48 protein-coding genes and 2 tRNA genes are annotated in these 57,671 nt (G+C 67.9%); 13 read left to right on the top strand and 37 right to left on the bottom strand.

Annotation, left to right across the window (positions count from 1 at the left end; translation table 11 throughout):
• Positions 1-33: 33 nt before the first annotated feature.
• From proB to KHZ24_00160, 19 genes are all read right to left on the bottom strand, one after another.
• Positions 34-1,173, bottom strand: a complete 1,140-nt coding sequence (gene proB, locus KHZ24_00250) for a glutamate 5-kinase (protein ID MBS5449635.1) — start codon at positions 1,171-1,173, stop codon at positions 34-36.
• Entirely contained in the window at positions 1,170-2,633 is a 1,464-nt protein-coding gene (gene obgE, locus KHZ24_00245) for a GTPase ObgE (protein MBS5449634.1), read from the bottom strand. The genes proB and obgE overlap by 4 nt, the downstream gene beginning before the upstream one ends.
• Positions 2,634-2,723: 90 nt before the next feature.
• Positions 2,724-2,999, bottom strand: a complete 276-nt coding sequence (gene rpmA, locus KHZ24_00240; protein MBS5449633.1) for a 50S ribosomal protein L27 — start codon at positions 2,997-2,999, stop codon at positions 2,724-2,726.
• Positions 3,000-3,029: 30 nt separating this feature from the next.
• Entirely contained in the window at positions 3,030-3,386 is a 357-nt protein-coding gene (gene rplU / locus KHZ24_00235) for a 50S ribosomal protein L21 (protein MBS5449632.1), read from the bottom strand.
• Positions 3,387-3,535: 149 nt separating this feature from the next.
• Positions 3,536-4,522 (bottom strand): ribonuclease E/G, encoded by a 987-nt coding sequence (locus KHZ24_00230; GenBank protein ID MBS5449631.1) that lies wholly within the window; start codon positions 4,520-4,522, stop codon positions 3,536-3,538.
• Positions 4,504-5,373, bottom strand: a complete 870-nt coding sequence (locus KHZ24_00225) for a TIGR03936 family radical SAM-associated protein (protein MBS5449630.1) — start codon at positions 5,371-5,373, stop codon at positions 4,504-4,506. Before KHZ24_00225 ends, KHZ24_00230 begins: the two co-directional genes overlap by 19 nt.
• Complete coding sequence (locus KHZ24_00220) at positions 5,370-7,247, bottom strand: TIGR03960 family B12-binding radical SAM protein (protein ID MBS5449629.1); 1,878 nt, start codon at positions 7,245-7,247, stop codon at positions 5,370-5,372. Before KHZ24_00220 ends, KHZ24_00225 begins: the two co-directional genes overlap by 4 nt.
• A 7-nt stretch (positions 7,248-7,254) precedes the next feature.
• Positions 7,255-8,214, bottom strand: coding sequence for a DUF697 domain-containing protein (locus tag KHZ24_00215; protein MBS5449628.1), 960 nt, complete (start codon positions 8,212-8,214; stop codon positions 7,255-7,257).
• 24 nt (positions 8,215-8,238) lie between these two features.
• Positions 8,239-9,444, bottom strand: coding sequence for a rod shape-determining protein RodA (locus KHZ24_00210; protein ID MBS5449627.1), 1,206 nt, complete (start codon positions 9,442-9,444; stop codon positions 8,239-8,241).
• The gene (mrdA, locus tag KHZ24_00205; protein ID MBS5449626.1) at positions 9,444-11,570 is read right to left on the bottom strand and encodes a penicillin-binding protein 2; all 2,127 of its coding nucleotides are present in this window, start codon (positions 11,568-11,570) and stop codon (positions 9,444-9,446) included. The genes KHZ24_00210 and mrdA overlap by 1 nt, the downstream gene beginning before the upstream one ends.
• A gap of 70 nt (positions 11,571-11,640) precedes the next feature.
• Positions 11,641-12,174, bottom strand: a complete 534-nt coding sequence (mreD, locus tag KHZ24_00200) for a rod shape-determining protein MreD (protein ID MBS5449625.1) — start codon at positions 12,172-12,174, stop codon at positions 11,641-11,643.
• The gene (gene mreC, locus KHZ24_00195) at positions 12,171-13,163 is read right to left on the bottom strand and encodes a rod shape-determining protein MreC (protein MBS5449624.1); all 993 of its coding nucleotides are present in this window, start codon (positions 13,161-13,163) and stop codon (positions 12,171-12,173) included. The genes mreD and mreC overlap by 4 nt, the downstream gene beginning before the upstream one ends.
• Positions 13,164-13,194: 31 nt before the next feature.
• Complete coding sequence (locus tag KHZ24_00190; GenBank protein ID MBS5449623.1) at positions 13,195-14,238, bottom strand: rod shape-determining protein; 1,044 nt, start codon at positions 14,236-14,238, stop codon at positions 13,195-13,197.
• Positions 14,239-14,405: 167 nt separating this feature from the next.
• The gene (gene ndk / locus KHZ24_00185) at positions 14,406-14,810 is read right to left on the bottom strand and encodes a nucleoside-diphosphate kinase (protein ID MBS5449622.1); all 405 of its coding nucleotides are present in this window, start codon (positions 14,808-14,810) and stop codon (positions 14,406-14,408) included.
• Positions 14,811-14,948: 138 nt separating this feature from the next.
• On the bottom strand, positions 14,949-16,409 hold the full coding sequence (locus KHZ24_00180; GenBank protein MBS5449621.1) for a tetratricopeptide repeat protein: 1,461 nt from the start codon (positions 16,407-16,409) through the stop codon (positions 14,949-14,951).
• A gap of 54 nt (positions 16,410-16,463) precedes the next feature.
• Complete coding sequence (locus KHZ24_00175) at positions 16,464-17,006, bottom strand: peptidylprolyl isomerase (protein ID MBS5449620.1); 543 nt, start codon at positions 17,004-17,006, stop codon at positions 16,464-16,466.
• Between the two features lie 206 nt (positions 17,007-17,212).
• Positions 17,213-18,193: a zinc ribbon domain-containing protein gene (locus KHZ24_00170; protein MBS5449619.1), complete on the bottom strand. Its 981-nt coding sequence runs from the start codon at positions 18,191-18,193 to the stop codon at positions 17,213-17,215.
• Between the two features lie 232 nt (positions 18,194-18,425).
• On the bottom strand, positions 18,426-19,409 hold the full coding sequence (locus tag KHZ24_00165) for an N-acetylmuramoyl-L-alanine amidase (protein MBS5449618.1): 984 nt from the start codon (positions 19,407-19,409) through the stop codon (positions 18,426-18,428).
• Complete coding sequence (locus KHZ24_00160) at positions 19,409-20,377, bottom strand: DUF4282 domain-containing protein (GenBank protein ID MBS5449617.1); 969 nt, start codon at positions 20,375-20,377, stop codon at positions 19,409-19,411. Before KHZ24_00160 ends, KHZ24_00165 begins: the two co-directional genes overlap by 1 nt.
• A 310-nt stretch (positions 20,378-20,687) precedes the next feature.
• Between KHZ24_00160 and KHZ24_00155 the strand changes: the two genes are divergently transcribed.
• On the top strand, positions 20,688-22,757 hold the full coding sequence (locus KHZ24_00155) for an elongation factor G (protein ID MBS5449616.1): 2,070 nt from the start codon (positions 20,688-20,690) through the stop codon (positions 22,755-22,757).
• 142 nt (positions 22,758-22,899) lie between these two features.
• Here KHZ24_00155 and KHZ24_00150 read toward each other — a convergent pair whose 3' ends face one another.
• The 4 genes from KHZ24_00150 to KHZ24_00135 all read right to left on the bottom strand — a co-directional run bounded on the left by KHZ24_00150 (position 22,900) and on the right by KHZ24_00135 (position 28,514).
• Positions 22,900-24,492 carry an FAD-dependent oxidoreductase gene (locus tag KHZ24_00150; GenBank protein MBS5449615.1) on the bottom strand — a complete coding sequence of 531 codons (1,593 nt, stop codon included), beginning with the start codon at positions 24,490-24,492 and terminating at the stop codon, positions 22,900-22,902.
• A 178-nt stretch (positions 24,493-24,670) separates the two neighbouring features.
• Positions 24,671-25,897: an MFS transporter gene (locus KHZ24_00145; protein MBS5449614.1), complete on the bottom strand. Its 1,227-nt coding sequence runs from the start codon at positions 25,895-25,897 to the stop codon at positions 24,671-24,673.
• Positions 25,898-25,971: 74 nt separating this feature from the next.
• Positions 25,972-27,549 carry an FAD-dependent oxidoreductase gene (locus KHZ24_00140; GenBank protein MBS5449613.1) on the bottom strand — a complete coding sequence of 526 codons (1,578 nt, stop codon included), beginning with the start codon at positions 27,547-27,549 and terminating at the stop codon, positions 25,972-25,974.
• Between the two features lie 71 nt (positions 27,550-27,620).
• A complete protein-coding gene (locus KHZ24_00135; GenBank protein MBS5449612.1) occupies positions 27,621-28,514 on the bottom strand; it encodes a LysR family transcriptional regulator in 894 nt (297 codons plus the stop codon).
• Positions 28,515-28,794: 280 nt separating this feature from the next.
• On the opposite strand from KHZ24_00135, the gene KHZ24_00130 reads away from it, so the two are divergent.
• Positions 28,795-30,168, top strand: coding sequence for a DHA2 family efflux MFS transporter permease subunit (locus tag KHZ24_00130; GenBank protein ID MBS5449611.1), 1,374 nt, complete (start codon positions 28,795-28,797; stop codon positions 30,166-30,168).
• A gap of 35 nt (positions 30,169-30,203) precedes the next feature.
• Here the strand turns inward: KHZ24_00130 and KHZ24_00125 are convergent, their stop codons facing one another.
• A complete protein-coding gene (locus KHZ24_00125) occupies positions 30,204-31,136 on the bottom strand; it encodes a LysR family transcriptional regulator (protein ID MBS5449610.1) in 933 nt (310 codons plus the stop codon).
• Positions 31,137-31,382: 246 nt separating this feature from the next.
• On the opposite strand from KHZ24_00125, the gene KHZ24_00120 reads away from it, so the two are divergent.
• The 4 genes from KHZ24_00120 to KHZ24_00105 all read left to right on the top strand — a co-directional run bounded on the left by KHZ24_00120 (position 31,383) and on the right by KHZ24_00105 (position 36,502).
• Positions 31,383-32,837: an SUMF1/EgtB/PvdO family nonheme iron enzyme gene (locus tag KHZ24_00120; protein MBS5449609.1), complete on the top strand. Its 1,455-nt coding sequence runs from the start codon at positions 31,383-31,385 to the stop codon at positions 32,835-32,837.
• Positions 32,837-33,553, top strand: coding sequence for a DUF4405 domain-containing protein (locus KHZ24_00115; protein ID MBS5449608.1), 717 nt, complete (start codon positions 32,837-32,839; stop codon positions 33,551-33,553). Before KHZ24_00120 ends, KHZ24_00115 begins: the two co-directional genes overlap by 1 nt.
• A gap of 44 nt (positions 33,554-33,597) precedes the next feature.
• The gene (locus tag KHZ24_00110; protein MBS5449607.1) at positions 33,598-34,797 is read left to right on the top strand and encodes an NAD(P)H-dependent oxidoreductase; all 1,200 of its coding nucleotides are present in this window, start codon (positions 33,598-33,600) and stop codon (positions 34,795-34,797) included.
• A gap of 208 nt (positions 34,798-35,005) precedes the next feature.
• The gene (locus KHZ24_00105) at positions 35,006-36,502 is read left to right on the top strand and encodes a helix-turn-helix transcriptional regulator (protein ID MBS5449606.1); all 1,497 of its coding nucleotides are present in this window, start codon (positions 35,006-35,008) and stop codon (positions 36,500-36,502) included.
• A 35-nt stretch (positions 36,503-36,537) separates the two neighbouring features.
• Here KHZ24_00105 and KHZ24_00100 read toward each other — a convergent pair whose 3' ends face one another.
• Positions 36,538-36,909: a cytidine deaminase gene (locus KHZ24_00100; GenBank protein MBS5449605.1), complete on the bottom strand. Its 372-nt coding sequence runs from the start codon at positions 36,907-36,909 to the stop codon at positions 36,538-36,540.
• Between the two features lie 139 nt (positions 36,910-37,048).
• Positions 37,049-38,623: an FAD-binding protein gene (locus KHZ24_00095; GenBank protein MBS5449604.1), complete on the bottom strand. Its 1,575-nt coding sequence runs from the start codon at positions 38,621-38,623 to the stop codon at positions 37,049-37,051.
• 468 nt (positions 38,624-39,091) lie between these two features.
• On the opposite strand from KHZ24_00095, the gene KHZ24_00090 reads away from it, so the two are divergent.
• From KHZ24_00090 to maf, 5 genes are all read left to right on the top strand, one after another.
• Positions 39,092-40,030, top strand: a complete 939-nt coding sequence (locus KHZ24_00090; protein ID MBS5449603.1) for a hypothetical protein — start codon at positions 39,092-39,094, stop codon at positions 40,028-40,030.
• 81 nt (positions 40,031-40,111) lie between these two features.
• A complete protein-coding gene (gene ppk1 / locus KHZ24_00085; protein MBS5449602.1) occupies positions 40,112-42,742 on the top strand; it encodes a polyphosphate kinase 1 in 2,631 nt (876 codons plus the stop codon).
• A gap of 52 nt (positions 42,743-42,794) precedes the next feature.
• A complete protein-coding gene (gene rlmD, locus KHZ24_00080; protein ID MBS5449601.1) occupies positions 42,795-44,117 on the top strand; it encodes a 23S rRNA (uracil(1939)-C(5))-methyltransferase RlmD in 1,323 nt (440 codons plus the stop codon).
• A gap of 126 nt (positions 44,118-44,243) precedes the next feature.
• Positions 44,244-44,825 carry a DJ-1/PfpI family protein gene (locus KHZ24_00075; protein ID MBS5449600.1) on the top strand — a complete coding sequence of 194 codons (582 nt, stop codon included), beginning with the start codon at positions 44,244-44,246 and terminating at the stop codon, positions 44,823-44,825.
• Positions 44,826-44,869: 44 nt separating this feature from the next.
• Entirely contained in the window at positions 44,870-45,463 is a 594-nt protein-coding gene (maf, locus tag KHZ24_00070; protein MBS5449599.1) for a septum formation inhibitor Maf, read from the top strand.
• 105 nt (positions 45,464-45,568) lie between these two features.
• On the opposite strand, the gene KHZ24_00065 is transcribed toward maf, so the two are convergent.
• On the bottom strand, positions 45,569-46,669 hold the full coding sequence (locus tag KHZ24_00065; GenBank protein ID MBS5449598.1) for a glycosyltransferase family 2 protein: 1,101 nt from the start codon (positions 46,667-46,669) through the stop codon (positions 45,569-45,571).
• Between the two features lie 16 nt (positions 46,670-46,685).
• Entirely contained in the window at positions 46,686-47,882 is a 1,197-nt protein-coding gene (gene glf / locus KHZ24_00060; GenBank protein ID MBS5449597.1) for a UDP-galactopyranose mutase, read from the bottom strand.
• Between the two features lie 255 nt (positions 47,883-48,137).
• On the opposite strand from glf, the gene pta reads away from it, so the two are divergent.
• The gene (gene pta, locus KHZ24_00055) at positions 48,138-49,127 is read left to right on the top strand and encodes a phosphate acetyltransferase (GenBank protein ID MBS5449596.1); all 990 of its coding nucleotides are present in this window, start codon (positions 48,138-48,140) and stop codon (positions 49,125-49,127) included.
• Positions 49,128-49,344: 217 nt separating this feature from the next.
• On the opposite strand, the gene KHZ24_00050 is transcribed toward pta, so the two are convergent.
• From KHZ24_00050 to rnd, 6 genes are all read right to left on the bottom strand, one after another.
• The gene (locus KHZ24_00050) at positions 49,345-50,535 is read right to left on the bottom strand and encodes an acetate kinase (protein ID MBS5449595.1); all 1,191 of its coding nucleotides are present in this window, start codon (positions 50,533-50,535) and stop codon (positions 49,345-49,347) included.
• 221 nt (positions 50,536-50,756) lie between these two features.
• On the bottom strand, positions 50,757-51,101 hold the full coding sequence (locus KHZ24_00045) for a histidine triad nucleotide-binding protein (GenBank protein MBS5449594.1): 345 nt from the start codon (positions 51,099-51,101) through the stop codon (positions 50,757-50,759).
• A gap of 65 nt (positions 51,102-51,166) precedes the next feature.
• The gene (gene xseB, locus KHZ24_00040; GenBank protein ID MBS5449593.1) at positions 51,167-51,421 is read right to left on the bottom strand and encodes an exodeoxyribonuclease VII small subunit; all 255 of its coding nucleotides are present in this window, start codon (positions 51,419-51,421) and stop codon (positions 51,167-51,169) included.
• Between the two features lie 78 nt (positions 51,422-51,499).
• Positions 51,500-52,924 (bottom strand): exodeoxyribonuclease VII large subunit, encoded by a 1,425-nt coding sequence (gene xseA / locus KHZ24_00035; GenBank protein MBS5449592.1) that lies wholly within the window; start codon positions 52,922-52,924, stop codon positions 51,500-51,502.
• A gap of 78 nt (positions 52,925-53,002) precedes the next feature.
• The gene (locus KHZ24_00030; GenBank protein ID MBS5449591.1) at positions 53,003-53,683 is read right to left on the bottom strand and encodes a zinc metallopeptidase; all 681 of its coding nucleotides are present in this window, start codon (positions 53,681-53,683) and stop codon (positions 53,003-53,005) included.
• Between the two features lie 235 nt (positions 53,684-53,918).
• Positions 53,919-55,070: a ribonuclease D gene (gene rnd / locus KHZ24_00025; GenBank protein MBS5449590.1), complete on the bottom strand. Its 1,152-nt coding sequence runs from the start codon at positions 55,068-55,070 to the stop codon at positions 53,919-53,921.
• Between the two features lie 68 nt (positions 55,071-55,138).
• Here rnd and KHZ24_00020 point away from each other — a divergent pair, with 68 nt between their 5' ends.
• A complete protein-coding gene (locus tag KHZ24_00020; GenBank protein ID MBS5449589.1) occupies positions 55,139-56,059 on the top strand; it encodes an NAD(+)/NADH kinase in 921 nt (306 codons plus the stop codon).
• A 288-nt stretch (positions 56,060-56,347) separates the two neighbouring features.
• On the opposite strand, the gene KHZ24_00015 is transcribed toward KHZ24_00020, so the two are convergent.
• From KHZ24_00015 to KHZ24_00005, 3 genes are all read right to left on the bottom strand, one after another.
• Positions 56,348-57,268, bottom strand: a complete 921-nt coding sequence (locus KHZ24_00015; GenBank protein ID MBS5449588.1) for a TerC family protein — start codon at positions 57,266-57,268, stop codon at positions 56,348-56,350.
• Between the two features lie 191 nt (positions 57,269-57,459).
• A tRNA-Cys gene (locus tag KHZ24_00010) sits at positions 57,460-57,533 on the bottom strand.
• A gap of 45 nt (positions 57,534-57,578) precedes the next feature.
• A tRNA-Gly gene (locus tag KHZ24_00005) sits at positions 57,579-57,654 on the bottom strand.
• Positions 57,655-57,671: the final 17 nt, after the last annotated feature.

The raw sequence follows: 57,671 nt of genomic DNA, 5'->3' as shown, positions 1-57,671 counted from the left end.
GGCGTGCCACAACACCTCCCCTGTCTCAGCAGATCAGAATACGACGAGCTCGTCGCGGTGAATAAGCGGCGTGCCTTCGAGCTCCGGCGCAACCCGCGCGATCAGCTCGCTGCGCATCCCACGCGTCAGATCCGCCTCCTGCGACGAGTACCCCGCCAGCCCGCGCGCCACGAGGGCGTTCTGCGCGTCGCGCACCGCGATGACGTCGCCGCGCGCCCACGTCCCCTCGACGCCCGTGACGCCCACGGCCAGCAGCGAGCTTCCGCCGTGCAGCGCCTGCAGCGCACCGTCGTCGATCGTCACGCAGCCCGCGTCATGTCCAGCAAGCGCGATCCACAGCTTGCGCGACGACTCGCGGGCAACGCTGGGGTCGGCAACGAAGCGCGTGCCGATCGCGGCACCGCGCACCGCGTCCACGAGCGCGTGGGGAGCCCTGCCCAGGCAGATCGTCAGCGGGATGCCGGCCATCTGCATCATGCGGGCGGCGCGCACCTTCGTGATCATGCCGCCCGTGCCTACCGTCGACCCCGCGCCGCCCGCACTGGCGAGCAGTGCGTCGTCGACGTGGTCGACGACCGGCACGAGGCGGGCGTCGGGGTTGCGACGCGGGTCAGCCGTGTACAGGCCGTCGATGTCAGACAGCAGCACGACGAGGTCGGCCCCGACGAGCGAGCCCACGATGGCGGCCAGCGAGTCGTTGTCGCCGAAGCGGATCTCGTCGACGGCGACGGTGTCGTTCTCGTTGACGACGGGCACGACGCCCAGGGCGAGCAGGCGCTCTATCGTCTGGCGCGCGTGCAGGTAGGCGCTGCGCAGCGCCGTGTCGTTGCGCGTGAGCAAAACCTGGGCCGTCCCCAGGCCGTGCCGGGCGAACGCACGGGCATACGTGCCCACGAGGCCGACCTGGCCCACAGCGGCGCACGCCTGCAGCGACGGCATGTCCGTGGGCCGGGCGTCGAGGCCGAGCAGCGGGATGCCTGCCGCGATTGCTCCGGAGCTCACGAGCACGACCTCGCAGCCGTCGGACACGAGCCCGGCGATCTGGTCAGCCAGCGAACCGATGAACGCCTCGTCAAGCCTGCCATCGGGGCCCATCAGCGTCGCAGAGCCCACTTTCGCCACGACGCGCCGGGCCGCCGGCCACGCCCCGGGAGCCGCACCCGCGTCGCTCATCGGGCGCTCTCCCCGTCCTCTTCGCCCTCGTCGGCTACCTCGTAACCCGAGCCTTCCTCGCCCTCGCCCTCGAACACCTGGACGTCGACCCACTCGAGCTCGTCGGCAGCGTCCTCCGGCACGACGTCGTCAGCGCGATCCGCCCCGCCGGTGTACTCGAGGTCATATCCGAGGATGCGCACCGTGTCGCCGTTGCGCGCGCCCGCCTTGGCCAGCGCGTCATCGAGGCCGAGGCGCTCAAAGCGATGCTGCAGGTAGATGATGGCCTCGTCGTTGTCCCAGTCCGTCATGATGACCATGCGCTCGACGGCGCGGCCGCGCACGCGCCATGCGCCCGGCTCCTCCGCCTCGATGGCGAAGCGCTGCTCGCGACGGTGACGGGCGGCAGCCCATACCTGGTCGTACTGTTCGTGCTGGTCAGCGGGCTGCTCCTGCGTGGCCTCCGTGCGCAGCTCGCGCACCATGCGTCCAACCTCGAGCATGAGCTCGTGCATGCCGGCGCCGCTCACGGCAGACACGGCAAAGTACGGAACGCCGTCGGCGGCGGCAACCTCCGCCATGCGGCGGCTCGCCTCTTCCGTGCCGGGCAGGTCGCACTTGTTGCCGACGACGACGAACGGGCGCTGCGCGAGATCGTCGGCATAGCGGGCAAGCTCGCGCTTGATGACGACGTAGTCGTGCACGGGGTCGCGCTGCTCGTAGGAGCCGGACAGGTCGACGACGTGCATGATAAGAGCCGTGCGCTCGACGTGGCGCAGGAACTCGTGGCCGAGACCCTTGCCCTCGGACGCGCCTTCGATGAGGCCGGGGATGTCGGCCACGACGTAGTCGTAGTTTCCGACACGCACCATGCCGAGGTTGGGCTGCAGCGTCGTGAACGGGTAATCGGCGATCTTGGGGCGCGCCGCGCTCATGTGGGCGATAAGTGACGACTTTCCGACGCTCGGCATTCCGACGAGTCCCACGTCGGCCAGGAGCTTCATCTCGAGCTCGATCCAGTGCTCCTCGGACGGTTCGCCCTTCTCGGCAAACGTCGGCGCGCGGCGCACGGACGTCACGAAGTGCGTGTTGCCCCTGCCGCCGTGCCCGCCCTCGCCCACGACGACGCGCTCGCCGGGGTGCGTGAGATCGGCCAACTGGTAGAGGCGCTCCTGCGTCTCGAAGTCGAGCTGGTAGACGACGGTCCCGAGCGGCACGCTCAGCTCGAGATCCTTGCCGCAGGCACCGTCCTTCTTCGAACCCTGACCGTGCGTGCCGCGCTCGGCACGGAAGTGGTGCTTGAAGCGGTAGTCGACGAGCGAGGACTTGCGCGGGTCTGCCACAAGCACGACGTCGCCGCCGTGACCGCCGTCTCCGCCGTCGGGCCCGCCCTTGGGCACGTGCGCCTCGCGGCGGAACGACATGCAGCCGGCGCCGCCGTTGCCGCCCTTGACGTTGATGTGGACCTGGTCGATGAACACGAGTACCCCCTGATACCAAACGACCCCTGCAGCAGCTGTGCTACAGGGGTCGGCGCGAAACGATGTGAAGCGATGCGTTCTGAAAGCGGCCTACTCGGCGACAGCCTCGGAGGCCGTCTCGAGCGGAAGGACGTTCACGCGACGCTTGATGCCCTTCGTGTACTTCACGACGCCCTCGGCCTTGGCGAACAGAGTGTCATCCTTGCCGCGACCGACGTTGACGCCGGGGTGGAAGTGCGTGCCGTGCTGACGAACGAGGATGGTACCGCTCTTGACGATCTGGCCGTCAAAACGCTTGCAGCCGAGTCGCTGGCCGGCGGAGTCGCGACCATTACGGGTGGTACCGGTACCCTTCTTGTGTGCCATGAGAAAGCTCCCTGCTCAGAAGAAACGACGTTACTCGGCGACGGGCTCGGCGGCCTTGGCGGCACGCTTGGCAGCACCGGTGTTGATGCCCGTAATCTTGACCTTCGTCAGGTACTGACGGTGGCCGCGCGTACGGTGATAGCGCTTACGACGACGGAACTTGAAGACGAGCACCTTCTTGTCGCGGTACTGCTCGAGAATCTCGCCAGTCACGCTCGCCTTCTCAAGCTTGCTGGGATCAACGATGGCCTTCTTGCCATCATTGATGAACAGGACGTCGTCGAACGTGACGGCGGTGCCAGCCTCGCCCTCGAGCTTCTCGATGTGAATGACATCGCCCTCGGAGACCTTGTACTGCTTACCACCAGTGGAGACGATTGCGTACATGTGTTGATACCTTCCAGGTCGCTACAAATGCAATTGCCGATAATATCAGGCAGAAAAACAGGCGTCAACGAATTTGTGCCGTATCTCCACGGGGCATGGAGAAATCCCCAAACCCTTCTCGTTCCGTCTGTGAGAGCCTGGCCGGGGGCCTAGCGATGGAGCGTACCGCGCCGAGCGATGATAGCCACGGCGAGCTTCGCGTCCGCTGACACATGGACCCCGTCGGAACCGAGGATATCAGAAAGCTCGTCAACGAGCTCGTTGAAACCCGCCGATGTTAGTCCCGATACGAAATCAATAGCAATGAGCCCCGTGACGTCGTACTCGACGATGGCCTCGCCTATAGCGTGAACTGCGTCCTCGTTGACTTGGCTGATGAGGTCGGCCTTGTCGACGGCGTGCGCGTGGGCCGTGTTGACGTCGACGGTCCACATGGCCTCCGTGCGCTCGAACACGACCTCGCCACCGCCCGTCAGTGCGATGCGGCGGCCATCGAGCATGTCCTCGGGCGCCGAGAAGCGTGCACCGCTGATGGACGCGTCACCGTCGGCGTCGGGCTTCTCGGCCATAAGCAGCGCAGGCTCCGAGCCAGCACGCGCAATGACCGTAAACGCCGCCGCCTCCGTTATCTGCACGACGACAGCGGAGAGCACCTGCTCCCACGCTACGTCGTCAGCCGCAGTGCGCAGGATGACCGTCAGCGGGCCCACGCAGGCGGACAGCATGGAGGGGAGCCCCGTCGACGCGTCAGCGAAAGCGGTCTCGAGCTTCGTGGCGAGCTCGGCGCGGCGAACGCCGGAGAGCTTTTTGCTGACGAACACCTCGACGCTCGGGGGCGTCTTCTTGCCTGTGAGCGCGGCGCCGTCAAGGATGAGCACGCTCGTCCGCCCGGAGAACTCGATGCTCACCGAGGCGCGCGGCAGCTTCTTGCCGCGCTGGGGAGCCACGACCTGGGCGCAGACGCGAGCGCCCGGCACCGTGCGGGAGACGGTTGTGGGCTGCAGGCCCGCCAGCGGCACGAACAGCATGCCGTGGGCACCTCCGTCAAGAAAGCACGCATCGAGCGAAGCGTCGACGTGGTCGACAATGCCGCGCAGGATGTCGCCGGGCGAGAGCGCTAGATCGGACGCACCCATGTGCCGTCCTCCCTTTCCAGGTATTGCGCGCGCCTCACGATACGCACGCGCGTCGACTGCTCCGTCGATGATACGGCGTCGGGGGACGCACCCTCCCCCTCACCACCCCCGTGACATCCCCCAGCGGTCGAGATGGCCCCCAGACGGCGGCGTACCTCCCCCAGCAGGACGTCAGGGCGTAGCGCGCCCTCGTTGGACGAGCGCGTCACGAAGCGCACGAGCGCCCCGCCCATCGCCGCGCCGTCCTCCGGGACGAGGGCGTCGCCCTGCGGCAGCTCGCTCGCAACGAACGGACGCGCGACGGGAGGCTCGGCGAGCTTCTCCGCGAGCTCGACGGTCTTGGGCTTGCCGTTGCGCAGATAGGTGACAGCGCCCTCCGCGACGACGTCGTCGCACGCGCGCTGCACGAGCTCGGCAAAGCCGTCTGGAGCCGGCACGATGTTGAGCGAGGGATCCTGGAGCTGGACAAGCGCCTCGTAGCGCGCGATCGTCAGGTTGGCCGACAGGGAGGGCGAGCGCACATCCACATAGGCGACGTGCTGCGGCATGAGATCGGCACACGAGGCTGCCTGTAGCCGGGCGAGCACCTCGTCGGCCGGCACGAGGCGCGTCAGCGTAACATCGAGCCACTCGTCGTCGGAGGCGACGCCCACGGGAAGCGCCGGGCAGAACGCGAGGCGCATACGCGGGGAGAAGCCCTGCGACACGGCGAACGGGAGCCCAGCGCGCCGTACGAGGCGATCCATCGTGCGCAGCAGCTCGAGGTGGGCGAGATAGCGCAGGCGCCCGCGCTTGACGTAGCGCACGCGTGCGCAGAACAGCGTGGGTTCGTTGGCGTTGGCGGCGCTCATGCGCGCACCCCCTCTATGACGTTGGCGACATGCAGCGACGGACAGACGCCGCAGCCCGTGCAGTTTGTGCGCGTGCAGTCGGGCGTCGTGACGCCGGCCTGGGCGCGCTCCCACTCGCGGCGCAGGTAGCGCGACGAGACGCCTGCCGAGATGTGGTCCCACGGCAGAGGCCCGCCCACGTCGAACGGCGTGCAGGCCACGGCGTCCATGTCGACGCCGACCGCCTGGGCCGCGTCGCGCCACGTCTGCAGGTCGAACTGCTCCGTCCACGCGTCGAAGCGCGCGCCGCGGGCGTAGGCCTCGCAGATGAGCGGCGTGAGCTCTCGGCCGCCGCGCGACAGCACGGCCTCGAGAAACGAGCTGGCGTAGTCGTGGTAGCGCAGCGTGACGCCGCGGCGGGGCATGCTGGAGCGCAACAGCTCCTGGCGACGGCGCACCTCGTCAGGCGGCACCTGGCCGCACCACTGGAACGGCGTATCGGCCTTGGGGATGAACACGGCGCACGAGATAGAGATCTGCACGGCGCTGCGCTGGGCGGGCGGCGTGACCTGGCGGGCGAGCTCGTATGCGCGCCCGGACATCTGCGCGATGCCGACGATGTCCTCGTCCGTCTCCGTGGGCAAGCCCATCATGTAGTACAGCTTCATGCGCCGCCAGCCCGCCTCAAACGAGGCGCGCACCGCGTTCATGAGGTCGTCCTCCGTGACGCCCTTGTTGATGACGTCGCGCAGGCGCTGTGTGCCGGCCTCGGGCGCGAACGTGAGGCCGCCCTTCTTCTCGCCGGCCACGAGCTCAGCCATCTCGACGCCGAACGAGTCGAGGCGCTCCGACGGCAGCGATATGGACGTGCCCGTACCTGAGACAGCGCGATTGAGGCGACGCAATACGTTTTCGAGCGTCGAGTGGTCTGTCGTGGACAGCGACGTCAGCGACACCTCGTCGTAGCCCGTGCACGCCAGGCCGCACGCCACGGCGGCAACGATCTGGTCGGCGGGTCTCTCGCGCACGGGCCGGTATGTCATGCCGGCCTGGCAGAAGCGGCAGCCGCGCGCACAGCCGCGCAGCACCTCGACGGCTACGCGGTCGTGCACGATCTGCATGTAGGGAACAATGGTCGTGGCGAGCGGGTCCGTCGCAGCAAAGTCGGCCACGACGCGCTTCGTGACGACGGCCGGGGCATCCGTGCCGGGACGGGGCACGACGTGTGTGCGACCCACCCCGTCGCGCACCTCCTCGTAGAGGCTCGGCACGTAAACGCCGGGGGTGCGCGCAAGAGCGGCGAGGATGTCGGCGCGCGGCGTTCCGGCCGCGCGCAAGTCACGGATAAGCGCGCACACCTCGACGATGGACTCCTCGCCGTCACCGATGAGGATGGCGTCGAAGAACGCGCACACGGGCTCAGGGTTGTAGGCCGATGGGCCGCCGCCCAGCACGATGGGGTCATCCTGCGTGCGGTCAGACGCCAGTACGGGGATGGCAGCAAGCTGCAGGCACTCGACGAAGTTCGTGGCGGCAAGCTCATGCGGGATCGTAAAGCCCACGACATCGAACGAGGCAAGCGGGTAGGCGGACTCATGCGACCACAGCGGAACCTCGTGCTCTCGCATGAGCGCAGCCATGTCGACCCACGGCACGTAGGCGCGCTCGCACGCCATGCCCGGCTGGCGGTTCAGGATGCCGTACAGGATGGCGAGGCCCTGGTTGGGCAGGCCGACCTCGTACGTGTCCGGATAGACGAGGCAGACGCGGAAGGGCGCCTCGGCGTCGTGCACGGCACCCCATTCGTGGTCGAGGTAGCGCGATGGCTTCTCTACAAGGTCGAGCAGCGGCTCGACGCGGCCCCACAGGCTCGCGCGCTCGCGAAGCGTCGGCATGGGCATGCTAGCGGGCCTCCCCTTCTCGGTTGGATTCGGAGGTTGGTGCGGTCGTGCCAGGGGCGGAGATGGACGCAGGCGACTGGGGGCGCACAGCGATGCTGGCAGGTGCCTCGGCGTCAGCAAGGCGCTCAAAGTATGCGATGAGCGCGCGACCGACAGCGTATGTGCCGCCCGCGCCGACGCCCGCGCGCACGGCGAACGCGGGCAGCGGCAGCACGCGCACGAGGGCCCGCGCCACGCCACGCAGGCCAAACGCGCCCGCGACGACGGCAGCAAGCTCGCGAGCGCGCTCGGCCGTGAGCGGCACGCCGTAGATGGAGGCGATGCGCAGCGCAAGGCTCGCCTGCGTCACGGTCATGACGGGCAGGTCAGCCCCGGGGATAACGTCGAGCAGGCCCACGACCGCGTTCGACCCGCACGCCTCCGTGACGAGCGACAGCGCCATGGCGCGACGGCAGCACGGGAAGTTCGCGGCGGCAGCCGAGGCAGCCTCCTCGGGCAGGTGCTCGACGAGCCACGCACCCAGGGCGGTCGTCACCGTCGTCGGGTCGAGCCCCAGCAGCAGGTCTCCCTCCTCAACGCCGCCCCCCACGAGCAGCGCCTCGCACGCCTGGGCCTCAGCAGCTGCGTCGAACAGCCCGCACACGACGCACGGGACGCCCGCCTGGGCATAGCTGCGCCACAGGGCGGACGCGGCCTCCGGGGCGCCCTCGCTCTGGGCGCACAGGATAACGGCAGCATCTGACAGAGCGTTGACCTGCGGAGCCAGAGACGAGCGAAAGCCCTCGACATGTAGGCGCCCTCCCGAGCGCGCCGGCCTGAGCGCCGCGCGCACGGCGCGGCCCAGCTCGACGGGCCCTTCGAGGGCCACCATGACAGACAGGCGAACGACGCCCTGCGCCTCCTGGCCCGCCTCGCGACGCGCTGACAGTATCTTGGCGACCTCACCGACCGGTATCTTCACGGCGCCCCCCTTCTGGCATCCCTTCTACCCCACCTTCGTGCGGTGGCTCGCGACAGACAGCACGAGCCCCACGGTCATGAGCTGCGCGAGCATCGACGACGAGCCATAACTGATGAACGGCAGCGGGATGCCGGTAATGGGCATGAGCGACAGGCACATGCCGATGTTCTCGAATATCTGGAACGCCCACATGGCCGCAATGCCGACGATGGCCAGCCGGCCGAACAACAGCTCGCAGCGCAGCGCCACGCGAAGGCTCGCCAAGATGAGCGTGAGGTACAGCGCGATGAGAAGGACCGCGCCCACAAAGCCGAACTCCTCGGACAGCAGGGCGAACACGAAATCCGTGTGTGCCTCGGGCAGGTAGCCCGCGCTCGCCTGCGTCGCCCCGCCGATGCCCTTGCCAAACGCGCCACCCGACCCGACGGCAATGAGCGCCTGCTGCAGGTTGTAGCCTGCGCCGCTCGTGTCGTGCGTCGGGTCGAGAAACACAAGCAGGCGGTTCATCTGGTACGTTTTAAGGAACGAACGGTCATCGCCAAGAGCCATGTCGACGAAGCTGTCCGTCACGAGCACGAGGGCAACGAGACCCACGAGTATGCAGAGCGTCGCGACGACCCAGCTCCGGCGCGCTCCCCCGACGACGATGACGACGGCGCCGCCCACGAGTACGACGAGACCCGTCCCCAGGTCGGGCTGCAACAGGATGAGCAGGAACGGGATGGCGAGCATGCCACATGCCTTGACGTAGTCGCGCAACGTGTCCATGCGCCCGCCGTAGCGAGCGACGAGCGCCGCCATGAGAAACGCCGTGACCGGCTTGGCGATCTCGGACGTCTGCAGCGTCAGGTGGACGAACGGGATCTGAATCCAGCCGTTGATGCCGTTGGCGTGGTAGGCCAGACCCGGCACGAGCGGCAACACCATGAGCACGCAGTCGAGGATGAGCAGGGGCTTCACGGCATCAGAGAGCCTGCGGTAGTCGAAGCGGTAGCACACCGCCAGCGCCACGAGGCCCATGGCCGCGCCCGTGGCCTGGCGGGACAGCGAGGCGTCGGAGATGTCGAGAGACGCGGAGTACACGACGACGAGGCCGTACGCCACGAGCGCCAGCGTCGCGAGCAGCACCGGAACGTCGAGGCCGAGCACGAAATCGCGAACGACGTCGCCCGGCGAGCGACGCGTTGCGCTGCTCGACGCGTGCATGCCCTTTGCGCCAAAGCGAGCCATCAGTCCGTCGCCCCTCCCTCGCTGCGCCTCTCCTCGTTACCCGCCACGACGAGCGCGATCGGGTCGGTCATGGGTACGCCGTAGATGGCGCCGAGCACCTGGCGGCACATGTGCGTCGACACGCCGCCACCGCCACCACCGTGCTCGACGAGCGACGCGACGACATACTGGGGGTCGTCCGCGGGAGCGGCCGCCACGAACCACGCGTGCGTGTTCAGCGGGTCATCGCCCGCCTCGCCCGTGCCCGACTTGCCCATGACCTGCACGGGCAGGCCGTCGAAGTACGACCCGACGTTGCCGACTTCCGAGATGACGCCAACGAGTGCCTGGTCGATGAACGCCAGGTCCTCCTCGCTCACGGGTACGCTCTTGGCGACGGTCGGCTCGACGGTCTTGATGGCCTGCTGCGTCTCGCTCGACAGGATCTCCTTCATGACGTGCGGCCGCATCTGCGTGCCGTGCGCGACGAGGCCACTGTAGGCATAGCACAGCTGCATCGGCGTCACGAGGATGTCACCCTGCCCGATGGAGATGTTTGCCGTATCGCCCGGCTGCCACGCGCGCGCCTGGTCGTCGGCGCTCGTGTACCAGTTCCACTTCCACTCGGCGTCGGGAACGCGGCCCGCAGACTCGCCAGGCAGGTCGATACCCGTCTGGGAGCCCAGACCCCACAGGCGGAACATCTTCTGCAGCGCCTCGGGCTGGTCAGAGTAGGCGACCGCCTTCGCTATCTCGTAGAACACGGCGTCGCAGGAGTTCGTGATGCCCGTGTGCAGGTCGATGTTCTTGTGGCCGTCGTGGTTCCAGCACCACATGCCCGGCTCGCCCAGGCCCGTCCAGTAGCCAGGGCAGTAGAACGGCGTGTAGTAGCCGATGAGGCCCGACGCGAGCCCGGCGAGCGCCGTGAACGGCTTGATGGTGGAGGCAGAGGGGTACAGGCCGTTGATGGCGCGGTTGAGCAGCGGCGTGTTTGCCTCCTCGGCCTGCAGCTGGGCCCACAGGTCCGTGCTGATACCGCCGATGAACGCGTTGGGGTCAAACGTCGGCCAGCTCGCCATGGCAAGCAGCTCGCCCGTCTTGCAGTCCATGCACACGACGGCAGCGCCCGTCGGCTCGAACTCGAGGAAACGCCCGACCTCAAGGCCCGTCTGTATAGCGTCCTCTGCCGCCTGCTGGATGTTCAGGTCGATGGTGAGGCGCACGTCGGAGCCCTGCGTGGGCGGGATCTCGCTCACGGTGCCGATGACGGTGCCGTTGGCGTCGACGTGTACGGTGCGGCTGCCACGCACGCCCTGCAGCACGCCCTCGTACTCGTACTCGATGCCGGACATGCCGACGATGTCCCCCGAGACGTACTGAATGTGGTTACCCTCACGCGAGTTTTGGCCCTCGAGGTCGGTGATCGTGCCCGAATAGCCGAGCAGGTGCGCTGCAAGAGAGCCGTGCGGGTACGTGCGAACGGTGCGCGACTCGACGGAGACGCCGGGGAACTGCGCCGGGTGCTCAACGACGTAGGCCACGGCGCGCTCGGGCACGTCGATGAGCACGGTACGCCTGGACTGCGCGCCCTCCGTCGTGTTCTGGATGGCGCGGCGCACCGCGACGTCGGGCATACCGAGCAGGTTGGAGATGCGGCGAACGACGCGCGTGTCGTTCACAACGTCGGCATCAGCCACGAGCGTCATGGACGAGCGGTTGCCGACGAGCACCTCGCCGTTGCGGTCGAGGATGCGCCCGCGCGGGGCCCTCGTCGAGACCTCGCGCGTCAGGTTCCTCTCCGCTTGGGCGGAATAATCGTCGCTCGACAGCAGCTGCATACCCCACAGGCGCACGACGAGCGCCCCGAAGAACGCCCCGACGACGCCCTCCATGACGCGGATGCGCGTGCGCAGCGAGGCTTCGACGGCGCCCCCGTCCCCCTCCTTACTCGCGGCGCCCACCTGCGGTCCCGTTGCGGGGGGACGCGCGGGACCGGGATCGGCTTTGCGCAGGTCGAGGTCGCGCGCACGCAGGGGGCCGAGGCCGGCCTGCAACCGCTCGGAGCGATGGCGTGCAACGACAACGATCGTGGCAACGATGACGCCGACGAGCGCGATGCCGAGCACTATGGGCAGCCAGCGATACACGGGCGCGAACGCACCTCCTTGGAAGGTCGAGGCGAAGCGGGCGAACGGGGCGCGCATGCCAAGCGCATGCCTACCCCAACCGTATACCGTCAGACGTGAGGCGACGCGATCCCAGAACGCGATTCAGCACAAACAACGCGACGAAACCGACGACCACGTCGACGGCCGTGCCGGCGACGACACGACCGACCAGGGCCCAGCCCCCGTCGAGGCTCGTGCCGAACACGAGAAGGAACACGAGGTAAAGCACGTTGTAGGCCAGGGCGCACGCGGCGAACAGGGCCAGAGGCGTGCGCCAGCCCTCGGCGAGCATCCCCGGGCGAGCATTGCCCAGGGCATAGCCGGCAACAGCGCAGAGCAGGGCCGAGAGGCCGACGGGGCCTGCGCCCGTCAGGTCGAACAGCAGGCCGAGCACAAAGCCGGCGAGCGTTCCGGTGCGAGCTCCCCCGAGGCAGGCAAGGCAGGCCGTCAGCACGAGAAGAAAGCCGGGCACGGCGCCAAACACCTGGACATGAGGTGCGAGAACGAGGTGCGCGAGAACGAGCACGACGCAGGTGACCGCCATGTGGCGACGGTTCGTGCTCGTGTCAGAGCCTCCTATCACTGCGCCTCCCCTCCCTCGGCGCCGGCGTCAGTCGCGTCCCCTGCCGCTGCGTCAGTCGCGGGCTCGTCGGCCGTGTCTGTATCGGCCGTCTGGCCCGCAAGCACCTGTTCCGCCTGGGCGTCGGCCGTCGCTTCGTCAAACGACATGACGACAAACACCTCCTCGTAGCTCGGCACGCTCGCAGACCCGCCGGCAGCGGGATCGATTGTGATCTCGTGATAGAGGTCGGACGGGTTCGTCGTCACGCTCGTCACCGTGCCGAGCGGCAGGCCCTTCGGGTAGACGCCACCGAGACCTGACGTCACGACCAGCTCGCCGACAGTCACGGAGACGGACGAGTCGACGTACTGCAGGCGCAGCGTGCCGTCGACCGAGCCGCTGACGACGCCGCTTGCGCGCGAGCTCTGCAGCATGGCGGAGATGCCCGACTGGGGGTCGCTGATGAGGCGAACCGTCGCCGACGTCGCCGCGACGGACGTCACCTGGCCGACGACACCCGTGCCGCACGTGACAGGCATGTCGAGCCTCACGCCGTCCGTCGCGCCCTTGTCTATCGTGATCGTGTCGTTCCAGCTATCCGTAGAGCGACCGATGACCCGCGCCGCCTTGCCGCGCATGCCATAGGCGCTCGTAAGATCAAGTAGCTCCTCGAGGCGGGCGTTTTCTTGCTCGTACTCCGTCATCTGTGCGAGCTGTTGGCGAAGGCCGGCATTCTCCAGTTCGAGCTCGGACAGCGTCGCCGAGTCGGCTGTTGCGTTACGCACGACGTTACCCAGCGCAACAAATGGGCGGGCAAGCTGAGAGCCGGCCCACGAGAACGGAGCGGCAACCGTCTGGGCGGCGCTGCGCAGCACGTGCACAGGGCCGGAGGGGCCCTCGCGGAAGTACAGCGTCACGATGACGACGGACACGACGCACAGCGCGACGAGCAGCCTCAGCGCCCCGGACGGCGCGTCCGGCTCACCGATCGGTGGCTTCAGCCGCGCCATGGCGCATCGCCTCCCGGGGAACGCCGCCGCATCATGAACGGCTGCTCTGCAGGTAGGAGCGGTTCAGGGAATTGGCCTCGAGCACACGCGTGCAGCCGTTGACAACGTTTTCGAGCGCCGTGGGCGACACGTTAACGGGCACGCCCGTCTCCTCGCGCAAGCGCTGGTCGAGGCCACGCAGCAGGCCGCCGCCACCCGAAAGCAAGATACCGTAGTACATGAGATCGCTCGCGAGGTCGGGCGGCGTCATGTCAAGCGCGTCCTTCACGGCCTTGACGATCTCGCCGATAGGCTGCTGCAGTGCCCGACGGACCTCTTCGGACTCGATGCGCACCGTCTTGGGCATGCCGCTCATGACGTCGCGGCCGTTGACTTCGACGTCGAGTTCGCGCTCGAGCGGGGCGGCGGAACCGACCTTGATCTTGATGATCTCGGCCGTGCGCTCGCCGATGTTCAGGTTGTACGTGTCCTTGACGTGTTCGAGGATGGCACGGTCGAACTCGTTGCCCGCCGTGCGCACGGAGCGAGACACGACGATGCCGCCCATGGAGATGACAGCGACCTCTGCCGTACCGCCGCCGATGTCGACAATCATGGAACCCGTGGGCTCCTCGACGGGCAGGTCGGCGCCGATCGCCGCCGCCATGGGCTCCTCGATGAGGAACGCCTGGCGAGCGCCGGCCTGAACGGCGGCCTCGAACACGGCGCGCTTCTCGACGGACGTCACGCCGCTCGGCACGCCGATGACGACGCGCGGGCGCGGGGTCCACGGATAGCGCCGCTCGTGAGCTTTGCCGATGAAGTAGCGCAGCATGGCCTCCGTCACGTCAAAGTCGGCGATGACGCCGTCTTTGAGCGGCCGGACAGCCACGATATTGCCCGGGGTGCGCCCGAGCATGCGCTTGGCCTCGGCGCCGACGGCAAGCACGCGCTTCTCGTCGCGATCGATGGCCACGACGGACGGCTCGTTGAGCACGATGCCCTGCTCGCGCGTAGCAACGAGGGTGTTCGCGGTACCCAGGTCGATGGCGAGGTCGCCGCCATACTGTCCGAACAGGCTATCGAAGATCGACATGGCCCACCAATCCAAACGCTGCGGTAAGGACGTCATCGCGGCGCGCGAGACCCACCATGAGGTCCCGTCCGCCGCGACGGCGCGCCCAGCCTGACTGAGCGTGCGACCCCGAGGGCCTCCTTACAGGAGAGCCCACCGGGGTCGCGCAGGTCGTGCATTGCGCTAAATTACGCGCCGAAGAAGATGCCGATCTCGCGCTCGGCCGACTCGGGCGAGTCGGAGCCGTGGATGACGTTGCGGTCGACGCACAGGCCGAAGTCGCCGCGAATCGTGCCGGGAGCCGCCTTGGCGCAGTCCGTGGCGCCCATGAGGCGACGCATATTGGCGACGGCGTTCTCGCCGGAGATGACCATCTTCACGACGGGGCCGCTCGTGATGTAGGACACGAGACCGTCGTAGAACGGCTTGCCCTGGTGCTCGGCGTAGTTGGCGGCAGCCTGCTCAGGCGTGACGTTCTCGAGGACCATGCGCTCGATCTTCAGGCCAGAGCGCTCGATGCGGTCGATGATGGCGCCGATGTGGCCGTTGGCAACAGCGTCCGGCTTGATCATGATGTAGGTCTGCTCCTGCATGTGGGTTCCTTTCCCAGACGAAACGATACGGATACGGCGCGGAAGGGGATGCTCCAGCGTGCCCCCTCCCCCACCTGGACGCGCTCCCGCCCGAGAGCGAAGAGCGCGGTGGGACCAATAAGCTGCGCGCCCCTGCGGCTACGCGACGGGCTGCTGAGCCTCGCCCTCGGCTGCAGGCGCAGCGTCAGCGGCAGCCTGATCCTGCGCGGCGGAATCCTGCACGGCAGGATCCGTCGCAGCGGGCTGCTGAGCCGAGACAACGGGATCGGACGTGGCCTCGAGGTACGTGGCGCCGTCAACGGACATCTGGACCTGGGAGACGGTGGAGACCTTCCAGCCGAGGCCCTCGCGCGCAAGCGTAACGTCGTAGTTCAGCACGCCACCCTCGGGCAGGGTGACGGTGACGAGCGCCGTCGACTCGGACGCAGCAACGTCCATGCCGGCGATGTCGTGCGTGCTGCCACGCGCGATCGACGCGACAGCCTGCTGCTGCGACGTGCTGGAGACGCCCGTCGCCCAGTATTCGCTCGCCGACGTGCCTTGCGACGCCGCGTCGAACACGCCGTCGATAGCAACCTGCTGCGACGGCATGCCGATGCCCTGCATGTAAAGCACAATGCACGCGACGAAGGCCGCGAGCACGAGCGCGAGTACAGCAATGGCGATCTTGAGGCCGATGTGGCGCGAGCCGCCCTTCTTGCCCTTCGTGGCCTTCTTGCTGGCCTTGCTGGCCGCCTCGATGTCCTCGTCGGTGATATCGAAGAAGCCCGACTCGTCAGGCGACGGCATGACCTCGCCCGAACGACCAAGCGGGTCGAGCGGATCGAAGCCGCCCGAGGAACTCTGGGCGCCGTAGCCCGACAGGAAGTCAGCCGTGCTCCCGCCCTGCGTGCCAGCGGCACCGGCAAGCGAGTTCGTAGCCATCTGAGCCCTCTGCATGTCGGCCTGGGCCGGGGCGGAGAGCTGGTAGCCGTTCGAGAGCGCGGCGTTGAACGCCTGCATGGCCTCGATCATACGGTTCGACGCGACGTACGCCTGCCCAAGGTTCGCCTGAATCATGTTGCGCTCGTTGGCGTCCTGCGAGAAATCGAGCGCGGTGCGGTAGGCCTCGGCGGCGTCAGCCGGACGGTGGAGCTGAACGAAGCAGACACCGAGGTTGATGAGGGCCTTCGCGGGGTCGGGGTTGTTCTCCTCGAGCGCCGCCTTGCGGTACGCGACGCCGGCATTGCGAGGGTCACCGAGCTTGGAGTACGCGCCACCCAGCGCGAGCAGCGCCTTGTACGAACCCGTGTAGCTCGGGTCGTCGAGCGCCTGACGCAGGGACGTGACGGCGCCGCTGAAGTCGCCGAGGGCAACCTGGGCCTTGCCGAGGTTCGTAAAGACAGCGCCACGGTTGGCATACGCCGTGTCTGCGGTGGCGACCTGGTACGCCTGGACGGCCTCACGCACGCGACCGAGCCTCATGAGGGCGTTGCCGCGCAGGTGTGCTGCCTCGCCGGCGCCCGGACCGGTCATGCACGTGGAGAACAGCAGGGCAGCCGTCTCCCAGTCCTTGGCGTCGTACGCCTGCTTTGCCCTATTGAAGGTCGAGATGTCCACCGCTTGACTCCTTGAAAACGTTACTACGTGTGAAACCGTGCCGACAGCGGCTGATTAGGCCTCGTGCTTGATGCTCACGTGGGTGATCTCGTCACCCTTGCGCAGCTGGCGAATGACATCCTGGCCGGAGATGGTCTGGCCGAACACCGTGTAGTTCGGATCGAGGAAGTGCTGGGCGCCCAGGCAGAAGTAGAACTGCGAGCCAGCGGAGTCGGGCATCTGCGAGCGGGCCATGGCCAGCGCGCAGTCCTCATGGCTGTTATTGGGGTTCGTGCGGTACTCGGCCTTGATGCAGTAGCCGGGGCCGCCCGTGCCGGGGCGAGGCGCACCGGGGCGGCCGCCCCTGACGACCTCTTCGCTCGTCATGTCGCGTGTGTTGGGGTCGCCGCCCTGGATGACGAAACCGGGCTCAAGGCGGTGGAACTTCGTGCCGTCGTAGAAGCCCTTCTCCGCGAGCTCGCAGAAGTTGGCGACGTGGATGGGCGCGCCCGCAGCGTCGAGCTTGACCTCGATCGTGCCGCGCGGGGTCTCGAACACGGCGATCTCGTCACCGGCGGGCTGATACGTAGGCGTGTAAAGCGGCGTTCCGAACGGCATGAGCATCCCTGCTTTCTCACGTGGACAACGCGAACCCCGAAAAGGGCCGCATAAGCTGCAATCGCACAGATGATAGCGTTTTGAAGCGCAGGGCGCGGCCCCACGGCACGTTCATGCCGAAAGACCGCAACCCTGGTGGCGACGTACTGTGAAACGAGCGGAGCCCGCATGCCCCCTGGCACGTACGGGCTCGGGGCAAGTGACTGCTAGGCAACCTCGACAGGAGCGGACGACGGGTACAGCGAATCGTACTCCGCCTTGTAGCGGTTGACGCCGCCCTCGCCGTTGTCGGCGCCAAGGATGGACGAGATCTGGTCGCTGGCAGCAGAGGGGTTGTCACCGGCGTCGACGGAAGCCTGCCAGGCCTCGACGAGGACGCGGATACGGTTGGCGAGATCGTTGTAGAGCGTCTTCATCGTGTTGAGCGAGTCGACATAGGCGGAGCCGTCAGCAAGCGTCATCTGGTCAAGACCCGACTGCTGAGCCGAGATCTCGTCCCACAGCGCCTGGGCCGTGGCGAGCGAGTTCTGGCGCACGGTGATGTCGCTCGACAGATACGAAGAGTTGAAGTCCTCGGCGACGGCGGAGATACGGTCGTTGAAGCCGGCCAGCTGGCTGTAGTAGTTCGTCAGCTGGGCGAAGGCGTCGGCATTGGAGAGGCCGGCGGCAGTCGCGGGCTGATCAGCCGCGGGGACATCCGTAGGCTCCGTCGGCGTGGCGCCGTCCGTAGCAGGAGCGTTGGCGTTCGTGCCCTGCGCGGCGTCAACGGTGCTCGAAGTCGCCGCGGGCGCCTGTGTCGTGGAGGAAGACGTAGCAGGCTTTGCCAGGTTGATGACGATAAGCACGATAGCGACAATGATGACGAGCGCCAGAAGCACGATAAGCACGATGGGCCATTTGGGCGTCCCGCCCATCTGGCTCGTGTCGAAGTTGCGCACGGCCTGCTGCTGGCCACGCGGCGCATGCTGCTGCGGCATGGACGAGTTCATGGGAACAGCGGCGCGGCTCGGGCGCTGGCCGGCACGCGGCGCCGTCTGATCCTCCAGCGGAGGCATGCGGCGCGTCTGGTCGACATAGCCGGCGGCCTGGCCGGACGAGCGACGCTGGGCTGCCTCGACATCGGCGCCACAGACGGGGCAGTACTTGACGTTATTTGCTATCTCGCTCCCACAAAGAGGGCAGTTCATAAGTGCCTCCTACGTTCGCGTGTGTTTGGTTGCTGCGAATAAACGGCGGAAAGCTCGGCTCTGATTCTACACCCCGGCGTGGTATGGCGACCTACATACTTGGCTCGGCCAAAGCATCTTCGGCCAAATCTCCGCGACCGTATCGCACGCTTGAAAATCATTTGCTTTAGACGCTCACGAGAGACTTTATACTTTTTTCTTTTTCAACTCTCAACTATGAATCTAGAGTCTGTTACGACACCGCCCGTAGGTAGGCGGCCGCGCCGTCGGCCATTGCACTCGCAAGAACATCCTGGTAGGCCGGGTCGTTCATGCGCACGTCTTCGTCAGGGTTCGAGATGAAGCCCATCTCATACAGGACGGACGGCACCTGACAGAAGTTGAACCCGGCAAGGTCGCTGCGCTCGACGATACCCATGTCGTTGGCGCCCGTCTCATCGATGATGATGGGGTGCATGATCTCCGCCGCCTGCAGCGACGCCTCGTAGATGGGCTCCGTCCACTCATTCACGCCCGGCACGAGCGTTGAAAAACCACTAACGGATGGGTCGTCCCCGCCGTCGCAGTGCAGGCGGATGAACAGGTCGGCTCCGCACTCGTTGGCGACCTGCGCGCGCTGCTCGCTCGAGAGGACGACGTCGTTCGTCATACGCACCATGACGACGGTGACGCCCATGGCCTCGAGCTTCTCCTGAAGCCGCAGGGCCATCTCAAGCGCGACCTCGTACTCGGGCACGCCCGTCGCGACGCCTGTCGCGCCACCCGGCTCGACGTACTGCATCTCACTCGAGCCCGGACCAATGGGCGTAAGCGTGAGGTCGGCCTGCTCCCCGTGGCCGGCGTCGATGCACACGACGCCGCGCACAGGCCAGTCGCCCGAGGCCAGACGCGTCCGCACGTCATCTCGCAGCGTTGTGACGACGGTGCCCAGCTGGGACACGCCCTGCGCAGCGGCCTGCGACGGCCCGCCCACGAAAGAGATGGGCTGTGGGCCAGGACAGGCGACAAAGCCGAGCACGACAAGGCACACGGCGGCGATGACGCCAAGCAGAAGAGCTAGCCTCATTCCCCCGGAAAGCGCGGACACAGCTTCGAGCAGCGGGTTCGAGCGCCTGATGGGCAGATCGACCGGATCGAGGCGCGTGGGGCTGCCATAGGGAGCGCGCCCGTCGCCCGCCTCCCAGTCGTCAGGCAGCCGGCGCCGCACGGCGGCCACTACGCGTCACCCTTCGCCCGCGGCTGGCCACAGGCGCTGCAGAAGTTCCCCGTGTTGCCACGGGCGCCGCACGGGCAATCCCACGTCTGAGCGTCGTCATCGGATGCCCCGTCCCCTGCAGGCAGGGTCGTCGTGGCATCGGTCGCGTGATCCAGGACGTGCGTTCGAGAGGCGTCCTGCTCATCGACGTTGTAGCCGGCGTCCTCATAGTCCGCCGTGCTGTCGTAGCCCGGATCCTCGTAGGCAGGATCGTATGCGCCGTACGCGCCCTGGTCGTAGCCCGCGTTTCCGTAGGAGGGATCGTGCCAGGCCGCCGGCGGCTCGGGAGCCGCATAGCTGCGCGCAACCGCGACGGGCTCCGGGGGATATGGGTGCGCATGGCCGGTCTGGGCATACCCCGTCGCGCTATAACCGCCGTCGTAGCCGCCCGAGCCGGCACCGCCCTCATACCAGCCCTGCGCGTCAGCGCCAGCCTCAGCAGCAGGGGCAGCGACGGCCACCCCCTCGTCGAGATGTTCCTTGATGGCGGCGACGTTCTCGACGAGCTTGACCATCAGCATGGCGAGCTCGAACGAGACGCGAAGCACCACCTCGCACAGCACGATGCCGACGAGCAGGCTGACGACGATGAGCGCCCACTGGCCGGCGCCAAGAAACGAGGCGTAGCCCGAGCTGATGGCCTCGACGCAGAAGTGCACGAAGCCACCGATCGAGAACACGAGCACCCCGATGGAGAGCAGCACGTAGCAGAACTTGAAAATGGACGCCACGACAAGGCGGTCAAAATTGAGAAACGCGCGCAGGCCGCCGGATGCACCGTGCTTCTTGCCGCGCGGCATGCCGACAACGCACACGAGCACCGCAAGCACGAGCGTCAGAATGGAGCACGTCAACAGCGTGGTCGTGTCGAGAAAGACCAGAGAGAGCATCTGGCCGTACGACCCAAGTCCACCTATTCCACTTAACACGGCAAAGTCACGCCCCTTTCGCGCGGCACAGGCCTCCGCACGCCCCGTGGCGAGCGGCCGGTAATAGAGTTGCATCCCGTCAGAATGCACCTAGCCTGACAGGATACCACGCCGCCCCTTGAGCAGCGTTCCCGCCCCCGCATATCACGCCATACGTCGACGTCAGGACAAAAGTTCGCCTTCCCGCTTTATTTGTGCATTCTGTGAACTACTATAGGGGGCATGCGCGCGACACCGCAGGCGTCGCGCAGGCATGCCGGTACGGTTGCACGGCTCAATGATGTCGACCACAGAGAGTCAGGAGACAGCGATGGGCGCACCTCAGACAGACCGGGTGAGAAACCTCGTACTTGTAGGCCAGGGAGGGGTGGGAAAGACGTCGCTCGCCGAGGCGATGCTGCACCTCTCCGGCAAGACGGCGCGCCTTGGCGGGCACGCCGGCTCGAAGCCGACGCTCGACTATGACCCCGAGGAGTCGAAGCGCAACTTCTCCATCTCGACGTCCATCGCGCCCATCGAGCACAACGGCCTGAAGATCAACATCCTCGACGCACCGTGCTACCCCGACTTCATCGGCGACGCCTACGCGGCGCTCTCCGTGGCCGAGACGGCCCTGTTCGTCGTCGACGCATCCGAGGGCCCACAGCCCACGACCGTCAAGCTGTGGTATGCGGCCGAGGACCTGCCGCTTGCCCGCGCCGTGTTCGTCAACCGCATCGACAAGGACAACGTCAGCTTCTCTGACACGCTCGAGGCCCTGACGGAGCGCTTCGGCACGCGCCTGGGCGCCATGAGCCTGCCCATGGGCGAAGGCCCCGACTTCCACGGCGTCATCGACGTCCTACGCATGCAGGCCCACACGTACGGTCCCGACGGCGCGCAGACAGTCGGCGACATCCCCGCCGAGTTCGCCGACGCCGCCCAGAAGGCCCACGACCACATGTGCGACCTGGTCGTTGAGGCGGACGACGACGCCATGGAGCGCTACCTCGAGGGAGAGCCCCTCTCCCAGGACGACCTTGAGCGCCTGCTGGGCGTCGCCATCGCACAGCGCATGTTCGTCCCCGTCTACGTGGGCTCCGCCGTCAAAGAGCAGGGCGTTCGCCTGCTGCTCGACGACATCGTCGCCTACTTCCCGTCGCCGCTCGACTACGGCGCCATGCCGCTGAACGACGGCACGTCGCTCAAGATCTCCTCGGCAGACGAGCGCCCCGTCGCCTTCGTCTTCAAGACGCTTGTCGACCCGGCCGCCGGCCGTCTGTCGTTCCTCAAGGTGCTGGCCGGCACGCTCGAGCCTGCGACGGAGCTCGTGTGCGCCCGCACGCAGAAACGCGAGCGCATGGGTCACCTGTACCTCATGTGCGGCCACGACACGACGGACGTCAATCGCGCCCTCGCCGGCGACATCATCGTCGTCCCCAAGCTCGACGCCAACACGGGCGACACGCTGTCGACGACGGGCAAGGTCGAGGCCGAGGCGTTCCGCTTCCCCAACTCGCTGTACCAGGTGGCCATCCGCGCCAAGAACCGCACGGAGGAGGACAAGCTCGGCGCCTTCCTCGAGAAGACGTGCGACGCCGACCCGACGATCAGCGTGACGCGCAACGAGGAGACGCACCAGACCGTCATCTCCGCCATCGGCGAGGCGCAGGTCTCCGTGCTGCTCAACCGCCTCGGCGAGCGCGTGGGCATCGAGGCGGTCATCGAGCCGCTGCGCATCCCCTATCGCGAGACGATCCGCAAGGCCGCCTCGGCTCAGGGCCGCCACAAGAAGCAGACGGGCGGCGCCGGCCAGTTCGGCGACTGCTGGCTGCGCGTCGAGCCCAACCCCGGCGAGGGCTACGAGTTCCTCGACGAGATCGTCGGCGGCAAGATTCCGCGCCAGTACATCCCCGCCGTCGACAAGGGCGTGCAGGAGGCTATGGTCGAGGGCGTCATCGCCGGCTACCCGATGGTCGACGTCAAGGTGGCGTGCTTCGACGGCTCGTACCACCCCGTCGACTCGAACGAGATGGCGTTCAAGACGGCCGCGCGCATCGGCTTCCGCGCCGCGTGCGAGCACGCCGACCCCGTCATCCTCGAGCCCATGGCCAACATGGTCATCACGGTGCCCGACGCCTACGCCGGCTCCGTCATGGGCGACGTCTCGGCGAGCCGCGGCCGTGTGACCGGCATGGACTCCGACGGGCGCGGCAACACGAAGGTGCTCGCGACCATCCCCTACGCCGAGGTCACGGACTACTCCACGCGCCTGCGCTCGCTGTCGCGCGGCACGGGCGAGTACACGATCGAGCTCGAGGGTTACGAGCAGGTGCCGCATGACACGGCCGCCAAGCTCATCGAGGAGTACCAGAAGCAGCGCGCCGAGGGCAGCAAGTAGGTGTAAGCCGCCCAGCTCGCACGACATGTCACGGGGCACAAAGGAGCCCGGCCGTCCCCAGCAGAGGGGCGACCGGGCTTTTTGGTGCCGCTTTTAACGCGCGCCAGCGACAAGACGCACTCCGAGGCGTTCGGAGCGTCCCCTACTCGTCCCAGCTGTCGAGACCGGCGATAGCCTGGGCACAGGCGCGTCCGAAGCTCAGCGCGCCGCCGAGGCTCGTTCCCGACGAGTTGATCGGGATGCGCGTGCGCGGGATGCAGCCCTGGTTGCACCAGTCGCTGATGGCACCCGCCAGGTAGAGGCTGGGGATGACCTGGCCGAACACGTCAGCCGCCTGCAGGCCGTCGCCATCCCAGCGGCGAAGCCCGCCGTAGGTGCAGCACAGCACGCTCGTCGTCTTGAACGCGTAGAACGGGGGCGTGTCAAGGGCGGGCGGCGTGGCGCCCGTGCCCGCCGTGTGGGCGCGCCCAAAGGCGCTGTCGACGCCGGACGAGGACACATCGGCGTTGTACTGCTCCATCGTGGCAACGAACGCATCGGCCGGGACGCCCATCTGATCGGCGAGCTCTTCAAGGGTGTCCGCCTGCAGGAGCAGGCCCGTCGCGGCGACCTTTGCCTGCGAGTAGTAGCTGCTCTCGTTGTCGGCGCACGCCTGGGCGATGTCGTCGTCCCACACCTGGAAGCACACGGCGTCAGGCTGCTCGTCGAGCTCGCTCCACACGTTCGTGTAGCCCTGCGACTCGTCCACGAAGCGGTTGCCGTCGAGGTTCACGAGCACGGCGCCCTGGTGGTACATGGCGCAGGCGTCGTGTGCGTTCCCGTCAGGATTCTGCACGGTCAGCATGCTGAGGTAGGACATGTGGCGCGTGTCGGCACCGACCTCCTGACCCATCAGCACGCCCGACCCGTCGATGCCCGGCGCGTCGTAGGCGCTCTCGATGTAGTGCTCGGCGCCCTCGCCAAAGATGTGCTGGTTGAGCATGTCGGCGTTACGTGTGTAGCCGCCGTTGCACAGGATGACAGCCTTCTTGGCCTTGTACGTGAGCGTCTGCCCGCCCCGCGTCGCCTGCACGCCAACGATGCGGCGCGTGGCCGGATCCTGGATGAGGTGGTCGGCGTGCGTCTCGAAGTCGATCTGGGCGCCCTTGTCACGGGCCGCGCCCTCGAGCGCTTCGAACATCGCGACCATGTTCGTGTGGTGCTCGCGCGGCACGGAGTGGGCGTTGCTCTGGACGAGCCCCGCCTCGTTGAACTCGACGCCCATGCCCGTCAGCCAGTCGTAGAGCATCGTGGCGTTGAAGTCGCACAGCATGCGCACGTACTGGGGAACGTAGTCGTGGGCAAACCAGGCGCACAGGTCGTCATACATCTGGTCGGCAGAATCCTCGATGCCCATCTGCTGCTGCAGCGGAGAGCCAGGTATGGCCATGCCGCCGTTGCTGCGGATGGAGTTGCCGCCGCAGATGCCCTGAGACTCGAGGATAATGCACGAAAGGCCCTGGTCGCCCGCCTCGATGCCTGCCGCCAGGCCCGCGGCGCCGCCGCCGACGGCGATGATGTCGGCCTCGGCGTCCCACGTCTCCGGGACGAGCAGAGACGCCGGGGCAGCCTGCGCCCCGTCGGCCGCGGAAGAGGCCGCCTCGCTGGCCAAGGCAGCCGTGGCGCCCGACGCAAGCGCGCCCATGCCAGCCGCCGCCATGCCTCCGACGACGAAGTTTCGACGCGTGAGTTCCATGAGAGTGCCCCCGTTTCCCGTTGATCGCACTCGAGCGAGGCGCTTCGCGCCGCACCCCGCCACCCGGAGGCCCGCATGGGCACCGGGGTGGCAGAATGCGATCAAATGTATATTGAGTTACATCAAGGGATCCGATGACATAGCAATCATAGGTCGACGGCCGAACGAAGTGAAATGCCTAGTTGCTATGCCTTTCCATACACGTAGGGTATGCCCCGCGCCGCGAGAACAGGCGGGCCCCGATGAGGACGAGCAGTGCCACGGCGACGAGCGCGACGTAGCCCCACACCACCTGCACGAGACCCGCACCGGCGAACAGGCGCCCCACGACGAGGTTGGGCACGGCCGCGCCCGCATAGGACACAAGGTAGATCGCGGAGAGCGTGCCGGCGCGCTCGGCGGCGTCCGCACGGTCGACGATGGGGCCCATGCTCGCCGTGTAAGCGAGGCCCCACGCCGCCCCGGCGCACGCCGTCGCGACGAGGAAGGCGCCGACGAGCCCGGCGGCCAGCGTTGCTGCGATGCCGACGCAGCAGGCAAGAAACGCGGCCATGCCGACGAGCTGGGCCGTCTGGGCGCCCATGCGGCCTGACAGCATCCCGCCGAGCACATTAGGCGCCTGCAGGCAGGCAAAGACGGCCGCCGCGACGAGCATGCTGTCGCTGCCGAGGCACGATGCGGCCATGGGTGCGCTAAAGGCCTGGTAGAAGCCGCCGACGGCCCACGTGCCCACGAAGACGGGCACCGCAGCCGGCAACAGACGCATCGCGGAGCGTGGCACGCGGACCCGCGGCACGAGCGAGCGCAGGGCACCGGACGTGCGAGGCGCGCTCTCAGCCCCGACAAGCAGGAGGACGGCACACGCCGCGAGGAGAGCGAGCGCGCCGACGAAGAACGCCGACGTCGAGCCCGTGAGCTGCGCACACGCACCCGAACCGAACGACCCCGCGGCCAGGCCGACCATGGGGGCGCTGCCGGTCACGACGGGCGCGAGCCGGCCCGGCGCCGAGTCGACGACGTAGGCGCCCAGCGCGCTCGAGGCCAGGCCGCACGAGAGCCCCTGAACAAAGCGAGCCGCCATGAACGCCAAGCCGAGCCACGGCCCCGCGAACAGCACGCAGCCCAGTGCCGTCAGCGCCAGCGCCGCCAGGCCAGCAGGACGCCGCCCCACGTGGTCGGAGAGGCGCGCCAGCACGAGCAGCGAGACGAGCGTGCCCACGAAGTAGGCGACGGACGACAGCGAGAGGTCGGCGTTCGTCAGGCCCAGCTCGCGCTGGTACGTTGCGTAGAGCGGGACGGGCGCCGACGAAACGAGGTAGGCAACCGCAAACGAGAGCGTCGCGCCGACGAACGCGATCGCGCGCCGGACAGGCGCGGCACCGCCACGAGCCCGAGACACGCTCACGGAGCCGCCCGCACGGCCGGGCCCCGCGGCACCGGACACGCGCGCAGCCGCCGGCTCCGCGAGGCCCGCGGCCACTAGCGAGCCTCCCCTGCCCCGGCGATGGCCTGGACGCAGGCGCGGGCGAAGCTCATGGCGCCGCTCAGGCTCGTGCCCGACGCGTTGATAGGGCGACGCGTGCCGGGCATGATGCCCATGTTGCAGTAGTCGCTGATGGCGCCGGCGAGGTACAGCCCCGGGATGACCTGGCCGAACACGTCAACCGCCTGCAGGCCGTCACCCTCCCAGCGCTTGAGGCCGCCATACGTCGTGCACAGGACGTTCGTCGTCTTGAACGCGTAGAACGGCGGGGTGTCAAGCGCGGGCGGCACGGCGCCGTCGCCAACGGTGTGGGCGCGGCCGAACGCGTCGTCGACGCCGGTTTCGCTCACGGAGGCATTATAGGCCTCCATCGTGGCCGCGAACGCGTCGGCGGGCACGCCCATCTGCGCGGCGAGGTCCTCGAACGTGTCGGCCTGCAGGAGCAGCCCCGTCGCGGCAACCTTGGCCTGCGAGTAGTAGCTGCTCTCGTTGTCGGCGCACGCCTGGGCGATGTCGTCGTCCCACACCTGGAAGCACACGGACTCGGGCTGGGCGTCGAGCTCGACCCACACGTTCGTGTAGCCCTGGCCCTCGTTGACGAAGCGTTGGCCCTCGAGGTTCACCATGACGGCGCCCTGGTGGATCATGGCGCAGGCGTCGTGGGCGATGCCGTCGGGGTTCTGCACGCTCAGCATGGCGTGGTAGGACAGGTGGCGCGTGTCGGCGCCCAGCTCCATGGCCATGAGCATGCCCGAGCCGTCGATGCCCGGCGCGTCGTAAGCGCTCTCGACGTAGCGCTCGGCGCCCTCGCCGAACACGTGCTGGTTCAAGAAGGCGGCGTTGCGCCCGTAACCGCCGTTGCACAGGATGACGGCGCGGTTTGCGTGGTAGTAGATCGTCTGGCCGTCGCGCGTTGCCTGGACGCCGATGACCTGACGCGTCTCGGGGTCCTGAATGAGGTGGTCGGCGTGCGTCTCGAAGTCGATCTGGGCGCCCTTGGCGCGCGCGTTCTCCTCGAGAAGGCTAATGAGGTTGTAGGGGTTGACGTGGTGCTCGCGGGGACGCGAGTGGCCGTTGGACTGCACGAGGCCCGACTGTTCGTAGACGAGGCCCATGCCCGTCAGCCAGTCGTAGAGCATCGTCGAGTCAAGGTCGCACAGCATGCGCACGTACTGCTCGTCGTAGTCGTGGGCAAACCAGGCGCACATGTCCTCGTACATCTGGTCAGCCGAGTCCTCGATGCCCATCTCGGCCTGCAGCGGGGAGCCGGGAATCGTCATGCCGCCGTTGCAGCGGATGGAGTTACCGCCGCAGATGCCCTGCGACTCGAGGACGATGCACGACAGCCCTTGGTCCGCCGCCTCGATGCCGGCAGACAGGCCTGCGGCGCCACCGCCGATCGCGATGATGTCGGCCTCGGCGTCCCAGCTCTGAGGGGCGGACGTCGGCGAAGGAGAGGCAGCGGGGGCCTCGTCTGCCAGGACGCGCGAGCCGGAGAGGGCGAGGGCGGACATGCCGGTAGCGGCAGCGAGGCCCCCGGCGACAAACGAACGGCGCGAAAGAGAAGTGGACATTGGCGTTCCTTTCCATATGTGGGTAACGAACGCCGAAGAAGATATTACTTCGATTATCAAAAGTGAAATGCTTATTCATTATATGTACGTATACGAGAAATGCATGACTTAAGGTAGTCAAGGAAGCGTGCACCGGCGCGCGACAGGGGGACGCTGCGGCGCCACGCCAGGGCGCACGTCATCTCAAGCGGCGGCTCGAGCGGACGAAACGTCAGCGCCCCTCCGCCGAGCTGGCGACCGGCCCCCTGCGTCGTCAGGGCGCACACGCCTCCGTCCTCGACGAGCAGGGCCGCGGCGTCGACGACGTTGTACGTGGCCTCTATATCAAGGCTGTCGTAACCCTCCCCCATCCAGCCCGCCAGCTCGCGCTGCAGGGCCGGCCTGTCCGTCACGGCGAGGGGCGTCGAGGCGACATCGGCACGCGTCACGCTCGTCTGAGCGGCAAGAGGGTGGTCGGCTGGCATGAGCAGGCCCCACGGCTCAGGCTGCGGCATGCGCACGTAGTCGTAGCGGTCCATGTCGACGGGTTCGAGCAACAGCGCAAAGTCCAGGTCCCCGGCGTCGAGACGCTCCTTGAGGTGGTCGGCGCTGTTCGTGTGGAGGCGGCAGCGAACCTGGGGCCAGCGCTCGTGAAACGCTCGAACGGCCTTGACGATGTGACGCGCCGAGAGCAGCACGCCCGTGCCGACGGCTATCTCGCCGACAAGCGTCTCCCGACCCCCGACCTCGGCGTCGATGTGTGCCATGAGAGCGACGGCTTCTTCGGCGCGGCGCACGAGCGCCTCCCCGGCCTCCGTGAGCGTCAGCTGGCGTCCTCGCTCGAAGAGCTGCGCGCCAAGCTCGGCCTCGAGCTGGGACATCTGCCGGCTGAGCGTTGGCTGCGTCACATGCAGGGCCTCGGCCGCCCGCGTGATGTTGCGCTCGCGCACGACAGCGAGGAAGTATTGCAGCGTCCTGAACTCCATGGTCTTTCGGTCCTTCCTGACACGGCGCACCCGACATGCGCACCTCTCCAGCCTGACGTTAGGCGCACGGGCGTCGCGGCGCTCCCCACGAAGCGGGTGAAGAGCGAAAGGGACGCGTCGCATAAACCAAACGTGCACGCCCCGCGCACCAAACAAGGCGTTCACCTAACGTCGGCCGAGCCGTACCGTGGTCAGGACTTCACGCGACAGTACGACACGAGACACCGGGAGGGCGGTTCCCATGGCAGAGATGGAGCAGACGGCAGGGGCGAGGCGTGGCATGGCAGCGCATACCGAACCCAGGGTGCGATCGGCCGAGCGCCCGGCGCAGCTCGCCGTGCTGGCTGCCTCGGCGACGTTCTTCCTCGTGAGTCTCGACACGCTCATCGTCAACGTCGCCCTGCCCACGATCGCCGCCGAGCTCGGCGGCACGCTCTCCGACCAGCAGTGGGTCATCGACGGCTACACGCTCGCGTTCGCCGCGCTGCTGCTCGCCTCGGGCAGCCTGGCCGACCGGCTCGGAGCGAAGCGCCTGTTCGTGGCCGGCACGGCCCTGTTCGCGCTCGCGTCGCTCGCCTGTGCCCTCGCCCCGACGATGGGCGCGCTCGTCGCGGGCCGCGTGCTGCTCGGCGTCGCCGCAGCCGCCGTGCTGCCCGCGTCCATGACGATCATCCGCGAGGCCTACCCCGACGAGGCCCGGCGCGCCCGCGCCCTGGGCGTCTGGATGGCCGGTGGAGCCGTCGCCGCAGCGGCGGGACCTCTTCTGGGCGGGCTGCTCACGCCCATCCACTGGAGCCTCATCTTCTCGGTGAACGTGCCCGTCTGCGTCCTCGTCCTTGCGGCGTGCACGCAGGTCGCCCCCTCGCCGCAGCGCTCCGCAACGTTTGACGCGCCGGGGCAGCTGCTGGCGACGCTCGGCCTGACCGCACTCGTCGGCGGCGTCATCGAGGCGGGCGAGCAGGGCATTTCCTCCCCGCTCGTGCTCGGGCTGCTCATCGGCGGCGCCCTTTGTCTCGTCGCGTTCGTGGCGTCGCAGGCCCGCGTCGCCCACCCGATGATGCCACTCGCCCTATTCGGGTCGAAGGGCATGCGCGTCGCGCTCTTCACGGGCTTCGCGTTCATCCTGAGCTGGTTCGGCACCGTCTTTCTGTGCAGCACCTACCTGCAGCAGGGGCTCGGCCTCTCGCCGATGGCGGCTGGCCTGGCGTTCGTCCCGAGCGCGGCGGGCTCGTTCGTCGGCAACATCGCGAGCGGCCGCATCGCCGCGCGCCACGGGTCGGGCCTGCCCATGGCCGCGGGCCTCGGGTGCGAGGCGCTCGGCCTGCTGCTGCTCGCCGCGCTCGCCCCGACGCTGTCCGCCGCCTCGGTCGCGCTGCTCGTGGCCGTCGTGGGTCTCGGCGGGTCACTGGCAATGCCGGCGACGTCGAGCCTCGTGCTCGCAAGCGCCGACGCAAGGCTCTCGGGGGTAGCAAGTGCACTGTTCAACACGTTTCGGCAGGTGGGCGCCAGCATAGGCATCGCGCTGTTCGGCCTGTTCGTCACGGCGGCGCCGACGCTGGGCAGCGCGCTGCGCCTGAGCTTCGCGGTGGCGGCGGCCCTCGTCGTGGCTGCGGCCGTCATGGCGGCGAGGCTCGGCAGGAACCCGAAGAGATAGGCCAGGCCCACGCTGGCGTGCGCGGCCCGACGGCTCTACCCCCGCCCGTCCGGCGTGTAGCCCTCGGAGAACTCCCCTACGTGCTCGCGCAACCACGCCACAAGGCGCGCGACAGCCGGGCTCGGCTCGAGCGGGTAGAGCAGGCCGTAAGGTATCGTCGCGTCCCATGCGATCGGCACGCGCACGAGGCCGGGGTGGGCCGTCGGCCACAGGCCGTTCGTGATGAGGATGCCCCCCGCATCGGCGCACGCGTTGAACGTCGAGAGCTCAAAGTCGGCCGCGTCCTCTACCTCGATGCCGCCGTGCTCCTCGATGAGATCGCGCGCCCGGTCGATGGGGGCGTTCCCGCGGCGCAGCATCGTGACGCGCTGTCCCGCGAGGTCATCGAGGCTCAGCTCCGCGCGACTCGCCAGCGGGTTCGTGCGCGCGACGGCCGCAAGGATGGGGGCTTCGCCCAGGGGCACGACGTTGTATGCGCCCCCGGATCGGCTTGCCCCGTGGTCGGAGGCATACGTGCTCGCCACGACGTCGACCTGCGTGCCCAGCGCGCCAATGACCGCGCGATACTCCGACCACACGTCGCTGATGGGCACGAGCTCGAGGCGCAGCCCCGGCAGGGCGTCGTGTATCTGCTGCCAGCGCGTCAGCACAAAGCGGCCCGGGCGCAGCACGGAGACGCCGAGACGCACGAGGCCCTCGTCGGCGCCTGCGGCCATGCGCACGCGGCGCAGCGCGTCGTCGGACAGACGCATCATCGAGCGCGCGTCGTCCAGCAGGCTCTGGCCGGCGGGCGTGAGCGCCGCTCCCTGGCTCGAGCGCGTGAACAGGGGCGTGCCGCACGTCGCCTCGAGGGCCCGGACCTGCTTGAGCAGGGCCGTCGGCGACAGGGTCAGGAGCTGCGCGGCCTTGGTGAAGCTGCCTGCCTGGGCGGCGGCAACGAAGGCGTCGAGCCGGTAGTCATAGAGCATGAGCGTCGCTCCCCTCACGTAATCAAACTGACACGGCATTGACTCGAGGTGTTCTCAAAAGACGCTACACGCAGCAATTATACCGTACATATGAACCACGGGTTTATGCAATCTCATCTACTAGGATATTCCGCCACGCGGTGCGAGCCGGTATCTTCGATGCTGGCGACGGAAAGCGCCATACGGCCGGGCAAGGCTCGCCCTCCCCGGTAGACCCACCCACACGCACCCGAAAAGGAGGTACCCATGACCAGCACGCATCGAAACGCGCACGCGCTGAGCCGCAGGTCATTCATCGCGCTCGGCACTGCCGCCCTCGCAGTGGGCTCGCCACTGTGCACCGCCTCCCTGCCGCGCATCGCCGAGGCAACCGAGCCCGGCATCGAGCTCGTCGACATACCCGCAGGCACGTTCTCCATGGGCAGCCCCGACAGCGAGCGCCAGCGCCAGGCAGACGAGACGCAGCACGACGTCACGCTGTCGGCGTTTCGCCTCGCGCCCTACGAGGTCATGCAGGCCGAATACGCCCGCGTCATGGGGACGAACCCCAGCGCAAACGTCGGCGACAACCTGCCCGTCGAGCAGGTGAGCTGGTACGACGCCATCGAGTTCTGCAACCGGATCAGCGACGAGCAGGGGCTGACGCGCTGCTACGAGGTCGGCGAGGACGGCTCGGTGAGCTGGGACCGCTCAGCCGACGGCTACCGCCTGCCCACGGAGGCCGAGTGGGAGTACGCGGCCCGCGCCGGGTCGACGGGCATCTTCCCCGCCGGCGAACAGATCACGAGCGACGTGGCCAACTTCGAGGGCAGCTATCCCTACCTCATCGAGGAGAACTACGTCATGCGCCGCGACCCCGCCGTCGTGACGAGCGCCAACCGCGGCCAGACGATCGGCGTGGCGGAGCTACCGCCCAACGCCTGGGGCCTGTACAACATGTGCGGCAACGTCTCGGAGTGGTGCTTCGACCTCTATGCGCCCTACGGCCCCGAGGCGGCAAGCGATCCGGCGGGCCCCACGCAGGGGTCGCTGCGCACAAACCGTGGTGGCGGGTACGACGACTTCGCCAAGCAGCTGCGCAGCGCGTACCGGTCGGCGTGCAACCCCTCGTGGGTCGATCGCAACATGGGCTTTCGCGTGGCCCGCAACGCGAATGCCTCGGACGCGCCCAGCGACGTCGTCGCCACCGAGGGCCCGCTGAGCATAGCCGTGCCCGCCGAGCCGCGCATCCTGATCGCGTACTTCTCGCACTCGGGCAACACGGCGCGGGCCGCGCAGATGATCGCTGACAAGACGGGCGCCCCGCTGTTTGAGATCGCGATGGCCCAGCCCTACCAGGGCAACATCTACGAGGACTCGCAGGCGGACATGAACAACAACGTGCACCCGCCGCTCGCCGCCCACGTCGACGACATCGCGAGCTACGACGTCGTGTTGCTGGGCTACCCCACCTGGTGGTCGACGATCCCCATGCCGGTGGCGACGTTCCTCGACGAGCACGACCTGACGGGCAAGCTCATCGCGACGTTCTCATCCAACGGGGGCACGCGCTTCGGCGACAGCCTCTCTGACGTCGCCAAGGCCGCGCAGGGCAGCGTCGTCACGCACGGGTTCGAGTTCACGTACTCGGGCGGCGGCTCGCTGTCGGGCGACATCGACGCCTGGCTTGCCCGCATCGGCCTAGGAACGGCGGCTCAGTAATGGCAGGCACGCAGGCGGCCCGGCGCGCGACTGCCGTCGTCAAGGGCTGCGTCGACGTCACGATGCTCGTCGTGCTGCTCTACCTCATGGGCTATCGCGCAGGCTCGGGGCTGCTCCCCCACGCCGCGTACGGCGTGGGCCTGCTCGCCCTGTTCGTCGCCCACCTGGCCCTCAACGCGCGCTGGTTTGCGTCGCTGCGCCGCGGTCGCTACGGCATCGCCCGCACGTTGAACACGGCCGTCGACCTCGGGCTGGCCGCGTGCCTCGTCGCCCTCTCCCTGAGCTCCGTCCTCATGGCGGGCTACGTGCTGCCCGGCTGGCCGCTCGCCATGCCCTGGTACGCCCGCACGATCCACATGGCGGCGAGCGCCTGGTGCGTGCTGCTCATGGCCTTCCATGTGGGGCTGCACGCCCACGTCATGCTGCGGCGGTTGTGGGCGCGCCTGCCCGGGGCCGGCCCCGCCCGGACGTTGTGGCTCGCTGCGGCGCTCGCCCTGTGTGGCCTGGGCGCCTGGTGCCTCGTGAGCGGGGGCCTGCTCGAAAACCTCGTGACGTTCGACGGCGCCGCGTCGTTTGGCTTCGGCTCCGTCGGAAGCGACGCCTCGAACCACGCAAAGACGCTCGGCGCCGTCGCCGGCACGTGCGCGGCCGCCCACCTCGCGCAACTCGGGCTGCAACGCCTGCGCGGGTCGCGAGTGGCGCGGCAGGCATCGTAAGCCCCCTCCCTGAAAGCCCTTCCCCTCAAAACGAAAGGACGCCCATGGCTTCCCACGACGAGCCCAAGAGCCCCCGAAGGGCCCCGCTGGCTGCCGATAGCGGCGAGGCGGCACGCTCCGGCGGCATGTCTCGGCGCGCGTTTCTCGGCCTAGGCTCGGCATGTGCCGCGGGAATGGCTGCGCTTGGCTGCTACCAGGGCCTGCGCGCCCTGAACGGGGACTCTCCCGATCCCGCGCTGCGCGTCGCCGACGCGACGGAGGCCCCCGCCGGCTCGACCCCGGACGCGCCCCGCGTGCTCGTCGCCTACTTCTCGCAGGCCGACGCCGTAAGCGAAGGCATGGACGCCGTGACGCACGCGACGCCGTTCGAGAACAACACGCAGACCGCAGCGCTCGCCATCGCCCAGGAGCTTGACGCGGGCGTGTTCCAGATCCAGACGCAGCAGGCCTACCCCGTCATCCACACGGAGGCGTCCGCCCTTGCCGAGGTCGAGCAGGCCGACGACGTCCGCCCCGCCCTCGCCTCGGACCAGAGCGTCGCGCAGGGCTATGACGTGCTGTTCCTCGGCTTTCCCATCTGGTGGTACTCCGAGCCCATGGCCATCCGCTCCTTTCTCGACGAGGTGGACACGGCCGGCACGGTCATCGCGCCGTTCTGCACGAGCCTCGCCGTCAGCGTCGAAGAGGCCGCCCAGCACATCGCCGAGCTCTGCCCCGACGCGACCGTGCTGCCGGGGCTGCGCATGAGGACGGCGGACGCCGCCATCCCCGAGCAGGCGCGTGCCTGGGCAGCGGAGTCCCTGGAGCTGGCGCGACAGGCCCTCGCCTCGGGAGGGGCCGCGTCGTCGGGCCGCGACGGGGCACGAGCGTCGTCGAGCGAATCCGAGAGCCAGGGCATCGTCATGCGCATCACGGTAGACGGCCGCAGCGTCGACGCCGTCATGGAGGACAACGCCACGACGCGCGACCTCATGGCACGCCTGCCGCTCGAGCTCCCTATGCTCGACCTGTACAACAACGAGATGTGCTACCGCTTCGAGGACGAGCTGCCAGTCGACGACGTGCGCTCGCAGGGCTACGAGGTCGGCGACATCCTGTACTGGCCGCCGCGCCACAGCTTCGTCATCCGCTACGCGCAGAACGGCGAGGTGTTCGATTTCCAGCGACTCGGCCACGTGGACGCGGCGACAGCGGCCGAGCTGTTCGGCCACGGCGACGCGACCGTGACGCTCGAGGCCCTGTAGAAGGGCGGCTTTCGCGACGGGGCGTCCCGAAACGCGAAATGCACCGCACCCAAGGCACCCGCTCCGGTGACACCGCCGCAGCGCCCGCTTCCAAAAACGGCCCACCCCGCCCGCATCTCACATGGTGCGTAAGCGGGGCGGGCCTCGTATTATGGAAGGCGAAAAAGCCGGGCCGCACGGGCACGCCCGGTAGAGGAAAGGGGACGCCGTGGAGGCATCGGACGCGGGCGGGCGCATGCGGGAACTGTTCGGGTCGGTAGCGCATATTTGCCTGCTCTGCCTGGCACTACCGCAGATATGGCTGTGGGTCATGCTGCGCGCCATGGACGGCGCCGCCACGCTGGGCGATCCCAACCTCGTGTTCTACCTCGCCGAGGGCGCGGCGCTCGCCGCGCTGGCGCTCGTACTCTGGCGCAGGCCGTCCCCGGGCGGGGCCCCTCGCGCGCCCGAAAGCCCCTCGGGTGAGGCATCGCGTCCCAACGCGCGCATATCCCGCGTCCTGGCAGGCGCAGTCGCCGTCCTCATGGCACTCTCCCCCGCCCTCGTCGTCGCCGGCCAGCTCTTCGGCATGCCCGCGCTCTCGCTCGCGTTCGAGATCGTCGGCGCCGCGTGCCTCGTCGCAAGCTACGCGGCATACTTCGCGCTGTGCTCCCTGCTCCCGCTGCGCGACGCGGTCAGCTACCTGCTGCTCTCGTTCGCCGTCGTCCCGCTCGTGCGTCTGCCGCTCGACATGCTGCCCATAGAGGTGGCCTCCGTATGCGCCGCCGTCCTGCCGGTGCTCTACGCGCTGGCGCTGGGCGTGGCCCGCAGGCTCGCGGCGTCGGATACCCCCACGGAGCTCGCGGGCGCGGCGCAGACGTCGCCCTCGGCCCCCGGGGCACTCGGGACCGGAGAGGGCAGGCTCGGCCTCGGCCTGCTGCTCGTCGAGCTCGCGGCATTCGGCGTCGCGATGGGCATGTTCCGCGGCGAGGCGGGCGGCGTGTACAACGCGCTGTGGTTCGTGCCGCTTAACTTCGCGCTCAAGACCGCCGTTCCCCTGCTGGCGCTCGTCGCCGTCTCGCGGCTGTGGCAGCGCGTCAGCGTCGCCAGCCTGTGCCAGGCGGCGCTCGGGCTGCTCACGCTGCTCATGGTCGTCTCCGTCAACCTCGAAGGCATCGCTGCGGTGCCGTTCGTCGTGTTCGACCTCGCGCGCTACGTCATGGTCGTGCTCATCTTCCTCGCGCTTGCGGCGCTGGCCCGACGCTCGCAGCGCCACCCCGTCGTGATCTTCTCGCTAGGCATGGGCACGTACACGCTAGCACTCGGCGCCGGGCTCGCCCTCAGGACGTTGCTGGGTGGCGTCGAGGTGAGCCCCAGCGTGCTTGTGCTCGACGTCGTGTGCGTACTCGTGCTGTGCACGGTGCTCGCCTCGGGCGCCGGCCAGGCCGACGACGTGCGCCTGTTCGCCGACGGCAGCCCCGAGCTCGTGCCGTCGCAAGCGCCCGACGAGATAGACGCGCGCTGCGAGGCCGCGGGGCGCGCGTACGCCCTGAGCGAGCGCGAGCTGGACACAATGAAGCTCATCTGCCGCGGGCGCTCGAAGCGCTACATCGCCGAGCAGATGGCGCTGTCAGAGAACACGGTGCGCGGCTACGCGAAGACGCTCTACGCCAAGCTCGACATCCACAGCCGCCAGGAGCTCATGACGCTTGTGGGCATCGAGTAGGGGCAGCGCGCATCTCGCAGCTAGAACGCGAGAGGCTACACCCACCACTGCGGCGTGAGGTCGCGCAGCGTGGCGACTGTGCCGGCCTCCCGGTCCATGAGGACCTCGACGTCGCCGGAGCAGCCCGGCATCATCTGCGCCATGAACTCGCGGCAGGCGCCGCAGGGGGCGAGCGCCTCGCCCTGCGACCCGAGCGCGACGACGCGGTGGATGGTGCTCTCCCCGTTCGTGATGGCGCTGAACAGGGCCACCCGCTCGGCACAGGCGCCCAGCGAGCACGCCGTGTCGACGCAGACACCGGTATAGATGCGCCCCGAGCCCATCTCGACAGCCGCAGCGACACACCCGGCGCTCATCTGCTCCGAAATCTCCCGGTCGCCCTGCACCGCCAGCGCAGCGGCGCACATCTCGTCCCATATCGCGTCCACGGCGAACACCTCCAGCGTCCCAATAACGAAGGGGGCACCCCGGCCGCATAGCGCAACCGGGGTGCCCCTAACCTCAGTCCGTCTCGTAGCTACTGCGGACCCTATGATAGACGAGAGCCTACGCGTCCCAGTCCTCGAGCTTGGCCATCTCCTGGACGCACTTGCGGCCGAAGGAGAGCGCGCCGCCGAAGCTGCAGCCGCTCGCGTTGATCGGGCGGCGCGTGCCGGGCACGATGCCCATGTTGCAGAAGTCAGAGATGTTGCCAGCGAGGTACAGGCCCTCGATGACGTCGCCGAAGACGTCCTCTGCCTGCAGCATGTCGCCGCTCCAGCGCTTGAGGCCGCCGTACGTCGAGCTCACGATGCTCGTCGTCTTGAAGCCGTAGAACGGGGCCGTCTCGATCTTCACGGGCGCGGCACCGGTGCCGGAGATGTGCTCGCGGTTGAAGAGCGTGTCCTTGCCCTCGGCGTCGATGTCGGCGTTGTACTTCTCGACGGACGCGAGGAACGCCTCCTTGGCCTCGGCGTCAAAGCCCATGAGGTCGGCCAGCTCGTCGAGCGTGTCGGCCTCGAGCAGGTAGCCGCTCTCGCGGATCTTGGCCATGGAGTAGTAGCCGCTTTCGTTCTCCTCGCACGGCGCGGCGATGGCGTCGTCCCACACCTGGAAGCACATGTTCTCGGGCTGCTGGAGCAGCTCGCTCCACACGTTCGTGTAGCCCTGAGCCTCGTTGACAAAGCGCTGGCCCTGCAGGTTCACGAGGATGGCGCCCTGGTGGTACATAGCGCACTCGGCCGCGTGGCCGCCGTCGGGGTTCAGCACGGTCAGCATGCCGCAGTACGACAGGTGGCGGGGCTGCGCGCCAATGGCCATGGCCATGATGAGACCCTGGCCCATCTGGCCGACGGAGCCGTTGAAGTCCGTCATCTCGCGGGCCGCCGGGCCGAAGTTCCACTCGGCGAGCATCTCAGTGTTGCGGCCGTAGCCGCCCGAGCACAGCAGCAGGGCCTTCTTCGCCTTGTAGTACAGCTCGTTGCCGTCGGCGTCCACGGCCTTGATGCCCAGGACGCGGCCGGTCTCGGGGTTGCGGATGATGCGGGTGGCCGTCGTCTCGAAGTGAATCTCGACACCATCGGCCTGGGCCTTCTCGTCGAGCACGCGGATGACCTCGTACGGGCCGACGTGGTGCTCGCGGGGACGGCTGTGGCCGTTGGACTGGAGCAGGCCGCTCTTGTCGAACTCGATGCCCAGGCCCGTCAGCCAGTCGTAGAGGTCGCCGCCGTTGAGGTCGCACAGCATGCGGACGTAGCCCTCGTCGTAGTCCGTGCCAAACCACGCGCACAGGTCCTCGAACATCTGGTCGGGCGAGTCCTCGATGCCGAGCTCGGCCTGCAGCGGCGAGCCGGGCAGGGCCATACCGCCGTTGCACAGGGCGGAGTTGCCGCCCACGATGCCCGTGGACTCGACGATGATGTAGCTCAGGCCCAGGGCGCGCGCCTCGACGCCGCCCGCCAGGCCGGCGCCGCCCGCGCCGATGGCGACGATGTCGGCCTCGTAGTCCCAGTTCTCGGGGATGACGGTCGAGGCAGCGTCCGCGAACGCCTTGCTGCTCATGACGGAGGCGCTGACGCCGGCGGCGGCGAGGGCAGCGGTCGCGGCGAACGTGCGGCGGGACATGGTGGAGGTGGACTGCATGGTCGTGTTCCTTTCTCAGTGTATATGCGAGCGGTCGTTGGCACGAGGCGTCGATGTGCCCCTGCCGCGCTGCGAGCAGAAGATATGAGCGAGCGGGACGTGTGTGCACGGGCACGTCCCTTCAGTCGCTCAGCCGCTCGCTGCGACTGACTCGAACTCTAGGCCGGGCGGGCGCCGCCGCGCTCCCCACGGAGCGGGTGTCACTGCGTCGCGCGGCTCCACACCTTTCGGGTGTACGCCTCTGAACTGGGGTTTTAAGCACGTCTCGTCTAAAATGGACCACAGCCGCCAGAGGGGTGCCCCCTGCTGGGACGCGCCGCCCGCGCATCCCTCGCCCGCGATTTTGGCCGGATGTGTCATCAAGGGCGTCTCCGGGGGTATGCACGTCTATGATGGGAGAGGAACGTCACGCCGACACAGAGGCGCGCGGCCCTGGGCCCCACGACCAAAACCCGAAAGGGAGCACCCATGCTCTACGGAGTCATCGACATCGGCTCGAACACCATCCGTCTCACCATCTACGACGTAGACGAGGAGAAGCGCACATTCTCGACGTTCTTCAAGCTCAAGAACATGGCCGGCCTCGTCAGCTACATCGACAAGAAGACGGGCCTCATGTCGCAGGCCGGCGAGCGCTGCCTCATGGAGGTCATCCAGGAGTATCTCGCCTGTACGTCACGCTTCAAGGACCTCAACGGCCCCTACGCGTTCGCGACGGCGGGCGTGCGCAACGCCAAGAACGCGCGTGACGTCATCGCGCGCGTCGAGAAGGCGTGCGACCTGCACATCGACCTCATCTCGGGGCGCGAGGAGGCGGAGCTTGGCTACGTCGGCGCCATGTACAAGAGCCGCCTCACGACCGGCGTGCAGATCGACGTCGGCGGCGGCTCCGTCGAGGTCAGCACGTTCCAGAAGGGCCGCATCCTCCAGGCAGCCAGCTTCCCGCACGGCTCGCTCTCGCTGTTCAACGCCTGCGTGCACGACCTGCTGCCCACGCCCGCCGAGGCCGACCGCGTCCGCGAGCTCATCCGCACGGACCTCGCCGGCGTCAAGGAGTTCCGCGGCTTCTCGTGCGACACGGCCTCGGGCGTCGGCGGCAGCGTGCGCGGCGCGCGCCGGCTGCGCAACGTCTGGCTGCCCGGGCACGCCGGCGAGTCGGGCGTCACGGCTGACGAAATCAAGACGATACTCGAACGCGTCGCTTACGACCCTCACCAGGCGGCCCGCGATATCCTGCGGGTCGTGCCCGAGCGTGCCCACACGTGCATACCGGGCCTGCTCGTCGTCCAGACGGTCATGGAGTCGTTCGGCGCCACGACGCTCGAGGTCAACGACTTCGGCGTACGCGAGGGCTATCTGCTGAGGCACGTGTTCGGCGTGGAGGCAAAGGGGACGGCGCGGGGCTAGCACGCGGCGCGCAGCGCCCAGGGGGATCTACGATAGACGAGGAGCTTCACCATGGCAGGACAGGCTGAGGGTAAGACCGGCATGGCGACATCGGGACAGGCGTCGCACGTCTCCGACGGGTTTGACTTCTCTTACACGCAGAACCGCGAGCTTTCGTGGCTGCAATTCGACAACCGCGTGCTCGACGAGGGCCGCGACGACAGCGTGCCTCTGCTCGAGCGCCTCAAGATGACGGCCATCTTCGAGTCCAACCTCGACGAGTTCTTCATGATCCGCGTCGGCAGCCTCTCGGAGCTCGCCGCGCTCAAGAAGCAGCCCATCGACAACAAGTCGAACCAGACGCCCTCTGAGCAGCTCGCCTCCATCTACAAGTCGCTGCCGCCGCTCATCGAGAAGCATGGCCGCACCGTCGCGGACATCGAGGCCCGGCTCGCCCAGAAGGGCCTGACGCGCGTCATCTGGCAGGAGTACAACGACGCCGACATGACCGTCGTGGAGAACTACTTCGACGACGTCGTGCTGCCCATCGTCTCGCCGCAGGTCATCGACCCGCGTCACCCCTTCCCCAACCTGCGCGGCGGCACGCTCTACGCCGTGTTCAACCTCGCGAGCACCGAGGAGGCGGGTCTGCTCGGCCTCATCGAGGTCCCGCCGACGCTGCCGCGCTACCTCGTGCTGACACCCCCGGGCGCCCACGCCGTGCGCTACACGCTGCTCGAGGACGTCATCCTCGCCTGCGCTCCCGAGCTGTTCGGCGAGTTCCACACGTCGGAGCGCGCCGTCATCCGCGTGACGCGCAACGCCGACATCGACCCTGACGAGGGCTCGTTCGACGTCGAGGACGACTATCGCGACCACGTGAAGAAGATCCTCAAGCGCCGCCTGCGCCTCAACCCCGTGCGCCTCGAGGTTCAGGGCAGCTTCGACAAGGGCCTCGTCAAGAGCATGCGCAAGTCCCTCGAGCTGACGGACCGCCAGGTGTTCTCCGTGACGACGCCGCTGGGCATGGGTGCGTTCGCATTCTCGCTCGAGGGCCTCGTGAGCCGCACGATAGCAGAGGACCTGTGCTACCCGCCGTTCTCGCCGCAGCCCTCCGCCCGCGTCGAGCCCGACGTACCCATGTATCGCCAGATCCGCGACCACGACATCATGCTGTTCTACCCCTACGAGTCCATGGAGCCGTTCCTGCGCCTGCTGCACGAGTCGGCCCACGACCCGGAGGTCATGCAGATCAAGATCACGCTCTACCGCGTCGCCCGCAAGTCGCGCCTGTGCGAGTCGCTCATCGCGGCCGCCGAGAACGGCATCGACGTCACGGTGCTCATGGAGCTGCGCGCCCGCTTTGACGAGGAGAACAACATCGAGTGGGCCGAGCGCCTCGAGGACGCCGGCTGCACGGTGCTCTACGGCGCCGAGGGCTTCAAGGTGCACTCGAAGATCTGCCAGATCACGCGGCGCAGCGGCGGCGAAGTAGTGCGCATCACGCAGCTGGGCACCGGCAACTACAACGAGAAGACGGCGGGGCTGTACTCAGACTACTCGCTTATGACGGCCGACCCGCGCATCGGCGAGGACGCCAACAAGTTCTTCCGCAACATGCAGATCGGCAACCTGCAGGGCGAGTACCGCACGCTCGGCGTGGCGCCCGTCGGCCTCAAGCCGCTCATCATGCGCGGCCTCAACCGCGAGATCGCCAAGGCACGCGCCGGCGAGCGCGCCTACGTGTTCTTCAAGATGAACTCCCTGACCGACCGCGAGGTCATCGACAAGATCTCCGAGGCGAGCTGCGCGGGCGTCGAGGTGAACATGATCATCCGCGGCATCAGCTGCCTGCTGCCCGGCGTCCCCGGCAAGACGGAGAACGTGCACGTGCGCGCCATCGTCGGCCGTATGCTCGAGCACGCCCGCGTCTACATCTTCGGCGAAGAGCACGACACGATCTACCTGTCGAGCGCCGACATGATGACGCGCAACACAGAGCACCGCGTCGAGATCGCCTACCCCCTGCTCGACCCCATCATCCGCGACCAGGTGCAGGAGGACATGCGCGTCCAGTGGGCCGACACGGTGAAGGCCCGCGAGCTCACGCCGTCGGGCGACTTCCGGCGCATCAGCGAGGCCGCCGGCGCCGTCCCCATGAACGCACAGGAGTACTTCATGCGCCGCGCCATCGACGAGACGGCCGCCAAGGAGCGCACGCTCGCCGAGCGCGCGCACGCTGCCAGCTACCGTCCCATCCCCGACGGGTCGGACGCCAACGCCGTGCGCATGTCGGAGAGCGCCGCGTGCGAGCAGGAGCCGGCTGCCACGCAGACCACAACGGTTAACCAAAACATGAGTGTTGAGCCTGTTACACCATCTACCAGCTCAGATGGTGAGACTGTGCCTGCTTCCACGTCCACTATCGCCAGCGGGCAAAGCACGGTCGAAACGCGCGAGACCACGGTGCGCATTACTGAGTCTCAGTCTGAGGTCAAGGCTCAGGTAAGCGCCGCGGCATCCTCGAGCACGCCTCAGCCCGCCAAGGTACCTGCCTCTGTCGAGGAAGTCGTCGCGACGACGATCATCGAGGATGAGCGCGCCGAGCAAGCGGCCCTGCGCGACGAGAAGCCCTCGCTCGAGCTCATGATTCGCCAGAAGGGCCGCGCCTCCACGGGCTGGGCACTGATCAAGGCCGGTTTTCGGGTACTATTCGGAGGTAACGTCAAGTAGAGCGTCGGGGCGGCGTCGCGCGGCCCCGATAGGGTGAGGCGGGGTTGCGCGCATGAAGCTCACGATAGAAAGCATGGCCTACGGATTCGACGCCGTCAGCCACGACGAGGCAGGCAAAGCCGTGTTCGTGGAGGGCGGCGTCCCTGGTGACGTCGTCGAGGCGCGTCTCACCTCCGACGGGTCTTCGTTCTCGAAGGCCGTCGTCGAGCGGGTGCTCGAGCCCTCCCCCGACCGCGTGGCCCCCGCCTGCCCCTACGCGTCCGTGTGCGGCGGCTGCCCGTGGGCGGCGCTGTCCTACCCGGCGCAGGCCCGCGCCAAGCGCAAGAACGTCGTGGACGCGCTTGCCCGCATCGGGCGCATGGGCACGGAGGCGGCCGACGCCCTCGTCGCACCGATCGTCTCGCCGAGCGACCCGTGGGGCTATCGCAACAAGATCGAGCTCGCCATCGCCCAGGGCCCGCGCGGCCTTTCGCTGGGCATGCACGCCCGCGCCGACGGGGCACCGCTCGTGGCCGTCGACCGCTGTCTGCTGCTGCCCAAAGCCCACCAGAAGCTCCCTCGCTCCGTCGCCGGCGCTCTACGTTACATGGGGAGCTCCCGTGAGCTCGGCATGGAGCGCGTCGGCATCCGTGTCTCGGAGCGCACCCGCCAGGTCGAGGTCGCACTGTGGACCGACCCAGCCGCCTTCCCGCGCAACGAGGTCGCCAAGGTCCTCGATGACGCTGCCAAACCGACGTCTGTCGTGCGCGTCCTCGTCAAGGAGGGCGGCGCTGCGCGCAAGGTATCGCGGGTCGAGCGCCTCTCGGGCCGAGGTGTGTGGCAGGAGCGCATCGCCGACGCGACGATGTCGCTGAGCGCCCCCTCGTTCTTCCAGGTGAACACCGCCGGTGCCGAGAAGCTCGTCGACCTCGTGCTCGCGGGGCTCGAGCCGGCCGAGGGCGAGATCGCCGTCGACCTGTACTGCGGCGCCGGCACGTTCACACTGCCCCTCGCTCGCAGCTGCGACGCCGTCGTCGGCATCGAGAGCTACGGCCCCGCCGTGCGCGACCTTGCCCGAAACGTACGCGACCACAAGCTCGACGACGTCGTGGAGACCATCGGAGACGACGCCGCACGACAGCTCGACGTGCTCGAGGAGGCAGACGTCGTCGTAGTCGACCCCCCGCGCGCCGGCCTGGCCCCCGACGTCGTGCAGGCTCTGGCCGACTCCCCTGCGCGCGCCGTCGCCTACGTGTCGTGCGACCCCGCCACGCTCGCCCGCGACCTGGCGCTGTTCGCCGCTGACGGAAGGCTCGTCCCCGCAAGCGTCACGCCCGTCGACCTGTTCCCGCAGACGTTCCACGTCGAGACCGTCACGATCCTGCAACGCGCGTAGAGGCCGTGCCTGCCGGCACCGTCCGCACAGTGGGCGCGCCAGGACTAATTTTGTGGCCCCCTTCCTGCATCAGCCCAGCTCCAATGGGGTATCAGTGAGCGCAGGAGCCAGGAAGGAGATTGCCACATGCCCAATGTAGCCGTACTGCTTGCCGACGGGTTCGAGACATCGGAGGCGCTGACGGTCGTCGACGTGCTGCGCCGCGCCGGCATACGCACACGCACCGTGTCCGTCATGGGCACGCGCCAGGTCATCAGCGCCCAGCAGGTGCAGGTGGCAGCTGACGAGAGCCTCGAGAGCTGCAGCTTCGATGACGTCGACTGTATCGTGCTGCCGGGAGGCCTTCCCGCAGCTCGCCGGCTTGCGTCCGACGCGCGCGTGGCCGACCTGCTCCAGCAGTTCGTCGAACACGGCACCGTCGCCTCGAGCGATGCCGGATCGTCGGTTCTCGACGCGCTTGGCCTGCTCGAGGGGCGCCTCGTGGCCGCCTACACCGGTAGCGACACCTCACGGGGCACGGCGACGTTCAGCGACGCGGGCGTCGTCGCGGACGGCAACCTCATCACGTCGCGCAACATGGCGAACATGCTGGTGTTCGCGCTGGGCATCGTGAGCAAGCTGGCGGGCGAGGCCGCGGCGCGCAAGCTATGGCTCTCCATCGGCTTCTCTCCTGACGAGACCGCGCCCGACGAGGCAGCCGCTCTATAATCTCGCCAGCAACTGCCCGACCCTCCGAGAAAGGACGCCCCTCCATGATCCTCGCTTCCTCTTCGCCGCGCCGCTTCCAGCTGCTGAGCGAGGCGGGCATCGACTTTCGCGTCGTGCCGTCTGACTACGACGAATCCCAGCTGCGCAGCGAGCCACACACGCCCGAGGCCCTCGTCATGCAACTCGCTCGCCGCAAGGCGTTCTCTGTCGCCGAGAGCGCCGCGAAGAAGGGCGAGCCCGTCATCGGTGCCGACACGATCGTCGTCGTGGACGAGAACGTCCTGGGCAAGCCCCGTGACGAGGCGGACGCCCGCGACATGCTGTTCAGCCTCTCGAACCGCACGCACGAGGTCATGAGCGCCGTGTGCGTCGTGCGCGACGGCGAGGCCATCATCGGTTTCACCGAGCGCACGCGCGTGCGCTTCTACGACCTCTCCCCCGCCGAGATCGACGCCTACATCGCTACGGGCGAGCCCATGGACAAGGCGGGCGCCTACGGCATCCAGGGCCTGGGCCGTCACCTCGTGCGCAGCATCAAGGGCGACTACTACACCGTCGTCGGCCTGCCCATCGCCCGCCTCGTGCGCGAGCTGCGCCAGCAGGGCCTCGCCGGCTTCCCCACGACGCCGCTCGCATAAGGACGCCGCAGGGCACAAAAGCAGCCCTCGCACACAAAAGCCGCCCGCCGGAGACTGGAGTCTTCCGACGGGCGGCTTCTTTCGTGGGGAGAGATCCTAGCCACTCTAGTTGAACTTCACAACCTTGCGCGCCACGTGGTAGAGGGCCGCCATGATCCTAGCGCCCACCTTGCCCGGCAGGTTCGTAAAGATGCCCAGCACGCCGTAGCGCGCCTTGCGGTACATGCGCCCGTCGAAGTCGCGCAGGTGCGCCCAGAGCTTCGCAAGGTTGTCGTCGGAGTCGGGGTCCTTCGACATGCGCGAGAACAGGCTCGAGATCGTCATCATCATCGTGAAGTAGCCGAGCATGTAGTCGCGCAGTGGCTTGCTGGGCACGTCGTCATAGAGGTGGTAGGCGTCGACCATGATGCGCGTGATGCGCAGCTGCTGCTCGTAGCGGCCGATCATGACCGACTCGTTGACGCTCTGGTCGTCGCGGCCGATGTAGTAGCGGTAGAGGTCGACGTCGGCGTAGTACAGCGTCTTGCAGCGCGGCAGCGGCACGTACGCGTAGATGTTGTCGACGTAGAACGTGTGGCGCGGCAGGGGGACACCCCCCTCGCGCAGCACCGCCGTACGGTACATGAGCGCGTGCATGAGTAGGTTCTGGTCGATGCGGAAGTGGCCCATCTCGTCCCACGTGAACGGGCGACCCACGGGCATGGCCGAGCGGTAGTGGATAGGCGTCGCCGTGTTGTCGGCCACGTGCTCGTACACGTAGTTCGCGATGAACAGGTCGACGACCGTCCCCGTCGCCTCGAGGCGTCGCATGTCGGCGAGCAGGGCGCGCAGAGCACCGGCGTCGAGCCAGTCGTCGGAGTCGACGACCTTGTAGTAGCGGCCGCGCGCGTGAGCAAGGCCCGTGAGAACGGCGGCTCCGTGGCCACCGTTCTCCTGGTGCACGGCGCGCACGACGCCGGGATGGCGCTCCGCCCACTCGTCTGCCTTGGCGGGCGTATCGTCCTTCTGGGAGCCGTCGTCAACGACGATGATCTCGTAGTCGTCGGCGCCATCACAGCCAGACATGATGGACTCGATGCAGTGGTCCATGTAGGCGGCTGAGTTGTAGCACGGTATCGCAAAGCTCACGAGCAGCGTGTCAGCGCCCTCGGGAGCCTGCGTCCCAACCGCCTCAGTAGCCTGCGTTTGACGTCCGGCCTCGGCCATCGCCCTCTCCCCCGCCCTAGCGCGTCGCCGCGATGGCGTCTGCCAGGTTGAGCGCGCTCGCCACGACGGCGTCCATGTCGTAGTAACGGTACTCGGCCAGGCGGCCGACGGCGTGGAAGTTGGCGATGCCGCTCACGCGGTCAAGGTAGCGCTGGTAGAGTGCGCGGTTCTCGTCGTTGAGGATGGCGTAGTACGGCGTCATGCCGCTGCCGGGCACATAGGCGCGCGAGTACTCGCGCAGGATGGTCGTGGCGCCGGGCACGACCTGGCCCGTCATGAGCTTGAACTCCGTGATGCGCGTGAAGTCCTCGCTCGTCGTGTAGTTGACGGTGGCAGCCGGCTGGAACTGGTCCTGCGGCAGCGTCTCGAAGCGCAGGTCGAGCGAGCGGTAGGGCAGCGCGCCCAGATCGAGCCCGAACAGCTCGTCGAGCGGGCCGGTGTAGATGACCTCGCCGCCATACGTCTTGTCGCACACGAGCAGCTCGCCGTCCTGGACGCACAGGATGTCGCGCGCATCGACGTCGAGGAAGACATCGATGAGGTCGTGGTTGAGCATGGCGTCGAACAGCTTCGTGTAGCCCTCGTCAGGCATGCCCTGAAACGGCGACTGGAAGTAGCGGTCGTCGTCGCCCACGAGCACGGGCACGCGGCCCGTGACGGCAGGATCAACCTGGTCGGGCGTCTGGCCCCACTGCTTGAGCGTGTAGTGCAGGAAGATGTTCTCGTAGACGTAGTCGGCGACCTCGTCAAGCTCGGGGTCGTTCTGGGCGCGAAGCTCGAGGATGGGCACTTTGCGGTTCTCGCCGAACGTCTGGACGAGCTTGCGATAGAGCTGCTCGCCGCGGTCGTCGCCGAACGCGAGCTTAAGCGACGTGTGGTTGAACGGCACGGGCATGAGCGTCCCGTGGACGTTTGCCAGCACGCGATGCTGGTAGTCAACGAAGTCCGTGAAGCGCGATAGGAAGTCGTAGACGCGCTCGTCGTACGTGTGGAAGATGTGCGGTCCGTACAGGTGGATGAGCACGCCGGCCTCGTCCAGGCAGTCGTAGGCGTTGCCCGCAACGTGGTCGCGACGCTCGAGCACGGCGACGCGCATCCCGCTGCGCTCAGCGAGGCTGCGTGCGACGACGGAGCCCGCATAGCCGGCGCCCACGACGATCATGTCATAGCGGTGCGCGTTGAAGTCGGACGGAAGTCCGTGAGAAATCGACATGAAGAGCAACTCCTTTGATTGGCGGCGCGCGTCGGGGGCAAAATCAGCACCGGCGCGCCCTGGGGCCGTCCGCCCCGCAAAACAAAGCGTCTCGGCAGGTTGGCACCCGCTCTCAGGGCTGAAGTGTAGCACGGGCCCCTACAATCGCCCGAGACGATCGCCGGACGTCCGCGCAAAGCCGGGCGTTTGTGCAGAAGTCGTGCCGGGCGCGCGACGCCCCATCCCCACGTACGACATCCCCAAGGAGGCTATCCGATGAGCCAGTTCCTCGACTCCGTCATCACGGCTGCCCAAGCCAACAGGCAGCGCGTCGTGCTGCCCGAGGGCCACGACGAGCGCACGATCGAGGCAGCCCGCATCTGCGCCGAGCGCGGCATCGCCGACGTCATCGTGCTCTCCGACGACCGCGACCTGTCCATCCCCGGCGTCACCGTCGTCGACCACCGCACGAGCGCCGAGCGCGACCGCTACGCCCAGGCCCTCGCCAAGCTGCGCGAGAAGAAGGGACTGACGCTCGAGGGAGCCTACGCCCTGCTCGACGACGAGCTGTACTACGGCGTCATGATGGTCAAGATGGGCGACGCCGACGCCATGACGTCGGGGGCGTGCCACCCGACGGGCGACGTGCTGCGGCCGGCGCTGCAGATCATCAAGTGCGCGACCGGCGAGCCGATGGTGTCGTCGTTCTTCGAGATCACGGTGCCCAACTGTCCGTTCGGCGACAACGGCACGTTCTTCTTCGCGGACTGCGGCCTCAACACGTATCCCGATGCCGAGGGGCTTGCCACGATCGCCATCCAGACGGCGCGCAGCTGGCGCTCGCTCATGGGCAGCGAGCCACGCGTCGCCATGCTGTCGTACTCCTCCCTAGGCAGTGCCGACGACGAGCACACACAGCTCGTGCGCGAGGCCGTGCGCATCGCCCACGAGAAGGCACCCGAGCTCGCCCTCGACGGCGAGCTGCAGTTCGACGCCGCCGTCGTGCCGAGCGTCGCCGCGAGCAAGGCGCCGGGCTCGCCCGTGGCGGGGCGCGCCAACGTGCTCGTGTTCCCCAACCTCGACGCCGGCAACATCGGCTACAAGATTGCCCAGCGCCTCGGCCTGGCAGAGGCAATCGGACCCGTGCTTCAGGGCCTGGCCGCGCCCGTGAACGACCTATCGCGCGGCTGCTCGGCGCAGGACATCGTCGGAATGGTGGCGCTTTCCGCCCTGCAGGCCCGCCACATAAAGGAGACACGCGTCTAGGAGGGCGCGGCGCGCGAAGACACCGGAACACGAGGCGGCCCGCAGTGCACCTTGCACGGCGAGGCCGCCTTTTTGGACGAGAGTGCCAGGCGTGTATGGGAACGCGACGGCTGCAGCGCGGTCGCGATGACAAACCCGCAGGTCAGTTCCGAAAGAGGCGACAGGCAGGCGCCGTGAGGCATGCACGAGCCCGATTCTGGGCCGCCGCGAAGGATCCCTACGACAGCAGGCGCTTGACGTCGAGGGCGATCATCATCTCCTCGCCGGCAGGGACGACATACATGCGCAGCTTGGAGTCGGGAGCGGAGATGAGCCACGGCTCCTTGTGGCGCTGCCCGTTTGCCTGCTCGTCGAGCACGAGTCCCATGCTTGGCGCGAGGCGCTCCACGACCATGCGGCGGATGTCCGGCGAGTTCTGGCCCGCGCCCGCCGTGAACACGAGCGTGTCGGCGCCGCCGAGCACGGCCCACATGGCACCGACGTAGCGGCACGTGTGGTAGACGAACATGTCGAGCGCGAGACGGGCGCGCTCGTCACCCGCGTCGGCGGCGTCGAGAAGGTCGCGGATGTCGTTTGTCGTGCCACTCACGGCGAGGAGGCCGGAACGCTTGTTCATGATCGTGTCCATGTCGTGCGGCGAGAGCTCGGAGTTCTCGAGCACGTACGTCACGGCGGCCGGGTCGATTGAGCCGCAGCGCGTCCCCATCATGAGGCCGTCGAGCGGCGTGAACCCCATCGTCGTGTCAACGGCTCGCCCGTCGCGGATGGCGCACAGCGAGCTTCCGTTGCCGAGGTGGCAGCTGATGACGCGGTGGGCCTCTCCCCCCGTGAGCTCGTCAACCTGCAAGGCAACGTAGCGGTGCGATATGCCGTGAAACCCGTACTTACGCAGGCTGAACCGCTCGCAGAGGTCGTCGGGCAGCGCATAGCGGTATGCGACCTCAGGAATCGTCGCATGGAACGACGTGTCGAACGAGACGACGTTCGGGACGCTGGGGAGCACCTCGCGGCACGACTCGATGACGGAGGCCGCGGCGTAGTTGTGCAGCGGCGCCATGGGGGCGATCTCCTCGATCTTGGCGAGCACGTCGTCGGTGACGACGCACGAGTCGTCGAAGTAGGCGCCGCCGTGCACGATACGATGGCCGATGGCGTCGATGACGTGCCCGGCGCCCGGCTCGTCCTCCTCGTCAGAGAGCAGCGTGCCGAGTACGAGCGATATGGCCGTGCGGTGGTTGGGGATGGGCAACGACAGGTTCGTCTCACGGCCGTCGCGCTCGGCGAGAAACGTGGAGTCGCCGACGCCGATGCGTTCGCACGCGCCCTTGGCGATGACAGCGCGCGTCTCGACGTTGAGCAGCTGGTACTTGAGCGACGAGCTGCCTGCGTTCACAACCAGTACATTCATCGGCGTCCTCCGAGCGGGCCGTCAACAGGAGCAGGGACAGTTGCCTCTTGCGCCATGCCCCCAGAGATGCCGGGCGCGCCGGAGAACCGACGCGCCCCAAATCCGTGCGTTTGATTGTAGGCGAGCAGGCAAGCCATCCGCCCGTGCGGCTCGACGGATGGCCGCTGGGAAACCCCGAGAGGGCAGTCTGCCCAAAACGCGCACGCAAGCGCCGCAGACGGCTACTCCGCGAGCAGCCCCTCGCCCATCTTCGTGCCGCCGAGCACGTGGCAGTGCAGGTGCATGACCGTCTGGCCGGCGTGCTCGCCCGTGTTCATGATGAGGCGGAAGCCCTCCTTGTCGACACCCGTGACGTGCGCAACCTCGACGGCAGCCTGGAGCAGGCCGCCAAGGACCTCTGCCGGCACGTTGTCGGCCACGTTGGCATAGTGCTTCTTGGGCACGACGAGCACGTGCGTCGGAGCCTGCGGGTTCAGGTCGTTGAACGCGATGAAGTCGTCGTTCTCGTACACGACAGAGCTCGGGATCTCGTGCTGGGCGATCTTGCAGAAGATGCAGTCGGACATGGGTTCTCCTTTGCGGGACGGGACAGGGCGGGCCGCTGCGCTGGCCCGTGACGAACGACGCCAGTCTAGCTCAGCGTTGTGTCGCGCGTCTCGTCATCCTCAGGCTCGATTTCACCCATGAGAGCCTCGACGCGCTGCTCCGCCGTAGCGAGGCGCGTGCGTAGCTCGGCAAGCAGCTCGACGCCGCGCTGGTACTGGTCGAGGCTCTCCTCGAGCTCAAGCTGATTGGACTCCAGCGAGCGGATGATTGTCTCGAGCTCGGCGCTCGCCTGCTGGTACGTCAGGTCGGCGGGGGTTGGGGCGGAAGCCTTCTTGGGCATGGGACTCTCCTTAGCAAGACGCGGTTGGCGAGGCGCTGCAGTCGACCTGCCGAAAAGCAGGCAGGTGGCGCGCAGGGGTTAGGTCGAAGCGGCAGAGGAGGACTCGACGCGACACGCAAGCGTGCCGTCGGACACGCGCACGTCAAGACGGTCGCCCGGCGCAACGGCCTCGACGGAGCTCACGACATGGCCCGCCCCGTCCGTTGCCATCGCATAGCCGCGCGCGATGACGGCCAGCGGCGACAGCGCGTCGAGCCGGCCCGCCTGCACGGCGAGCATGCGTCGCGGCTCAGACAGCAGCGCGGTGCCGGCGGCGGACAGGCGCTGGGACGCGAGAGCCACGCTGGCGTGGTGCGGGCGAACGAGGCCGGCGCCGACACGCACGAGGCGGTCGCCGGCCGCGTCGAGGCCCGTGCGGCGAGACACGAGCGCGTCGGGAATGGCGCGCATGAGGCGGTCGTGCGCGAGGTCGAGGTCGCGCGCTAGTGGCGTGACGATCGCTGCGACGGGACGCGCGAGCGCCGGGCGCGAAGCCAGGGCGTCAAGCGCGCGACGTCGCCGGTCGAGCTCGGCCCCGAGCGCGCCCGCCAGACGCCCCGCCTGGGCGTCAAGTACGGCAGACAGCTCGCCACATGTGGGCGCGACGGACTCGGCCGCCGCCGTGGGCGTCGAGCGTCGCAGGTCGGCAACCATGTCGCAGATCGTCGTGTCGGGCTCGTGGCCGATGCCGGTCACGACGGGCACCGGGCTCTCCGCGACGGCGCGAGCCACGGACTCGTCGTTGAACGGCATGAGGTCCTCGTACGAGCCGCCGCCACGCACGAGCAGGATGACGTCGGGGCGCGCCTCCGCAGCGACGGCCAGGCCCTCGCGGATCCGCTCCGGGGCGTCAGCGCCCTCGACGGCCACGCCGCACACGAGCAGCTCGACGAGGGGGTTACGCCGGCGCAGCGTGCGGATGACGTCGTGCACGACCTTGCCGCGCGGCGACGTCACGACGGCGACGCGCTGGCAAAACGACGGGATGGGCCGCTTGTAGGCCGGGTCCATGAGCCCCTCGGCCTCGAGTCTGCGCGCAAGGCGGGCAACTCGCTCGCGCAGCTCGCCCTCGCCAGCGAGAGCGAGGCGCAGCACGGAAAACTGCATGCGCCCCTTCGGAGCGTACACGGTGAAGCGCCCCGTGACGCGCACGCGCTGGCCCACGCGCAGCGACACGCCGCTCTTGACGTACGCGCTGCGCCACATCATGCACGCCATGGGGCATGACGCGTCGGCGACGGTGAAGTAAGCAGCCTTGTAGCCCGGTTTGTCGTTGAACTCCGAGACCTCGCCCTCCACGACGAGCACGTGCTCCTCGAGCGCGCCCTTCGCGCACGCCATGGCCTCGCTCACCGTGAGCGCCCGGGAGCGCGCGCCGCCCTCCTCGGAGGCGTCTTCACCCGCGTCGCCCGAAAGCGCCTCGTCATCAAACAGGCTGCCGGCTGCCAACGCTCCCCCGGACATGTGGGCGCCCGCGCCTCTGTGGGAGGCGCGGGCGTCGCGTGCGGTACCAGTCAGGTTCCAGGCCATTGCGGGATCCGCTTACTCGTCGCGGTTCTGCTGCAGCAGGTAGAGCAGCTGCAGGATGGACGTCAGGGCGGCGGCGACGTACGTCAGGGCGGCTGCCGTCAGCATCTGGCGGGCGCCGCGGGCCTCCTCGTTCGTGACGCCGGACTCGTTGATGTAGACAAGCGCGCGACGCGAGGCGTCGAACTCGACGGGCAGCGTCACGAGCTGGAACACGACGACGAACGCGAACAGCACGATGCCGAGCGTGATGAGGCCCGAGAAGTTCATGACCATACCCGCAAGCAGCACGAGCATCCACGCCTGCGAGCCGATGTTCACGAGCGGCACGATGGCACCACGCACGCGCGCCGGCATGTAGTTATGCGCGTGCTGCACGGCGTGACCCGCCTCGTGGCACGCGACGGCCATGCTCGCGACTGAGTTGCCGTGCTCGCTGGAGCCCGAGAGGTAGAGGGCGTTGCTGCGCGGGTCGTAGTAGTCGGACAAGTCGTCTCCGCCGTTGGGGCGGATGGGCACGTTGCCCAGCCCCTCGCCGTCGAGCATGCGGCGAGCAACCTGGGCGCCCGTCTTGCCCGACGAGACACCGACCTTCGACCACTTGTTGTACGTGTGCCTGATGTAGAACTGCGTGCCCAGGCCAAGCACGAGCGACACGACGATGAGCCCGATATACGAGATGCTGAAGCCACCCATCGATCCGAGCAGGTACGTTTCCATCTGTCCTCCGTTACGTGCCCGATGTGAGCCGTAAGCGCGCGTCCCCTTGGATAGCGCGCCCGGCCCCGCACGCGGGCGACTCGTTTACGCTCTTATACCCAGCTTCAGAATATCGAACACCTGTACGCAAAATGTGTGAACGTGCGATGGATGCCCAGGTCAGACCACAGCAGCGAGCCTGGCCCTCACCGGGCACCCAGGGCAGCCCTGCCTACAGAAGCTCGACGCGCCCGCCCTTGACCGTAAGGCCGAGGCGTCCCTCGAGCAGGTCGTCGAGCTGGCCGCCGAGCAGGTCGGCGCGCCACCCGTGCGCGACGGGCGAGCTCTGTCGGTCGAGCAGGTAGCGCACGAGATCATCGCGCGACGCAAGCAGCGAGGAGGACATGCGCTCCCGCTCTGCCACCATGCGAGTCAGCGCGTACATGAGGTCACAGACGCTCTCCTGGTCTGCGGAGGGGCGAACGCGATGCTCGACCTCGGGGCAAGCGTCGGGAGGGCAGTCCAGGCCGCGGCGCACGGCGGCGAGGATGCGCGCCTGGTCGCCCGACGCGACGCCGTCCATGCCGCGGATGCGCGCGAGCTGGCCCGTCGACGTAGGCGTGCGCCGCGACACCTCGACGAGTATCTCGTCGGCGAGCACCCAGCGGCGAGGCCGGTCGAGCTCGCGGGCGCGCTCGTCGCGCCAGGCGGCGACCTCGCGGGCCACGGCAAGCTGGCGGCGCGACAGAGAGCCGACGTGCTTCACGCGACGGAATGCCTCGCGCGGGTCGTGGCGGTACGTGGCCGGGTCGCTCGCGTGGGCGAACTCCGGCTCGAGCCACGAGAGCCGGCCGTTGCGCTCGAGGCGCTCGCGCATCTCGCGCCAGATGCGCGGCAGATAGCGTACGTCGTCCAGGGCGTACTCGAGCTGGGCGGCGTCGAGCGGGCGGCGCGTCCAGTCCGTCAGCGACTCCGTCTTGGGCAGCGAGACGCCCGTGTACTCCTCGACGAGCGGCCCGTAACCGATCTGGTGCTGGTCGCCGAGAAAGCCGGCCGCGATCTGCGTGTCGAACAGCGGGCGCGGCAGCACGCCGCAGTACTGGAGGATGACCTCCATGTCCTGCGAGCAGGCGTGGAGCACCTTCGTGATCGAGGGGTCGCTGAACAGCACTCGCAGTGGCTCGACGCTGCGGACGCAGAACGGGTCGACGGCGACCTGCTCGTCGTCCGTACCCATCTGCAGCAGGCACAGGCGGGGACTGTACGTCTTCTCGCGCATGAACTCCGTGTCGATGGCGAGCACCTCGGAGCGCAGCGCGCGCTCGACGAAGGCTTCCAGCTGGTCGTCAGTGGTAATGAGCACCTGATAACTCCTGGCAAACATCTCGGGGCGGGTACAATAGAAGTCGGCCTAATCATACGTTTGTGCACGCGCCAAGTGGAAGGCAAGACATGAGGACGCTCATCATCCATAACCCGGCCTCGGGTCACCACGGCGAGGACGTCTTCTCGTTCATGCGCAGCGCGCTGGGCCCTTCCGACGAGTTCGTCGTGCGCACGACGTCCGAGGGCGTCGACACTCAGCAGCTCGCCTCCGATGCCGCGTCGTTTGACGCCGTCGTCGCCTCGGGCGGAGACGGCACCGTCGCGCGCGTCGCCTACGCCGTGCGCGACACCGGAGTGCCCGTTCTCGTGCTCCCCTCCGGCACGGCCAACCTGCTTGCCAACAACATCGGCAACGCATGCGAGCCGGCGGCCCTGGCACAGACGCTACGCTCGGGCACGCGCGTCCAACTCGACATGGGAGAGCTCAGCTATCGAGACGCCCAGGGCACCGACCGGTCGTGCGGCTTCCTCACGATGGCGGGTGCAGGCTTTGACGCGGACATCATGCGCGGGTCCCAGCCGCTCAAGCAGACGTTTGGGCAGTTCAGCTACTATCTCGCCGCGCTGGGCAGCGCAAACTCCCCCTGCTCGCACCTCACGATGGAGCTCGACGGAAAGCCGGCGGAGGCCGACGGCATCTGCGTGCTGGCAGGCGTCTGGGGCGCCATCAACCCCGGCATCGAGATCATCCCCGGCTCCAACCCCCAGGACGGCCTCATCGACCTCGTCATCGTCAAGGCAAACCGCCCCGTGCAGCTCCTGCCCGTCATGCTCGGCGCCGTTCTCGGCCAGGGCGTCGCCGAAGACGCCGTCGAGATCCACCGGGTGCGCCAGGCGACGATCAGCTGCGACCCTCCCCTGCCCATGCAGTTCGACGGTGAGGTCATCGAGGGCGCAACGACGCCGTTCACCGTTCGCGCCCTGCCCGGCGGCCTCACGACATTCGTCGACGCGCTCTCCCCGCTTGGCAAGCGTGCCGACCGATAGGCAGCCCGCATTCATATCGCACTCCACAGTGCTCGCTCCACATGAGGTGTGTTTTCCCTGCCGTGGGATGCGCCGCCTTCGCACCCGCCTTGATAAAAACGGCGCCCCGAACCTCACCTACAGGTTCGGGGCGCCGTCCGTATAGTGCAACTACTCGCAGCATCCCAGCATGCGCAGCCATACCCAACGGATAGGCCGGCCGGACACCCCGCGTCCTACAGCCAGAAAACAAAACGGGGGCGCCGCTCTCCTGGGCGACGCCCCCACATCCTGCTTCTTCGAAGCGGGTTACTTGTTGCGCAGCTCCTCGGCCTCCTTGAGGGCGGCCAGGCGCTCGGCCTCCTTGGCGTGGGCGTCTGCGTCGCCGGAAGCCAGAGCCTCCTTGTGCTCGGCGATCTCGGCATGCATGGCGTCAAGGTTGTGCTGGTAGCGCATCTGCAGCAGCGTGACCATGAGCGAGAAGAACATGGCGATGTACACGAACCACTTGATCTCCATGCCCGCGACCTCCTCGAAGCCGAAGAACTCGACGACGAGCAGCAGGCCAATCGTGAGGATGAAGAACAGAGCCAGCAGCTTGATCTGCGGGTTCTTGTTGATGAAGTCGGACACGATGTCGGCGCAGGCCATCATGAAGATGATGGCGATGACGATGGCGATGGCAGCGATGATGACGTGGTCGACCATGCCGACAGCCGTGATGACGGAGTCAAGCGAGAACACGACGTCCATCGCAGCGATCGTGGCGACGGCCTGGGCAAGACCCAGCGGGGGCTTGGGCTTGTGGTCGGGATGGCCGTGACGCTCGCGCTCCTCCGTGAGAGCAAGCATCTCGCGGATCTCCGTGACACCCTTGTAGATAAGGTAGATACCACCGACAAGCAGGATGATGCCCTTGCCCGTGACCTCGACGGGGCCTACCTGGAACAGCGGCTTCGTGAGGTGCATGATCCAGCCCAGCGTGAACAGCAGGCAGATACGCGTGACCATGGCAGCGGCGAGGCCGAGGCGACGACCTATGTGCTGCTGCTTGACAGGCAGGCGGTCAGAGGTGATCGAAATGAACACGATGTTGTCGATGCCGAGGATGATCTCGAGGAACACGAGCATCAACAGCTGGATGATCGCCTCGGGCGACGAGAACGCAACGGCAAGCTCTGCGAACAACGGTGGTGTCTCCATTCGATTGCGGTGGATACCTACGGACATGCGCAGCCCCACGCCAAGCCCCGCAGAAACCGCGCATGGATATCGTATCCCCTGCGCGAGAGTCCTTCATGCAGCTCGGCGGCAAAGCGAGGAGCAATTTTACCGTATCTCAAGCACGTGGAGAGTGGACTCGAACAAGGTTGCATAACGAAAAGAGCCTCCCGCCAACGGCAGGAGGCTCTGTCATAATCTGGAGGCGACGCCCGGATTCGAACCGGGGGTAAAGGCTTTGCAGGCCTCTGCCTTACCACTTGGCGACGTCGCCACGCTTGAAAAAGAGGGCCGGTTTTCACCGGCCCCTGAGTAAGCATGGAGCGGACAACGGGACTCGAACCCGCGACCCCAACCTTGGCAAGGTTGTGCTCTACCAACTGAGCCATGTCCGCGTGCGAGGAGATACTAT

The sequence above is a fragment of the Coriobacteriia bacterium genome (assembly GCA_018368455.1).
Lineage (GTDB): Bacteria > Actinomycetota > Coriobacteriia > Coriobacteriales > UMGS124 > JAGZEG01.
Note: the sequence above shows the minus strand (reverse complement) of the source record. Positions and strands in the feature narration are given on the sequence as shown.

What these genes read in the sequence shown, in the direction of transcription:
- KHZ24_00110 (MBS5449607.1), top strand. Translation starts at nt 33,598, where the DNA reads ATGGCTTCCCACGACGAGCCCAAGAGCCCCCGAAGGGCCCCGCTGGCT.
- KHZ24_00030 (MBS5449591.1), bottom strand. Translation starts at nt 53,683, where the DNA reads ATGGGTGGCTTCAGCATCTCGTATATCGGGCTCATCGTCGTGTCGCTC.
- KHZ24_00120 (MBS5449609.1), top strand. Translation starts at nt 31,383, where the DNA reads ATGACCAGCACGCATCGAAACGCGCACGCGCTGAGCCGCAGGTCATTC.
- KHZ24_00100 (MBS5449605.1), bottom strand. Translation starts at nt 36,909, where the DNA reads ATGTGCGCCGCTGCGCTGGCGGTGCAGGGCGACCGGGAGATTTCGGAG.
- xseB (MBS5449593.1), bottom strand. Translation starts at nt 51,421, where the DNA reads ATGCCCAAGAAGGCTTCCGCCCCAACCCCCGCCGACCTGACGTACCAG.
- glf (MBS5449597.1), bottom strand. Translation starts at nt 47,882, where the DNA reads ATGTCGATTTCTCACGGACTTCCGTCCGACTTCAACGCGCACCGCTAT.
- KHZ24_00050 (MBS5449595.1), bottom strand. Translation starts at nt 50,535, where the DNA reads ATGAATGTACTGGTTGTGAACGCAGGCAGCTCGTCGCTCAAGTACCAG.
- mreC (MBS5449624.1), bottom strand. Translation starts at nt 13,163, where the DNA reads ATGGCGCGGCTGAAGCCACCGATCGGTGAGCCGGACGCGCCGTCCGGG.
- KHZ24_00075 (MBS5449600.1), top strand. Translation starts at nt 44,244, where the DNA reads ATGCCCAATGTAGCCGTACTGCTTGCCGACGGGTTCGAGACATCGGAG.
- KHZ24_00140 (MBS5449613.1), bottom strand. Translation starts at nt 27,549, where the DNA reads ATGTCCACTTCTCTTTCGCGCCGTTCGTTTGTCGCCGGGGGCCTCGCT.
- KHZ24_00065 (MBS5449598.1), bottom strand. Translation starts at nt 46,669, where the DNA reads ATGGCCGAGGCCGGACGTCAAACGCAGGCTACTGAGGCGGTTGGGACG.
- ppk1 (MBS5449602.1), top strand. Translation starts at nt 40,112, where the DNA reads ATGGCGACATCGGGACAGGCGTCGCACGTCTCCGACGGGTTTGACTTC.
- ndk (MBS5449622.1), bottom strand. Translation starts at nt 14,810, where the DNA reads ATGCAGGAGCAGACCTACATCATGATCAAGCCGGACGCTGTTGCCAAC.
- KHZ24_00020 (MBS5449589.1), top strand. Translation starts at nt 55,139, where the DNA reads ATGAGGACGCTCATCATCCATAACCCGGCCTCGGGTCACCACGGCGAG.
- KHZ24_00015 (MBS5449588.1), bottom strand. Translation starts at nt 57,268, where the DNA reads ATGTCCGTAGGTATCCACCGCAATCGAATGGAGACACCACCGTTGTTC.
- proB (MBS5449635.1), bottom strand. Translation starts at nt 1,173, where the DNA reads ATGAGCGACGCGGGTGCGGCTCCCGGGGCGTGGCCGGCGGCCCGGCGC.
- KHZ24_00210 (MBS5449627.1), bottom strand. Translation starts at nt 9,444, where the DNA reads ATGGCTCGCTTTGGCGCAAAGGGCATGCACGCGTCGAGCAGCGCAACG.
- KHZ24_00170 (MBS5449619.1), bottom strand. Translation starts at nt 18,193, where the DNA reads ATGAACTGCCCTCTTTGTGGGAGCGAGATAGCAAATAACGTCAAGTAC.
- KHZ24_00045 (MBS5449594.1), bottom strand. Translation starts at nt 51,101, where the DNA reads ATGTCCGACTGCATCTTCTGCAAGATCGCCCAGCACGAGATCCCGAGC.
- KHZ24_00090 (MBS5449603.1), top strand. Translation starts at nt 39,092, where the DNA reads ATGCTCTACGGAGTCATCGACATCGGCTCGAACACCATCCGTCTCACC.
- KHZ24_00155 (MBS5449616.1), top strand. Translation starts at nt 20,688, where the DNA reads ATGGGCGCACCTCAGACAGACCGGGTGAGAAACCTCGTACTTGTAGGC.
- rplU (MBS5449632.1), bottom strand. Translation starts at nt 3,386, where the DNA reads ATGTACGCAATCGTCTCCACTGGTGGTAAGCAGTACAAGGTCTCCGAG.
- KHZ24_00115 (MBS5449608.1), top strand. Translation starts at nt 32,837, where the DNA reads ATGGCAGGCACGCAGGCGGCCCGGCGCGCGACTGCCGTCGTCAAGGGC.
- KHZ24_00230 (MBS5449631.1), bottom strand. Translation starts at nt 4,522, where the DNA reads ATGGGTGCGTCCGATCTAGCGCTCTCGCCCGGCGACATCCTGCGCGGC.
- KHZ24_00220 (MBS5449629.1), bottom strand. Translation starts at nt 7,247, where the DNA reads ATGCCGACGCTTCGCGAGCGCGCGAGCCTGTGGGGCCGCGTCGAGCCG.
- KHZ24_00125 (MBS5449610.1), bottom strand. Translation starts at nt 31,136, where the DNA reads ATGCTCTATGACTACCGGCTCGACGCCTTCGTTGCCGCCGCCCAGGCA.
- xseA (MBS5449592.1), bottom strand. Translation starts at nt 52,924, where the DNA reads ATGTCCGGGGGAGCGTTGGCAGCCGGCAGCCTGTTTGATGACGAGGCG.
- KHZ24_00225 (MBS5449630.1), bottom strand. Translation starts at nt 5,373, where the DNA reads ATGAGCGCCGCCAACGCCAACGAACCCACGCTGTTCTGCGCACGCGTG.
- pta (MBS5449596.1), top strand. Translation starts at nt 48,138, where the DNA reads ATGAGCCAGTTCCTCGACTCCGTCATCACGGCTGCCCAAGCCAACAGG.
- rlmD (MBS5449601.1), top strand. Translation starts at nt 42,795, where the DNA reads ATGAAGCTCACGATAGAAAGCATGGCCTACGGATTCGACGCCGTCAGC.
- KHZ24_00135 (MBS5449612.1), bottom strand. Translation starts at nt 28,514, where the DNA reads ATGGAGTTCAGGACGCTGCAATACTTCCTCGCTGTCGTGCGCGAGCGC.
- rnd (MBS5449590.1), bottom strand. Translation starts at nt 55,070, where the DNA reads ATGTTTGCCAGGAGTTATCAGGTGCTCATTACCACTGACGACCAGCTG.
- KHZ24_00130 (MBS5449611.1), top strand. Translation starts at nt 28,795, where the DNA reads ATGGCAGCGCATACCGAACCCAGGGTGCGATCGGCCGAGCGCCCGGCG.
- KHZ24_00175 (MBS5449620.1), bottom strand. Translation starts at nt 17,006, where the DNA reads ATGCCGTTCGGAACGCCGCTTTACACGCCTACGTATCAGCCCGCCGGT.
- KHZ24_00095 (MBS5449604.1), bottom strand. Translation starts at nt 38,623, where the DNA reads ATGCAGTCCACCTCCACCATGTCCCGCCGCACGTTCGCCGCGACCGCT.
- maf (MBS5449599.1), top strand. Translation starts at nt 44,870, where the DNA reads ATGATCCTCGCTTCCTCTTCGCCGCGCCGCTTCCAGCTGCTGAGCGAG.
- rpmA (MBS5449633.1), bottom strand. Translation starts at nt 2,999, where the DNA reads ATGGCACACAAGAAGGGTACCGGTACCACCCGTAATGGTCGCGACTCC.
- KHZ24_00150 (MBS5449615.1), bottom strand. Translation starts at nt 24,492, where the DNA reads ATGGAACTCACGCGTCGAAACTTCGTCGTCGGAGGCATGGCGGCGGCT.
- KHZ24_00190 (MBS5449623.1), bottom strand. Translation starts at nt 14,238, where the DNA reads ATGTCGATCTTCGATAGCCTGTTCGGACAGTATGGCGGCGACCTCGCC.